The following is a 52,652-nucleotide window of genomic DNA, read 5'->3' as shown; positions in this document are numbered from 1 at the left end:
ATCAAACGACACTTCATGTCGTGTCGCTTATATCTCTGACCTGAAGGACTGAGTTTTACGCTCCATTTGATAAAGCATGCTAAACTGCCAAACATAGGGATTAAACTGCGTTAACCATGTCAAATATCAATAAAAAGTTATTTAAGCGCTTACATTTAAATCATGCTTATGGACAGCTGATTGCACTTATTTTTGTGCCAATTATGGTTTTGGCATGCGTCGGCACGATGCTAGTTTTATCTGAAACCTCGAATGCCGCAAAAGCACAGCAGCGACAAATGGCAATTGCGATTTTGACCCGTTTTGAGTTGCCATCTGAAGCAGCTTTGCATCAACTGGCTAGCTTTCCGTGGAAGTACGAAGAAGCACGTACTTTTATGCAAAACATGATGAACGAAAAGCACTTGATTCGTACTGCACTGATTGATGCTTCTGGTACACGCCGTTTAAGCATGGGCTTTCAAGACCAAGCCGAATGGCCCAAATTCCCTAAAAATGCCGATTTTTTTGGCCCAATTCTGTATAAAAATAATCATGTGTATGGCATGCAAATTCAGCAAGACATCAACCGTCCTGCATGGTTGCTGATTGAACTGGACAATCAGCCATTACAAATTGCCCGTTATCGGGTCATGATTGTATTAATTGCCACAGGCTTGCTGACCCTGTTGTTGTTATTGCTGTGTCTGAATTTCTATTCACGACGCTGGATTGCACCCATGTATGAAATTCGCATGCAGCTACAACGCCTGAATGCCGATACGCTCGATCAACACATGGTCATTAACAGTACTGGCGAATTACGCTTACTGCAGCGGGATATTGCCAATGTGGTAAAACGCCTGCATTTCAGCTTTTTAGAACTCAAAGAACATACCGAACAAACCGAAGATGACTTGCGCCGCACCCTCGATACTTTGGAAGTGCAAAACATCACTTATCGTCAGGCACGTGACCAAGCGATTTCTGCCAACCAGTCTAAATCGGTATTTTTAGCCAACATCAGTCACGAACTCAGAACACCACTGAACAGTATTGATGGCTTTATTCACCTGTTATTGCGTCAGGAAAATCTTAGCAATGAACAGAATTTATATTTACAGACCATTCGTAAATCATCGGCGCATCTTTTAGCACTCATTAATGACGTATTGGATTTTTCTAAAATTGATGCAGGCAAACTGGAACTGGATACCGCACCCTTTGATTTAGAAGAAGCCATTTTTGATGTGATGGATATGCTCTCGCCTTTGGCTGCGCAAAAACACATCAACATGGCCTTTTATTTTGCCGATAACGTGCCGCAATATGTGCTGGGCGATGCTTTACGTTTCAAGCAAATTTTAACCAATTTAATTTCCAATGCGATTAAATTCACCCCCGATGGTGAAATTATTGTACGGGCGCGGGTAGAACATGACGATATTGGACAATGCTTAATTCACTTTAGCGTCCAAGACAGTGGCATTGGCTTAAGCGGTACAGACCGTAAAAAATTGTTTGAGTCTTTCTCTCAAGGTGATACTTCGGTCACGCGTCAATTTGGTGGTACAGGTTTAGGTTTGGCCATTTCCAAACAGTTGGTGCATTTGATGCAAGGTCAAATTGGCTTTGAAGACAATCAGGAACGCGCCCCAACCGAAAAAGGCTCGACCTTCTGGTTTACTGCCATGTTTGCAGTAGATGAAGCGCATGCACAGCAGCATCCAAACTTTAAAGAAATTCAGGTGGTGTCGTATTTGGCGCACCCTGCCACAGCGAATGTCTTGCGTCATTATCTTGAAAACTATGCGGTGCGACATATTGAAGCCGCTTCAATTTTAGATTTATTTAGCCGCTTAAAAGATGTATCCGACCTGCAAGACAACACTTGGTTAATTGTCGATCATAGCGGCGACACCGAAGCTTTATTAAAAGAAATCCGTACCCGTTATCAAGGTAACTTGGCGGTGTATGGCTATCAAATGGCGCTAGACCCAAGTCTGTTAAATGAATATCGTGCGCGGGCTTTGTATCAACCACTCAGTCGTTCCGCCTTAATTGACTTACTTAACAATGAAAACAGTTTTGATGAACAGGATTCTGCATCATTTGATGGTAAAGGCCTGCACATTTTAGCGGTGGATGACCATCTACCAAACCTGATTGTACTCGAAGCCTTGTTAGGCGAACTGAATGTGACCACCACCAAAGCGCAAAGCGGTCAGGAAGCGTTGGGAATTTTGCAGCAACGTATCGAACAGGGACAACAACCATTTGACCTGATCTTTATGGATATTCAAATGCCTGTGATGTCGGGGGTAGATACCACTCGTGCGATTCGTTCTTTAGAATCAACTTTGGAAAATCACAAACGCTTGCCTATTATTGCTCTCACCGCGCATGCACTTGCCGATGAAAAGCAAAAATTACTCAAAGTCGGTATGGATGACTATGTCACCAAACCGATTCAGATTGAACAAATCATCCAAATTTTAACCCATTGGACCACGCAAAGTTTTAATAAGCCACCTGCAGTCGATAAAGCCATTGTGATTGAAGCGCTAGATCCACAGGTGTTGGATTGGCAACAAAGCCTAATGCTGGCAGCCAACAAAGAAGACCTTGCAGTGGATTTACTGAAAATGCTAGTGGATAGCTTTGCCACAGAATTACATGAAATTGAACAGCTGATTGAACTGGAAGATTTCCCACAACTCGAGCATGTGTTGCATCGTCTGTATGGTGCGACCCGCTATGTTGGCACACCGAACCTGCAAGAAGTAACAGGCTCATTTGAACAGTTTGTTTCGACCTTACGTAAAGAACGTCGTAAAGCCGATGATCTGTTTGTGCAAGAGGTCTTAAACCGTTATCAGGAATTACAAACCTGTATACAGCAAGTTGAACATGCGGCAGAACACATTTTTACCAAACACAATGCGGTGAGTTAGCCAACATCAAAGTGACATTCACCGCGAACGCCTCAACGAGAAGATACAGTTTGTAAGCACGACTCACCCAGCACTATTCACAAAAAAAAGTCACGTAATCAAAGGCAAGGTCGCAAGGCTTTGCCGTGACTCTGCTGTCATTTATCGCACTGCTGCCCATGTTATGCTTTGCCCAGTAAAAACAAGAGCTCACATCATGACCTTACTTCGTATCGAAAAAAATAATGGCATCGCCACAGTTTCCCTGAACCGCCCAGACAAACGCAATGCCATGAGTTTTGCCCTACTTAAAGAATTGGTGCGGACTGCCGAAAAACTTAAAAAAGACCGCAGCTTACGTTGTGTAATTTTAACAGGCGAAGCAAAGGTATTTAGTGCAGGCATTGACTTGGCCGACCTCAACAATCCACAAAACCGTGCATTTGCGGCTTGGGAATTAATTAAGCCAGGGCAAAGCCTGTTTCAAAAAGCATTTCTCGTTTGGCAACAATTGCCTGTACCTGTAATTGCTGCAATTGAAGGGTATTGTTTTGGCGCAGGGATGCAATTGGCTTTGGCTGCAGATATTCGTATCGCGCATCCTGACACACAAATGTCGATTATGGAAAGCCGTTGGGGCTTAGTGCCTGATATGGGGTTGAGCCGTTCTTTAAAAGGTTTAATCGGTCTAGATCTTGCCAAAGAACTGACCTTAACTGCACGTATTTTTGATGCCAACTATGCCAAAGAAATTGGTTTAGTCACGCATTTAGATGCAACACCTTTACAAAAGGCACAAGCCCTTGCTGAAGAAATTGTACAACGCTCCCCAGATGCATTGGCTGCAGCTAAACAAGTGCTGGATGCTATGGAGCATGCACCAAATAAATCTTTACGTTTAGAAAAAATTTGGCAATTAAAATTATTGCTAGGTAAAAATAGCCAACTGGCACGTAAAAAGGACAAGAACCCTGAAGTGACCTTTGCACCGCGTCAGTTTTAATGCAGTTCAGACATAACAGACTTTGACCAAAGGCTAAATTGACATTTCAAGCCAGACTTGTACTGTAGGCAAAAATGGAGAATCAACGCTATGCATTTTGATCGTGACACAAAAATCGCTTTTTTAGGTATGGGACTTATGGGGACGCGCATGGCAACCCGCTTAGTTCAGGCAGGTTTTGAGGTCGCGGTGTGGAATCGTAGCCCTGAGGCTTGCGAATCTGTGCTCAGTCTGGGGGCAAAACCGCTGCAATTGAGCGAGATCGGACAATATCCAGTGATCTTGAGTTGCCTTGCCGATGATAATGCCGTCCAAGCTGTATTAGATCAAATTGAGCCTTTTTTGACTGCTCAACAAGTCATTGTCGATTTTTCCAGTTTGTCTGTAGATCAAACCCAAAAGCTAGCGCAGCAAGCCAACCTCAAACAGGTCACATGGATTGACTCACCTGTATCGGGAGGCACTGCGGGAGCCGAACAAGGTAGTTTGGTGATTTTTGCAGGGGGTGATGCAAACACCATCGAAAAATTAAGCCCGATTTATGATGTGCTGTCACAACGTGTGACCCGTATGGGCGAAACAGGCACAGGACAAGCCACTAAAATCTGCAACCAACTGATTGTTGCTGCCAACAGCACCCTAATTGCCGAAGCTGTTGCCTTAGCAGGACAGGCAGGCGTAGACACCCGTTTACTTGCACCTGCTTTGGCGGGTGGTTTTGCCGACTCGAAACCGTTTCAGATTTTAACTCCACGTATGGCAACTCACAGTTTTGAGCCTGTGCAATGGAAAGTCCAAACCCTGTCTAAAGATTTAAACAATGCCTTACAACTGGCAGCGCAATTTCAGTTACAGATTCCTGTGGCAGAAAAAGCCCTTTCACAACTGCAAGCCCATCAAGCCAAGGGTTTTGCAGAAGCAGATTTAGCCACCATTATTCATCAGGTCGAAGCTTAATCGGCTTGATTCCTGATCCAACCTTTGCCTGCAAGGAGCACCTGCATGTCTAAACTGGCGGTTAATCTGTCGATGATTTTTACCGAAGTGCCTTTAATTGAACGCTTTGCCCTTGCACGCGAACATGGTTTTCAGCATGTTGAAATTCAATTTCCCTATGAGCTGAGTATTGAGCAGATTCAAACCCAACTCACACTCCACCAACTCAGCCTGTGTTTAATCAATGTCCCTGCGGGTGACCTCATGCAAGGCGGCAATGGTTTGGCGGGCGTACCCGGAAAAGAGATTGAATTTCATCATGCCTTAGAGTTAGCCATCCGCTATGCCACGGCATTAAATGTCCCTAGCGTCAATATTTTGGCAGGCAAACAACCTGTCGATGCCGATTTACTGCCTTGCTTAAACACACTGGCAGAAAACCTAAAACTGGCCTGCTCGATGCTCACTCAACATCATATTCAGCCTGTCTTTGAAATGATTAATGGCACCGACATGCCACGCTTTTTAGTACAAAATATTGCGCAAGCTCAAGAGATGCTAGAAGCAGTCAAACATCCTGCTCTTAAAATGCAATACGACTGTTATCACATGGCGATGATGGGTGAAGATGTGCTGAGCGCATTGCAAGAAAACATTCAGGATATTGGTCATATCCAGTTTGCCGACAATCCAGGACGCCATGAACCCGATTCAGGCGAGCTAGACTATACTACTATTTTCAAATGGTTACAGCACAGTGCTTATTCAGGCTATATCGCTGCAGAATACCGCCCAAGTCTGGCGTCAAATCAATCATTTGCATGGAAAGACAAATACTTTCCCTCAAATCAAAGTGGTTAAAATTAAACCGATTTGAAATTTCAGGCTAAAACAGCTATATTAGACGATGAATAATTTTAGGAAATTATACACCCCATGAATTTAGAACCATCGCCCGGCGCTTCTAATTCTCACGATCTTGCAATGAATACCCAAAAGCATGACGTACAAACTTGTCTTAAAGTTGTACATGAAGCTCTCCTTGATGTAAAAGCCAAAGAAATTGTTGAACTTGATGTCAGCAGCATCAGCAATGTTTCAGATGCCATTGTGATTGCTAGCGGTACATCAACTCGCCACGTAAAATCTCTTGCCGACAATGTTGCCGAAGAAGCGCGCAAAGCAGGCTTCCGCCCAATTGGTATTGAAGGTGAACGTGATGCAGAATGGATCTTGGTCGATCTTGGTATGGTAGTGGTTCACATAATGCTACCAACAGCACGTAAATTCTACGACCTAGAAAGCTTATGGCGCACTACGCCTGAGTCTGTTGCTTAATACAACAGCTCACTTGAGCAGCCTTAAAGATACACAATAAGCGACTTTCAAATAAGTCGCTTTTTTAATGCAGATCTTTTGAAGCTCATATCCCTAATCATTTTTATATCGCATTAATCTACCCACCAAATATTGGTTTATATCATCCCCTACCCAATACATTGCTTCAAACCAATCCTATAAAACTCGCCCAAACTCAATCTGCCTGATCTCAATTAACCACTTTACATCAGCCATAAAAAAAACCGCCCGAAGGCGGTTTCATATCTGGAAACAGTGTCTTAGTGACCTGTACCGTTGATTGATTTAGTCATATCTTCCACAACTTTCTTGGCATCACCAAAGATCATCATGGTCTTGTCGTTATAGAACAAGTCGTTGTCTAGACCCGCATAACCTGTTGCCATTGAGCGCTTGATGACCATAATGGTACGTGCTTTATGCGCTTCAAGAATTGGCATGCCGTAAATTGGCGAGTTTGGATCGTCTTTTGCCGCAGGGTTAACTACGTCATTTGCACCAATCACCAACACCACATCTGTTGCAGGGAAATCTGAGTTGATTTCGTCCATTTCTAAGATGTCTTCATACGGTACGTCTGCTTCTGCAAGTAATACGTTCATGTGACCCGGCATACGACCTGCCACTGGGTGAATCGCAAAACGAACAGTTACACCTTGCTCTTTTAACAAGTTGGCCAATTCTTTGACCGCATTCTGTGCACGACCTTGCGCCATACCATAGCCCGGTACAATTACTACGCTGTCTGCATTTGACATCAAGAAGCCAGCATCATCAGCAGAACCTGAACGGTAGTTACGTTGCACTTGCGCACCCGCTGCTGCCGTTGGTGCTGCTGCACCGCCCATCGCACCACCAAACAATACGTTGATGATTGAACGGTTCATGGCTTTACACATGATGTAAGACAGAATCGCACCTGAAGAACCGACCAATGAGCCTGCAACAATCAGCATGTTGTTTTCAAGTGTGAAACCAATACCTGCTGCCGCCCAACCTGAGAACGAGTTCAACAATGACACCACAACTGGCATGTCACCACCACCCACTGGTGCAATCCATACCCAACCGAATGCCAATGCTAAACCTGTCATTGCCCAGAATGAAGTCATGTTGCCGCTCAGGAAGAAGTGAATCCCAAAACCGAGCATAGCAAGGAAAATTAACGCCTGAACAGGTTTTACCCATGCACCCGAAATAGTTTTTGCCCATTTCTTCGCCGCCAATTTACCGTATGCAAAAACAGATGCAGTAAAGGTAATCGCCCCCACGAAACAGCCCACAAACAATTCAAATAAATGAACTTTGCTCATTTCATGGAAAGTAATGCCATTTGCAGCCAACAAGTCTGGACCAAGTTCGATTAACTTGTTGTTATGAATAATCGCAGCAATCGCAATTAAAACTGCAGCCAAACCGACTAAAGAGTGCATTAACGCTACAGTTTCAGGCATTTGAGTCATTGGCACCGTACGTGCGCGGGCAATACCCACCACCGCACCTGCTGCCATAGCTGCCAGAATCATCCACACAACTGGATTGTCTGCCACAAAGAATGTAGTCAAGACTGCAATCGCCATTGCGATCATGCCGTAACGGTTGCCCGCAATCGCAGTTTTAGGCCCAGACAAACCACGTAAAGTTAAGATAAAGAGCACAGCCCCGATTAAATAGAACCAGTCTGCATATTCACGAATAAATTCCATGCATTAGCCCTCTTTTTTCTTTGCTTTTGGTTTGAACATTTCCAGCATACGTGCAGTCACTGCAAAACCACCGAAAATATTGATGCTTGCCAAGAACACAGCAATCGCACCCAGTACACTCACCACATTAATGGTTTGGAAATCGACACTGCCTTCTACACCCATGATTGGTAGACCAACAGTTTGAATCATCGCACCGACAATAATGATTGAAGAAAGTGCATTGGTTACTGCCATTAATGGCGTATGTAACGCAGGTGTTACCCCCCACACCACGTAGTAACCTACGAAGATGGCAAGGACAAAAATCGTAATTGTTTCAACCATGAGAATTCTCCTTAACCACGCTTTAACAGCACTTGACCGTTATGAGTGACCAGCAACGCTTTCTGAATTTCTTCTTCAGGATTCAATGCGAAGTTCTTGTCGTTATCAAATAATGTTTCAACAAAATTCAACACATTACGCGCATATAGTGCAGATGCTTCTGTCGATACAGTCGATGGAATGTTTGGAATACCCAAAATTTTCACACCATTGGCAGTCACTACAGTTTCACCGCATTGTGAACCTTCGACGTTACCGCCCGTTTCGACTGCCATATCTAAAATCACAGAACCCGGCTTCATTTTTGCCACAGTTTCCGCTTTGATTAAACGCGGTGCATCACGACCCGGCAATAACGCAGTGGTAATCACGATATCCGCATTAGAAACGGCTTTATCGACAATCACTGCTTGGTCTTTAATGTATTGTTCACCAGGCATCCAGCCATAACCATTTTTGGCAGCATCGGCAGCTTTTTGTTGTTCTTCTTCAGACATTGGTACGTCTAACCACTTACCACCCAAAGATTCCACCTGATCTTTTGCCGTTGGACGCAAGTCAGTTGCTTCGACTACAGCACCTAAACGCTTCGCTGTTGCAATGGCTTGCAAACCAGCAACACCCACACCCATGATCACAACACGCGCAGGTTTTACAGTACCCGCTGCCGTCATTAACATTGGGAACATGCGTTGATATTCTGCTGCAGCCAACAACACAGATTTATAACCTGCCAAGTTGGCTTGTGATGACAACACGTCCATATTTTGCGCACGCGACAAGGTACGTGGCAAAAGCTCTAAAGCAAATGCAGACACCTGAGCCGCAGCAAATTGGTCTAATTCAGTATTGCGGTAAGGATCAAACATCGCCACCACAGTGCTGTTCGGTGCAAGTTTTTGAATTTCTTCACCCTTTGGGGCACGAACTTTCAAAATCATTTGGCTACCGCGATAAGCATCATCTGTCATGGTCGCGCCTACTTGTTCATAAGCGCTGTCGATATAAGCGGCTTTTACGCCTGCACCACGTTCAATGACTACGCTATGACCCGCGCTAATCAACTTCTTTACTGTTTCTGGCGTCGCAGCGACACGATTTTCACCGACAACAGTTTCGGTTGGAATTCCGATCTGCATGAGCGTTCCTCAAGCTAGTTTTTCTTAAGTCAACATCGTGGATAACGATGCTTTCCCCTCAGGATAAGTTTTGTTGAATTTTTGGATTCTAATGCAACATTTTTAAATTACCACCCAATATTTATTTAATAAATACCCATATTTTGAACTGATGATTCATAAAAATATTGTTGCGAGATATAATTGATAAGTTTTGCTTATTGAATATAAGTCTAATTATTCAGCAAAACTTCGATTTGAAGTGTCTAAAAGAAAAAAAGCGATGCTTTGAGCTTGCAGTTGACCACATTTAAATGAATTAAGCATTGATCATTCTGACACGCATTTCACTTAATTGGGAAAATCCGACTTAGCGCTAAAAGATTGCATATCTATACATTTAAGCGCTAAAAGCAAAAACTTAAACACCAAATTGACTTTTTTGACAATTTTTACACCGCACAACATGGTTCAATTTAGAAGTGTTTTGCGCATCTGAAAACCTTAGAAAAACCTACCTTTGCCTTATGAGTAAAACCGAATATTTGAAACAGTAAAACTTTTAAAAGAAGCTTGAATTTATTCAACTCAGGTCTAAGTTAAGTGCTGCTATTTTTTTCATTTTTTTTGTGCGTCATTTTGTCTGATGATGGATTTTCTCTGTTTTGCAATATTTTCAACTAATTTGCACCATTATCGTGCAAATCCCATTTACTCTACTTTTCACAAAATTTATGCCATCTCAAGCAGACCATCTGCATAAAATCGGCTATGCTTGCTCAAATACAGCACACACAGCTTGATCCATGCAGTCGCATCTGCCTTTATCTATCATGCAACTTGCATTTGTGTGCGCGGCATGTGTCACTTCTCTTGCATCCACCTTGCTCGACAGCATTTTTCATGATCAGACTTAACGCCACACAATGGGGCTCCATCTTTGCCTTATTTGCAGCCTTTTTGTTTAGTACCAAAGCCATTTTTATTAAACAGGCTTATGCACTTTCACCGTTGGTCGATGCAACCGTACTCATGGCTTTGCGCATGGCAAGTGCCCTGCCTTTCTTCTTGCTGATTTGTTGGCTCAATCGCCATCACAGTCGCAACATCTCTACACGCAATTGGCTGCTAATAATATTTGCAGGTCTGATGGGCTATTATTTTTCTAGCTGGCTGGATTTTTTAGGGCTGATGTTCATTAGCGCTTCATTAGAACGCATTATTCTGTTTTTATATCCAACGCTCACCGTTCTGGCTTCGAGCGTAATGTATCGGCAGAAACTGAGCTGGCTGAGTCTGTTTGCAATTGCTCTGAGTTATGGCGGAACAGTGATTGTGATGTTACAGGAACAGAGCAATACCCCACATGACACGTATTTTTGGTTAGGCAGTAGTTTGGTGTTCGCCAGTGCAGTGTGTTTTGCAGGCTATTTATTGCTGACCAAAAGCCTGATTCAGCATTTTGGTTCATGGAATTTTACAGGTCTGGCTTTAAGTACTGCCTGCATCGGTACGCTTACGCATTACAGTTTGGTCACACCGAATCCACTGGGACTGGTGCAACAACTGCCTGTAGAAGTGCTGGGCTATGGCATAGCTTTAGGGATATTTGTCACAGTCTTGCCCACCTTACTCATGGCGCACAGTATCGCCCGTTTAGGTGCGGCACAATCGGCCATGATTGCTTCAATTGGCCCCATCTTGACGATTCTATTGGCCACAGCATTTTTAGGTGAACATCTAAATGGCATACAATGGTTCGGCTGCATGCTCAATATTGTAGGCGTGATGATGATCACCTTGTCCAAAAACAAGTTCTCTCATTAAGTTAAAGGCGACATCCTGCCACTAATGAAGTTGAATATTGGATTCAATCTTTGAGCTACTGCAACCCCGTTTTACCATTGACCTTAGGATAATTATGAACACTGCACCCGACATCAGCCAAGATAAAACCCTGCTCTGGTTGATGGCGATCGCCTGTGGTCTATGCGCGGGGGCGAATTATTATTGCCAACCGCTGATTTACTCGATTCATCAATCTTTCCAAATTCCGCAATCCCAAGTGGCATTGACAGTGACTTTTGCACAAGTGTCTTATGCTCTGGGTTTATTATTCATTGTGCCCATGGGCGATATTGTCAATAAAACCAAATTCATTCCCTTATTGATGTTTTTGGCCTCGATTGGCTTATTTTTATGTGCCTTTTCCAGCAATTTAAGCATGCTATGGATTGGCACGATTATCACAGGGCTGTTTTCAGTTGCAGCACAAGTCTTAATTCCCTTTGCCACCATGACCGTAAAACCTGAAAAAATGGGTGAAGTGGTCGGTTTATTGATGAGTGGTTTATTGGTCGGTATTTTACTTTCGACCAGTTTGGCAGGTTTGCTGTCCAACTTATTCCATTGGAAAGTGATTTACCTGATTAGCGGTGTGCTGATGCTTTGCATTGCCGCGGTACTCAAAGCACGCTTACCCTTTATCTCAACCAGCAAACTCAGCTATTTGGCCGTGTTTCAGTCTATGGGTAAACTCATTTTAGAAGAACGTCGTTTGGTCTATCGTGCCTTGCTCGGTGCGTTTGCTTTTGCAGCGATGAGCGTGTTGTTTTCCACCATTGCAGTATTACTCAAATCCAGTTTTGGCTTAGCTGACTTTATGGTGGGCATTGTGGCAATGGTGGGTGTATTCGGTGCTCTTTCGACCAAACACGTGGGGAAAATTGCAGATCGTGGCTATGTTACAGCGCTGACGTGGGGTGGTTTGGCGCTATTGGCAATCAGTTGGGTCTTTCTATACAACGGACAATTTAGCTTATGGAGCTATATTCTTGGTTTTGGCTTAATTAACCTTGGGCTTGCCACCGTACACAGCAGCAACCAAAATGTAATTTTTCGCTTACGCCCCGATGCCAAATCGCGGATTAACTCAATTTATATGACCAGTTATTTTACTGGCGGTGCTTGTGGTTCTGCCTTGGGAATCTATGCATGGCAACACGGTGGATGGTTATGGAGTTGCCTAGTTGGTTTGTGTTTTGTTACCGCCGCAATGAGCTTTGCCCTACTCGACTGGCAGCATCAACGTCAACACACCGCCATGCCTTAAACGCTGCGATTACAATCAAGCAAGTCGCTTAAGACATTTGCATCACAGGGTAAAATGGCTGACTCAATTCCACATTTTCTAAATTTTCCAATAAGATTTGGATAAAACACGGCATCAACGCACACAGTAAAGTATTGGCATGGCTGAGTTGTTTGCGGTTGATTGCACTGTTATAAGTTGCACCACCTTGTAAAAGTTGCTGCTGTAACGTCAATAAGCGCTTAAACAAACATGCCAAAATTGTAGCTGAATCATGGATGTGCAATGCCTGCATAATCTGCTGTTTCTCTGCTTCATAATCTGCACGCCATTCAGCTTCAGTCATTTTTTGATTACGCTAATCCCAAAAACTTTGATACAAATAAGGGTTGGTCAGCAACACCTCTAAACTTTGTGGATATTTTTCCCAAATAATTCTCGCCATGCGCTGATCGACATCTTTTTGATACATACGCTGCACAAATTGCTGCAAGGTCTGTTGTGTATGCTCTGCCGTTTGACCTTGCGCATACAAGGCACTCAACGCCACCCATGCTGTCATAAATTGCATATCGACATCATCATGAAACTCAATGGCTTTTTTCCACCAACTTAAACTGCGCTGCATGCGTAAATTAAATGCCGTTGAAAATTCATTTTTCTTAGTTCGATAAATTTCTTCTAATACCAACATTTTATTTTCCCTCTTATGCTGCGTTATCCTATCTTTTCAACATACTAAAAAACGGCTACGCATACAAATACTGAGCAGTTCCGCTTTAGCATCTACGGTTGCGCTGCTTTGTTCATAGCGAACAAAGCAAAGTTAATGCCAATGGATGTGGGTTGGGGATACTGTCGATTTTCACTTAAACCCCGTATAATGCGCGGTCTTGTGCTTTTGTTTTTCAATTCAGGTGGGTTATGACACGTGCCATCCAAACTTTACAACCTCGCATTTCGGTTGCCCCTATGATGGATTGGACTACTCGCGATTACCGTTTTTTTGCACGTTTATTTAACCCCAATATCATTCTGTATACTGAAATGGTAACCACTGGCGCAATTTTATTTGGTGATGCCAAGCGCCATTTAGATTACAGCAAAGAAGAACATCCTATTGTCTTGCAGTTGGGCGGTTCAAATCCGAAAGACCTTGCGACCTGCAGTAAAATGGCACAAGACTGGGGTTATGATGAAATCAACCTGAATGTTGGCTGCCCAAGTGATCGAGTACAAAACAATAAAATTGGTGCGTGTTTAATGGCAGAACCAGACTTGGTTGCAGAGTGTATTGCCGCCATGCGTCAATCGGTTGATATTCCTGTGACCGTAAAACATCGCATCGGGATTGATGACATGCACTCTTATGCAGAGATGCTGCATTTTGTGGATACTGTGGCTCAAACAGGTTGCAATAACTTTATCGTGCATGCCCGAATTGCCTTATTACAAGGTTTATCGCCTAAAGAAAACCGCGAAGTTCCGCCTCTGCGTTATGAGGATGTGTATCGCCTAAAACAAGACCGCCCCGAATTGTTAATTGAAATTAATGGTGGAATTAAAACGTTTGCCGAAACCCAACAACACCTCAAGCATGTCGATGGGGTGATGATTGGTCGTGAAGCCTATCACAACCCTTATTTACTGGCAGAGCTTGGGCAATTATGGGGGCTAGAATTACCTGACCGTTTTGAAATTATGCAGCGCATGTTGCCGTATATTGAACAACGTCTACAACAAGGTGCACCACTTTCTGTCATTACCCGCCATATTTTAGGTTTATTCCAAAACCTGCCAGGTGCACGTAAATGGCGTCAGGCACTAAGTGGCGGCAATGCCAAAACATTTGCAGATGTAGAGCAAGCATTGGTCAATATTCAAGCAGCAATGCAGCGTACGGAAGACTATTCAAAAGAGCAGCAGCTACAACGACCTACTGAATAAAGTCATTGGCGATGTGCAAAATCAAAGAACTTTTTTATAAGCCATGCCTCGCATGGCTTTGATTTATGTATTTTTAGCCTGTAAGGCATCTAACTTTTTCAACACTTCTGCCACAGCTACCATCGCAAAACTGGACGTGACCACCACCGCCGAACCATAGCCGCCACAGCGCAAGCCTGCGCTTGGGCATACATCGGCACTAGAAAATGGATTGTCGATGGAATACACACAGGTAATCCCAAACTTTTCTTTTGGCTTTTTACAAATACCTTTGCTGCGTAATTGGGCGCGCAATTTGGCCAACATTGGGTCTTGTTCGGTTTTAGATAAATCTGCCACTCGAATTTTCAACGGATCAAGTTTGCCACCTGCACCACCCGAAACAATCAGTGGAATCTTGTTAAAACGACAATGCAGCATCAACGCTAGTTTAGCTTTTACGTCATCAATGCAATCTAAAATCAAATCAGGTGCAGTCGCCAATAACGCTTTGACGTTATCTGGACTGAGGTAATCATCGACCAAATTAATTTTGATACGTGGATTAATAGAACGGCAACGCTCTGCCATGACATTAATTTTTTCATGCCCCAAGGTTGAGCTCATGGCAGGCAATTGACGGTTAATGTTAGATGCTGCGACCACATCCATATCCACCAATGTCAGCTCGCCGATACCCGTACGTGCCAACGCCTCAACCGCCCAAGAGCCGACACCGCCAATTCCTATCACCATGACATGACTTTGGGCATAATGCTGAAAAGCACTGTCGCCATAAATTTTGGCCACACCTGCAAAACGGCGTTCATATTCATCATCTTGAAGAAGATCTGTCATGCTGCAATCAAATTTAATTTCAAAGTGTGGGCATTTTACTGCGTTTCGCAGACTTCGTGTTGTTTCATCTAAAGTTTAGGCAGGTCTAATACTTGAACACTATTCTGCCAAAGCTGTGCGGCTAAAGTTTGCGGTGCAATATCTAAACAATCCGCTAAACCTTCAAGCACATAAATCAGGTTCGCAGGGGTATTTCGGGTTCGTGATTGAGTATCTGTCTGACAACATAAAGGCGTCATATCGGGGCAGTCGGTTTCCAAAACCAAATGTTCAGCACCAATTTCCTGCACAACACGGCGCAGTTTTTTTGCATTGGGATTGGTAATCTGCCCTGTCACACCAATTTTAAAGCCCAATTTGATCAGTGCTTTGGCTTCTTCTACCCCACCGCTAAAAGCATGTGCAATGCCACCAAACTGAAATTGTTGCTGTTTGAGTATTTTTAAGGTTTCGGCATGAGCCTTACGAATATGTAGCAGTACAGGTTTTTGTCGATGGCGTGCGATTTCCAATTGCGCGGCAAAAAAATCTTGCTGCTTTTGAAACGCTTCAGGCTGTTTATGTTCAACCAAAAAAGTGTCTAAGCCAATTTCACCCACCGCGACACAATGCTGTTGTTGCAAAAACTGTTCTAAATCTTGTAAATGTTGGTCTTGATGTTGTTCGATATAAAAAGGATGCAAGCCTGGTGCAAGATGACTTTGTGGCACATGCTCAAGTTGGTTTAAAAACTGTTGTGTAGAGATTAAATCTTGAAAACGTGATTGTACAAAGCCAATCAGTACCAAATGTTCTACGCCTGCTGCCTTGGCCGCATACGCCAATTGCTCCCGATCTGAGTCAAAATCAGGTACATCAAAATGGGTATGCGTATCAAACAGCGCAATGCTCATATTAAGATTTCGCTTTGGTTGTGTTTACTGCACTGGCTTCGGCAGATTTTGCGGTTGCTTCAGAGGCTGCTTCTGTTACAGGCAAATACGCAGCTTTTAAAATCCCCTGCAGTTCTGCATACGGAATGGTTAAACGCGGTAAACCAACGACATAAGGGCCTATTTCATATTCTGCGTATTGCAGAATTAAACCCTGTTGACCTAAATAGTAATTTTCCGACAGCTTAAATTTCCACGCTTGTTCATATTCTTGCACATTGGTGGAAAGTTCAGATGCGATGACCCATTGTTTAAACGCTTCGTAGGCTTTGCGCTCCAATTGTGGACGCTGCTTCTCTAACAGAATGTCATTTAACAATACTAATTTTTTCTGTTCTAAATCAAAATTATAGTATTGCTGTGCCGATGCACCATGCGCTCCGCCCAAATAACTACTGCTATTCAGTACCACGGTTGCCAAAGGCTGATCTGCATTCAAAATTTTAGGCTTAATCATCAAACTGATTTTATGATTTGAGCTTAAAGCTTTCAGTTCCTGATCAAGTACCAAAAAGCTTTGCACATAAGGCACAGTTTGTTTTTCTAATTTTTGCGCCAAAGTTTCCACTTGTGCAATGGCTGCTGCAGTGGGGTTGCTGGCAGGTGCATCTGCAGCACTGGCTGCTGTATTTTCACTGGCTGCATTCTCAACTGCTATAGCCTCAGAAGCCGCCTGCTGTGGTGCAATTTCTAAAATTTGTGCCAATTCTTGAATAATTTTCTGATCAATAAAATGGTCGATAAAGGCCTGATTACTATTCAAACGCTCAATTGAAATTTCAGGGCAGTTATTCCCTTCACATTTAGGCAACGACAAATTCAGTTTTTCAGTATCCCCGACCAGTTTTAAGCTTTGTTGTTCCGCCTGCGTCTGCTCTGGCTCGACTGTTTCTGGTTCGGTTTTCTTTGGCTGACATGCAGTAATCCCTAGTGTTGTAATTAAAATACTGATCGCCAAAATACTTTTATTCTTCAACATGGATCCAACCTTGATTTCATCTATTTTTGCTTGTCACCGTACTCACCTACTAAAACATAGATGGATAGATGTCTGCTTTTAAAACTTGTTGTGTTTGTGCTTTGCTTAGGTAAATATCTAACTGCGTGCCATCTTTGACAATTTCATGGGTGCGATAATGCAATCCTAAGCCCTGATCATCAAAAAACCAATCTGCCTGCCCCCAGTATAATTTGGCAGGTGCTGCTTTTTGCACGTCACTGCTTTGTGTTTTGAGCCAATCCTGATAGGCCTGCTGTACAAAAGTATTCATACGGGTTTGTTGTTTGGCATCAATCACATCTAAAACAGACAAGGCTTTTTGCTGCTTCCGATCTGCCACAAAGAAATAATAGCGTTCCTTGACTTGCGTGCCTTCCTGTTTGCTATCTACCCCGACTTGCAACAAAACATATTGATTGCGTTGATATGCCATACGGGTGTACATCGCCAATTCATAAGCTTTATTTTGATCTAATTGTGCCTGCCAAGCATCGGATTTTTTCACATAGGCATCTACGGCTTGCTGCAAACTCATGTTTTGTTTTAAGCCAATTTGGTCTTGAATCACCATGGCCTGATTTTTTGCAATCCAACTGTTGAGCCATGTATCTTGGGTATTTAAAGTTTGTACTTCTAATTCAATGCAGTTTTTATTTTCACAAAAAGGTAAGGCAATTTCTGCCGCCTGTTGTTTGATATTCAAATACGGTAAAACATCCGCTTGATCTTTCTGAAAAATAGACGTTTGCTCATCTGAGTTTTGATCTTGTTTAGATGAGTCACAGGCGCTAAGCAAAACCATCCCACTCAAAATTGCACCCAGATAAACCGATTTTTGCTGCATGATTTCCCCAATTCATTTATCAAAAATAATCTTTAATCTTTTACCGCCCCCATAATAAAACAGCTTCCTAAAGAAGCTGTTTTAATTTTGAAACTTTTAGGCATGCCGAACATTCATCTGCGCTACGCTGATTGCATCTGCCAGATTAAGCATCATCAACCTGAGGCTTAGTGCTCGCGTGTATTTCTAAACTCAATGTCAGGGTAACGCTCTTGCATTAACTGTAAATTCACACGACTTGGCGCGAGATAAGTTAAGTGACCACCACCATCGACAGACAACTGATCGTGGGCTTTTTTCTTAAATTCGTTAAACTTTTTCTCATCGGCACAAGACACCCAGCGTACCGTGTTGATGCTGACAGGCTCGTAAATACAATCGACTTTGTATTCTTCTTTCAGGCGATAGGCGACGACTTCAAACTGTAGCACACCAACAGCACCTACGATTAAATCATTGCTGTTTTGTGGCATAAAGACTTGCGTTGCACCTTCTTCTGAAAGCTCTTTAAGGCCTTTTTGCAGCTGTTTGGACTTCAATGGGTCTTTCAAGCGTACACGACGGAACATTTCAGGTGCGAAGTGCGGAATCCCTGTAAATTGCAACTTTTCACCCGAAGTGAAGGTATCGCCAATTTGAATCGTCCCGTGGTTATGTAGACCAATAATGTCGCCCGGCCAAGCTTCTTCGAGGTGCTGACGGTCACCTGCCAAGAAGGTCAAGGCATCGCTGATACGTACATCTTTATCAATACGCACATGCTTCATTTTTAAGCCTTTTTCATACTTGCCTGAACAGATTCGCATGAAAGCAATACGGTCACGGTGCTTCGGATCCATATTGGCCTGAATTTTAAAAACAAAACCACTAAAGCCTTCTTCATTGGCTTCTACAATACGGTCTTGCGTTGGATGTGCTTTTGGCGGCGGCGCATATTCACTGAATGCATTCAATACATGATCTACACCGAAGTTACCCAAAGCCGTACCAAACAGCACTGGTGTTTGACGACCCGCTAAAAACTCTTCACGGTCTAAAGGCTCATTCGCCATTTGTACCAATTCAAGTGATTCTTCAAATGCCGCCCATGCCAATTCACCTACTTTTTCACGTAGGTCTGCATGGTTATAGCCATCACGTACTTCAATTTCAGGAATGGTTGAACCAAAACCTGATTTGTACACATAAAACTTTTCTTCGATGAGGTTAAACACCCCTGCGAAATCACGCCCTGTACCCATTGGCCAAGTGATTGGCACACACTTAATTTTGAGGACATTTTCAATTTCATCCAACAACTCTAATGGTTCACGAATTTCGCGGTCCATTTTGTTGACGAATGAAATGATGGGTGTGTCACGCATACGACACACATCCATTAATTTAATGGTACGGTCTTCGACACCTTTCGCACCATCAATCACCATCAGTGCAGAGTCCACCGCAGTTAGAGTGCGGTAAGTGTCTTCAGAGAAATCTTCGTGCCCTGGGGTATCGAGCAGGTTAATCATTTTGTCTTTATACGGGAATTGCATCACCGAAGTTGTAATGGAAATACCACGTTCTTTTTCCATTTCCATCCAGTCAGATGTTGCGCCACGATCTGACTTACGGCTTTTTACCATCCCTGCAACTTGAATGGCTTGTCCCCATAACAGCAGTTTTTCTGTCATGGTGGTTTTACCAGCATCGGGGTGGGAAATAATCGCGAAAGTACGTCGCTGTGCGACCTGCGCCGCTAACTCATCTTTAAAACTCATGCAAGACACCTACTGCAGAACCGCAGTGTATAAGATCAAAATGATCAATATGAAAAATTGGCGTAATTGTAGCAGATTTGAATCAAATTTTATTGATTGTTGATATGTTCTAATTTATCCACAACTGAGAATATAGTTATTTTTTCAATCTATACTTTTGCTTTTGGCTTTTCGGTTTTTCTGGAATCGTACGTTCAATCAAACCTACTTCTATGGCAGGATTCATATCGTTCTTTTGGAATGTTGCGCTATGAGTTAAACCTAACAACTGCATCAACTCAGCCAAACTATATTCATCTTGTTTCATCACTGAAATTAAACGCTGGACTTGGTCGCTCACTTGTACGCTATCTTGAGCGGTAGCATGATCGCTAGCTTAAGCCGAATGTTTAAACAGCTCTTCTAAACGCTCAACATCCATTGGTAAGCCTAATAAGTAGCCCTGTAATTGCTGACAGCCTAAACGGGTTAAAATCTCAGCTTGCAATGGCGTTTCCACCCCTTCAGCGGTCACAGTTAAACCCAGTTTAATGGCTAACTGAATAATACTTTCTAAAATTAATTCTTCTTTGCTGTCCAAACACAAATCTAAAATAAAAGCACGGTCAATTTTCAACTCATCGACTGGCAATTTTTTCAAATACAAGAAACTCGAATGTCCTGTACCAAAATCATCAATCGCCAATTGAATCCCCATTTGACGCAAACGCTCAAAACTACGAATACTCGATTCAATATGATGCATTGCTGTACTTTCAGTCACTTCAATCATCAGGTGATGGGGTTGAATCTCATAGCGTTTAAACAAGTTTTCTAACGTCGAAAATAAGTGTTTATGTTCAAACTGCACTGCCGATAAATTCACAGCCACAGGAAATAACGGTGCACCCGATCTTTCCCAAATTTGAATTTGTTTAAAGGCTTCTTCTAGCGTCCAATAGCCAATTTGAATAATCAACCCCGTCTTTTCAGCCCCTTTAATAAACATATTTGGGGTAAGTAAACCATGTACGGGGTGATACCAACGAATTAAAGCTTCTACGCCACAAATTTTATGGTCAGCGGCTTTAAACTTTGGCTGATAGAACAACGCAAATTGTTGTTGTTCAACCGCTTTATATAAATCATTAATCAACTTACTTTGGCTTTTGGCCTCAAGTAACTCCAGATCATAATTAAATACCGAACTGGTGTTACGCCCCTGATATTTAGAGGTCAGCATCGCCGCATCAGCATTCATTAAAATATCTTGCAAATTGGTGCCATGCTCTGGATACATCGCAATGCCAATACTGCCTGAAATATTAATGACCTTGCCTGCAATTAAGAAACTTTGCTGAATCAGTTCTAATATTTTTTCAGAAATGACAGTGGCTTCTGCAATGTCGGTATGTTCAATCACCAAAAGAAATTCATCGCCACCAATTCTTAATAACTGGGTATTTTCGCCCAAGTGGGATTGCACACGTTTAGACAACTGAATCAGCAATTGATCGCCAACATGATGCCCAAATACGTCATTCACCGCTTTAAAGCGGTCTAAGTCGATATACAAAAATGCAATTTTAGTGTTTTTTTGCCGATGCTCAGAAAAAAGCAATTGTGCATATTCAGCTAAATATAAACGGTTGGGCAATTTGGTCAGGTTATCTTTGACTGCCTGATTGGCCAATTCACGGTTGGCTAAAGACAATTGTCTGCTTTTTTCTTCTAAGCGCAGCTCCAGCAAAGATACGCCCACCGCAGCAGCAAAAATCAGACTGGTCACTAAAATAACCACCAACAGAGCTGGCCCTTGCCCGATCTGGAAGTGCCCTGATTGAGGCAAATCTGCTGTAGAGTAAAAATGCAGTGCTTCCATGCCTATATAGTGCATGGCAACAATGCTCAGACTCATGAGCACCGCAATGAAAATTTTATATTGTGCCTGACGCCCCATTCTGCACTTGGAATGAAACATAAACCAAAAGGTAAGTATTGCTCCGCCAATGGCCACTAATACAGACAGCAAAACAATGGTAGGATCATAATAACTACGGTAGCCTTCTACCTGAATTCCCATCATGCCCGTATAGTGCATGCCTGAAATACCCAACCCCATTAAAATGCCGCTCAGGATCAAACGCGCCACAGGCAAGGTCGATTGCGTGGTCAGCCAAACCGCAAACGTAGAGGCGATAAATGCAATAACAAAAGATAGGGTCGTAAAGCTAAGATCAAATTGATACGGTGCAGGTAACTGGCAGGCCAACATGCCCACAAAATGCATACTCCACACTGCCGCACCCAGCAGCAAACCACTCATGATTAATGCAATTTTTTTTAGTTGTTGTTGTACATTTTGAAAAAGCATTTGCCCAACAGACACTGCAAAATAGCAGGCCAATACTGAGATTGCTACCGAGCCAATTACCAAGCTCAGATCATAATGTACATGCATCATTAGATGTATCCATCTCTGTCATATTTTATTGTTTTTCGGCTACTCAATCTCACACTCTCTTATAAATAATAACTAAAAAGCAACCTGAACGACGGATTGATCTAGCAAAGACTGCATTGACTTAAGAGTCTAATACTATTCCGCTTTGGTCAATAGTCAAATATATAATATGTCATCATGAAATAATGGCAATTCAAAACTGCTAAAAATAGCTGTCTGACTCAAAGCTATATGCATCTTGTCACTTTACTTTTCGCTTTAGGATGAAAAAAACCAGCAACTTTTCGCTGCTGGTTCTATTTGATTAAGATTCTAACATTGTTTTAAGGTTGATTCGGCTCAGAAACACCTTTTTGTAACATGGCATAGTCTTGCAACACCTGCGCTGCTTCAATCACAAAAGCTTCTTCCTCAGGTAAAGCAGGGCGTTGTGCCGCTTTCATTTTGGCACGCGCTTCTGCCAAAGCATCAATAGATGCCTGATAGCTTTCCCAATTAGCAAATGGTTTCAAACCTGTTTCCTGACGGCGTTTGTTTTCCGCAGTCAGCGTTTGTTGCTCCAAAGCTAACAACTCTGCTCTGCGTTGTTCAATATCTAACACAATGCTTTTGCGATCTTCAGTTTGTTTGGCAATTTGCTTACGTTGTTCCAAATATTGAAATTGTGGATCAAGCGTGACACGTTGCTGTGACAATTGACCCAACTTGGTGATGTATGGCTGTACTGAACCTTCACGCTTAAATGGCGCAGTTGGAATGGTATCCCACTTCAAAGCATTTTTCGCTTTGCGTTCACCAAACTCCTCATTGTAAATATCCACCAGTTTAATGTCAGGAATCACACCTTTGTTTTGGGTACTTCCACCTGTAATACGGTAGAACTTACGTTGAGTTAAGGTCGCCTGCCCATAGGCTAAGGTGTCGAGTTGTACCTGCGCTGTACCTTTACCTGTGGTGGTGCTACCAATCACAATCCCGCGCTGATAGTCCTGAATTGCAGCAGAGTAAATTTCACTGGCCGAAGCAGAAGCAAGGTTAATCATCACTGCCAATGGGCCTGCATAAGTCTGTGCACCGCCATCGTCATCTTCAAATACGCTCACGTTGCCATTGCCATCACGAATTTGCACTACAGGGCCTGATTTGATTACTTGCCCAAGCATACGTGCCACTTCTTCTAGTGAACCGCCAGGGTTGTTACGTAAATCGACAATAATCCCTGCGACATTTTTGGCCGCCAAACTTTTCAGGGCATTGTTGGTATCTTCCGACACCGAGCGATATTCATTACCTGCACGACGCGCACGGTAATTCAAATAAAACGATGGAATTTCAATCACACCATAGGTATAAGTTTGACCATCACGTTTGATGTCAATCGTTCGTGAGCGAACTCCCGCATCTTCTTCCTGAATCACATCACGCACAATGGTCACATTACGCGCCTGATTCATCGCCGCACCCGCACCCAACAAACGCACAGTGACTTTGGTGCCACGTTTACCGCGAATCAGCCCCACAATTTCATTGCTCGGCCAACCCACAACATCCACCATTTTTTCGCCATCTTGCGCCACACCAATAATGCGGTCACCCGATTTCACCTGCCCTGTTTTACTGGCAGGGCCACCTTCAACAATGGTTTCAATTTTAGTGTAGTCTTCATTGCCTCGTTCAGGACGAATCGACACCCCAATCCCTTCAAGCTGCAAAGTCGTTTGACGATTCAGCTCCATCGCATCAACAGGTGGGAAATAATTGCTGTGCGGATCATAAGTCAGCATCATCGCATTCAAAGTTTTATCCAGCACATCATCGCTCTTTAAACGATCCATGCGCTCTAACTGACGAGTATAACGCTTAGTTAAAGTCTGCACTGGAGTCAAATCTTCTGGACTTGCCAAATCCTGACCATTGGTCAATTCAGGGTTATCTTTAATGGCTTTTTGTTTTGCCAATTCTTCTTCTTTGCTAATGGTCAGGTTAATGAGCTGTGACACCAACATTTTTTGCCAATGCTTACGCATTTCTGCTTCAGTATTAAAGAACGGTGCTTTTTCCCGATCTGTTTCAATCGTGACATTTGGCTGTTTTAAATTTTGTGGTTTTTTCAGCTCTGCCAACATGAAATGATAAAACTGTTTTAAGCGTTCACGATACTGTGCATGAATTTGATACGGCCCCGCCAAATTGCCTGCTTTTAATGAAGCACCAAATGTTGCTGCATATTGTTTGCGGTATTGCTCAACTTCTTTAGCCAAAAACAAAGTATGGTCTGGGTCTAAACTGTCGATATAAAAATCAAAAATGCGCTGCGACGTCGCAGCATCTAAACGCTGATTTAAATAATGCTGACGATCGACCAAGGTCGCCAATTGACGCGAAACCAAAGCTTGTTCCTGCGTCGGCACAATACTGTTAGCAACGACAGCGGTATTATTGGCTGCAATTGCCTCGTTAATGGCGTGAGAAAAGAAAAAACCGCCAGTTGCTATTGCAACCGCACAAGCGATGGTTTGAAGTTTCATAAAAATATTTACGTCCTTGGTTTTTGACCAATCTCTGCTTTTCACAATGAATTGAGCAGATTCAAAATCTTATACAACTTAATTTGGGTCTATCGTGTAGTTTTATCATAATCTGTGCTGTCAAAATGTAGCAAATCATTGCAGAATTCAGGTATTGTTTTTTTATTGATAAAAATCGAATACGGACACCCAATATGATTGGCGCATTGATGCTCGACATCGCTGGCACAGAACTTACTCAAGAAGATATTGAACTATTAAGCGCTCCGCAAGTCGGTGGAGTCATTTTATTTGCCCGAAATATCCAATCTCCTGCGCAAGTACGCGCCTTGACCGACCACATGCGTCAGGTACGCCCTGATATTTTAATTGCAGTCGATCAGGAAGGCGGACGCGTACAACGCTTAAAACAAGGTTTTACCCTATTGCCTGCTATGGGTAGATTTGGCGAGTTATACCAAAACGAACCTGAACGTGCCTTAGATTTAGCCGAAGAATGTGGCTGGTTGATGGCCACCGAAGTATTAGCCGTAGGCATTGATTTTAGTTTTGCACCCGTTTTAGATTTAAATGACATCAGTGATGTCATTGGAGATCGTGCTTTTGCTGCGCGTCCTGTCGATATTATTGCTTTGGCAGATGCTTTTTTACGTGGAATGCATCGTGCAGGAATGGCAACCACAGGCAAACACTTTCCTGGACATGGATCGGTTAAAGCAGACTCTCACGTTGCTGCCGCGATAGATTCACGTTCTTTTGCCGAAATTCAACAACAGGATATGCAAACCTTTATCCAACTGCAAAATCAACTGGATGCGCTCATGCCTGCGCATGTCATTTATGATCAGGTCGATCCGAACCCTGCAGGTTTTTCTGAGTTTTGGTTACAGCAAGTGCTTCGCAAAGACTTGGACTATGATGGTGTACTCTTTTCGGATGATTTAAGCATGCAGGCGGCTTGTGTAGCAGGCGATGCCGATGCACGTATTCATGCCGCTTTGCTTGCAGGCTGTGACATGGGATTGGTCTGCAACAACCGTGCTGCACAACGATTGGCTTTAAATGCGATTGCCGATTTACCCTTGCCGAATCAGGCACGTTTAGAACGCATGCGCGGTAAAATCCCTGAGCTTAGTGCAGAGTTTAGCATTGCTGAAGTTTTAGACTTGGGTGATGAATGGCGAAGCGTCCGTGATCGTATCTTGGTATTTAAAGAACAAAGTGCCACGCTACTGGCAGCACAAACTAGTCACGACCCGACCAATTATTCAAGTACCACTAAAAACGCTGCGACTTGAGATCACCACAAACTAACTAGGGTCTGTTGACAATTCGTCTATGTTTGCGACGACACATATTTTTTAGCTGATATAAGGCATGGGACAGGAAATTTAGTCATTCTAAATGACTGGCACATAACGCAATAGCAGCAAAAAATATGCTCGTCCTGAAAGGCTGTGGCTAAAACTTTCTCAGATTGCGTTATGGAACTTGAAAATAGGTCCACTATTCCCTGCGTTTTATGCCTGATCTGCTCAGTTTTAGCCTACAGCGCAAGCCATTTATGAAATGTCAACAGACCCTATACGCCTTCACTTTTTCACAGCATTTATACGACAAAGGAACACGACAGCTTGTTCCTTTTTGATTATGATAAACTTATTCTATTTTGAGTATATGCCTGACACCGCAGCTTGAGTGTCAAAGCATGCCTAAAAAGACAACGACCACCATACAAACAATTAAGGTCTATACGAAAATGACAAAAACATTGCTGAACAGCAAAATCACGACAGAAAAAAGGACTGAAATGCACAACTCGGATGCCAAGCCAACTCGCTCAGACACGACTGCATTGTCCAAACATCAGCATATTTCTTTTACCGCACATTATACGGGATATATCTGGTATCAAAGGGGGATTTCACATCCTGTATTTGCGACCCGAAAAGGCAAGTTTTTAGCCAAATTGGTACATCCTTTAGAAAACTGGGCAGAACGTCATGTGGGCGGCAGTATGCGCAGCACCCTCAAACAACGTCACCAAATGATTGATGCACACTTAACCGCACTGATTCAGCAACATCCGCAATTACAAGTGCTCGAAATTGCATCTGGGCTGTCACCACGCAGCTGGAACTTTCGACAAAAATATCCTGAACTGAATTACCGTGAACTGGATTTGCCTGATATGGCGCAAATTAAAACTCAAGCGTTACGACAAATTGACCACGACGCACCTGAAGTTCTCACCGCCGATATTTTTAGTGAATCCTTTCAACAGGCCTTTGAATATTTTGATCACTCGCAGCCCTTAGTAATTATTAGTGAAGGTTTAATTAACTACTTCAGCAAAGACATGCTACAACAGCTGTTAAATGGCATGTGTAACTACACCCAAGACTTTCCAGAACTGCATTATTTAACCGATATTTACCCTGAACCCGTCAAAAACAAGCTCGCCAATTTTATTTGGAACTGCAGCCGATTATTGAAATTTATGTCACGCAGTGCTTTCACCTTTCACTTTCAATCTCCGCAGGAATTAACTCAGTTTTTTCAAAATGCAGGTTTTGAGCAAGTGCAGCTACAACAACCACAACTGTATTTTTCCAACAGCTCTTTAGAAAAAACAACCGCAGAACATTTAGGCGATTTAGTCTGGATGGTTCATGCCTACAAAAAAAATAGCGTGGTTTAACACGCTATTTTGATTCTATTTTCTTTGGATAATTTTAAACCAAGCACTGATTTTATCTACTAACGGGCATATTCCAAATTTTGTGCAGCCGCTTTTTGACGTTCCACATAACGCAACAAACGCTCTGCCACCTCAAAACTACCATGCTTAAATAATGCGCGTAGTTGCTGCCCTTGGCTTTCAAAAATTAAACATTCAATGCTAAAACTGCCTTCCTCATCCTGTAATTCTAAGGCCATATCTCGTTCAAACTGTGCTGCTTGTGCCGCCAACGCAGCATTTTCAAAATCAAGCAATACACCAAAGAAGTTTAAATCGACAATGTGCGTAGCAATTTTCAAATCAGAATGACGATACTGCAAATGACTTTGCGGATTTTGCACCCGAATACGCGCTTCTCCACGGCGTTCCATCGTCAATAGTTGCGCACGTGTCATTGGAATAATGCCATCTAAGTCCTGAATAGATTCATCGCTTAAAAAGGTCGCAAATAAATTCATGGTTTCTTTACGGCGCTGTAATTGCGGCACATGATCTGCATTGGCAATCATGGCAAATTCCATGTTCGGGCACTGTAAGGCAAAATTGGCATTTTCATGCGGCAAGGTAAAACTGTCATATTGCCCACACGCCACCAAAACCTTACATTGCGGAATAGGCACATTGGTTAACCGCAATAAACGGTTGCAGTTCACATCGTAGCGATCTTGCTCTGTAGCGGTAAAGTCGGCCATTTGTCGGTAAAACAAACGCTTTGCAGTCGGTGACATGCGAGTTTGTTCCATTTTGGCATGATTGACCAAGTATAAAATCACCGCCTGACCAAATTCATCCATGCGCTGCTCTTTCATTAAATGCAGTGATTCTTCAAGCAACATGCGCCAACTTTTACGGGTCTTTTGCATAACCCCCATTAAAATCATGCGATCAATCAATTCAGGACGCTGATCTGCTAGACACGATGCCACCACCGAACCCAATGACATGCCCATGACGGATACTTTATCTAAGCCGACAATATCCAGCCAATCACCCAACATCTGACCTAAATCATGCAGTTCTAGCGTTCCTGCCGACTCACCTGTTTCCACATTGGTCATTTGCTGATTGGCGCCCATAGATGGCATATCAATTAAAATGATTGGCCCTGCACGAAAAAGCTGCTCGACACAATATTTATATGAATTAAAGTTTTGGAATGCACCACCAATAATCACAATTGGAGTTAAATGTGCGGTTTCTGGCTGAGCAATTGCCATGTATTCCACTTTCCAGCCGTTGATCCAAGTGGTACGAGCGGGTTGTTTAAAGCTGTGTTTATCGTAAATATCAAAAAAACAGACATGCGAACTTGCGTCCTGTACATCCGTGTCCATCTGGATCATGGAATTCATATTCCTTACCTCCATGCGCATTTTATTTTTATTGTGCAAGTGTTCGTCATTGAACGATTACCCACTTATCTGAATTAAAGTGGCATCCTGCTTATTGTTGTGAATGACATCAATGTCGTTATCGCATCATTCTATACAGGTGCTGATTTTATACGCAACATTTTCTATGACCGCTCATCTACTTTTAAATCATAAAGCATTTCAAAATATTAATTTTTGTGATGAAAGCATTGAAAAATATGAAAAGATTGAACAATTTAGTCGATTTTCCGCTGAGACGCTTCATTGTGCAGGCACAGACTGTTAATATCGAGTTGAAATTTCTAAGTGATCAAACCGCTATGCAAGAGTCTATTGAACAATATATGCAAACGGTAGGACAACAAGCACGCCAAGCCTCTCGTGTCTTAGCAAGCGCTTCTACCCAATCTAAAAACAATGCGTTATCGGCTATTTATACAGCATTGGAAAATAGCGAGTCCGCTATTTTAGCTGCCAACCAAATTGATATGACCAAAGGTCGTAACAACAACTTGGATAGCGCACTGCTTGATCGCTTAGAACTTAACCCCGCACGCTTTAAAGGCATGTTACAAGGTCTGAAAGATGTGATTGGTCTCATGGATCCAATTGGTGAAATTACCGATATGGCTTACCGTCCATCTGGTATTCAATTGGGCAAAATGCGTGTACCGCTAGGTGTGGTGGGCATGATTTACGAATCACGTCCAAACGTAACCCTTGAAGCTGCGTCTTTGGCATTAAAATCAGGCAATGCGATTATTTTACGTGGTGGTTCTGAAGCACTGGAATCTAACCAAGCGATTGCTGCCGCGATTCAACACGGCTTAAAAGCATCAGGCTTGCCAGAAACATCGGTGCAAGTGATTAACACCTCAGACCGTGCTGCCGTTGGGCAATTAATTACCATGTCTGAATATGTAGATGTAATTGTGCCACGTGGCGGTAAAAGTCTGATTGAACGCATCAGCAATGAAGCGCGTATTCCAGTGATTAAACATTTGGATGGTAACTGTCACGTATTTGTAGAAGCACAGGCCGATTTACAAAAAGCCCTGCCTATTGCCCTGAATGCAAAAACTCACCGTTATGGCGTCTGTAATGCCATGGAAACATTGTTGGTCGATGAGGCTGTTGCCGCACAATTCTTGCCACGTATTGCCGAGCTATATGCAGAAAAACAAGTCGAATTACGCGGCTGTCCTGCAACCCAAAAGATTTTGGGTACAAGTGTTAAAACAGCAACCGAAGAAGATTGGTACACCGAATATTTAGGCCCAATTTTGGCAGTTAAAGTGGTTTCAGGAATTGATGAGGCAATTGAACATATCAATAAATATGGTTCACATCATACTGATGCCATTATTACTGAAAACTTTAGTTTGGCGCGTCAATTCTTGGCTGCGGTAGATTCTAGTTCAGTCATGATTAACGCTTCTACACGCTTTGCTGATGGTTTTGAATATGGTTTAGGTGCTGAAATTGGAATCTCTACCGATAAAATTCATACCCGTGGCCCTGTCGGTTTGGAAGGTTTAACCTCACAAAAATGGATCGTGTTTGGCGATGGTCAAATCCGCCAATAAAATCCATCTGTAATTTTGCAATATCCAAATATAATGTTCAGTTTCACAGGAAGCTGAACATTATTCCCTTCTATTTTTTAGACATTGTTTTAAGACACAGTTCCACTACACATTTCTGCCTCACGCTCACTTAAAATAAAAACACCATCAAGATTAGAAAAATCATCAAAAAGAGTGGCGATGCTTATGTTTTATTATTTGATTATTAGTACCTTTGCTTTAGCACTGTTGGTGTCGTTCATTGTCATGCGTCTGTTTTCCAGCTCCATCAATGCAATTTTGGCGCGTATCATCCACGACCCAATTCATGAAGCATGGGCAAAGTACACCAAATTTGCAGGCATGGTGGTCGGCACATCTTCAGGCATTCGTATTTACGATATGGAAAAATACATTACCCCACTCACCTATGCCGAAAATGACAAAAGAATTGTGATTGAACTGACGCAAGAACGCTGGGTATTGGAAATTTACCGCACCATTATTGAAACCTTACAAGGCTTGGCGTGGATGATGTTGGTGTTTTTTATGGTGGCACTGATTGCTTATGTGATTGTCCGTTGGTCGGAAATTAAATACGCTGCCAAATCAAAATAAACCGACAAAGATTGAGGAAATAATTTAAAACAGTTTGCCACTCGCCTGCAGAATGAAGTGTGCTATGTTAAGAGAATACAACAGGAATTAAGCAGAAATTTTAGACCATCATTTCATGAAAAAATGAAAGTTTCGGGCTGATAAATTTTAATTATTTCTGATTTCATGGTCGATAATGCTTAAGTCTAATCTCCTAAAGTCTATCTAGGAGCAATAAAAAACCCATGATAAAACATACGTAATGATCAAGATTGCAACACAATAGATTGCCGTTTGCCATATCTTGCAATGCAGCTTGATTGACTAGGGATAACTTCAATTAGAATTCGGGTACATAAAAGTGACTACATCAGTATTAGTGATTAACTGCGGATCTTCTTCTATCAAATATGCGCTTGTATCTGAAAGCGTTGGAGATCGTATCTTTGGTTTGGCAGAAAATCTAGGTTCTGCTGATGCGCGCATTAAAGGCATTACCGCAGGTGGTGAGCCGCTCGAACTTTCTATTCCACATGCTGACCATGAAAAAGCATTGGAAACTATTCTTGGTCGCTTATCTCAATATAAGCCACAAGCCATTGGTCACCGCGTTGTACACGGCGGTACTTTAACCAAAGCAGAATTATTAACTGAAGAAATCGTGCAACGTATTCGTGAAGCAACTCCGCTTGCACCTTTACACAACCCTGCACACTTGGTGGGTATTGAAGCAACAATGCGTTTGTTCCCAGAACTTCCGCAAGTGGCTGTATTTGATACTGCATTCCACCAAACGATGCCTGCTCACGCTTACCGTTATGCAGTGCCTAAATTCTTATATACCGACCACAACGTACGTCGTTATGGCTTCCACGGTACAAGTCACGCATACGTTTCAGAGCGCGGTTCAGAGTTGGCTGGTAGCTTCAAACAAGGTGGCTGGTTAACTGCTCACTTGGGTAACGGTAGCTCGACTTGTGCAATCTGGAATGGTCAAAGTGTAGACACATCGATGGGCCTAACCCCACTTGAAGGTTTGGTGATGGGTACTCGTAGTGGTGATGTAGACCCAAGCTTACACAGCTTCCTTGCAAGCAACTTAGGTTGGGATATCTACAAAATTGACAAAATGCTAAACAGCCAAAGTGGTTTACTTGGTTTGTCAGGCTTATCGAACGACATGCGTACCCTGATTGAAGCATCTGAACAAGGCAACGAAGATGCAACGCTTGCAATTGAAGTATTCTGCTACCGTTTAGCTAAATCTTTAGCTGCACTTAGCTGTGGTTTACCACGCTTAGATGGCTTATTCTTCACAGGTGGTATTGGCGAAAACTCTGCGTACATCCGTGAAAAAACTGTATCTTACTTGCCACACTTTGGCTTTAACTTCAGCAAAGAACGCAATGACAGCTTAAAACGCGGTACTGAAGGTCGTATTGATGCAGGTACAGGCGGTCCACAAATTTGGGTTGTACCAACTGACGAAGAAGGCCGTATTGCGAAAGAAACTGCGCAAGTTGCAGAGGAGCTAAAGTCAGCTGCAAAAAAGTCTGAATGTGACGCTGCGATTGCTTAAGCAATCGTAGTGCTCAGCCACTTTCAATCAGTCCCTTTACGATTTAGAAAAAATTATGAAAACAATACTTTTGGTTCCTACAGAAATTGGTGTTGGTTTAACATCAGCATGTTTAGGTTTAATTTACGCTTTGGAATGCCAAGGCGTAAAAGCAGGTTTCTTAAAGCCTTTTTCACAAGAATTACAACCTGAAGCAGACCGCACAACTGCGTTGTATCGTCACCTGTTCAAGCATGAAACAGTTGAGCCGATTTCTTATACTGCGCTGACTGAGCGTTTAAAAAATGATGAAAATGACGAATTGCTTGAAGATGCAGTTCGTTTACATCGTGAAATTTCTAAACATCACGATATCATTATTGTAGAAGGCGTGTTGCCAAACGGACGTGATCCATTTGCAACTGAATTGAATGCAAATTTGGCTAAAGCACTTGATGCAAAAGTCATTATTGTCAGCAATGCCGACATCAACAATGCTGTTAAAACAGCGTCAAAAGTAGACAATCAATTACGTTTCTTTGGTGGTGCAACTTGTGAGCGTACTGCGGGCGTATTGTTTATGCGTACCAAAGGTTTACCAGAAGATTCTGCACAAATTCCTGTTACGCTTGATCCAAACTTACGTTTAATTAGCGACACCAACCAGTTTGTCAGCAAAATTCAAACTACACATCCAATGATTGGTAAAGATTGCATGCCAGTGATTGGCTTGGTGCCATTCAGCAATACTTTAAGTGTGCCACGCATGTCGGACTTGGCTGCACACATTTCTGCAGAATGGATTAACCAAGGTGAAGCAGCGCAGCGCCGTGTATTACACAGCAGCTTAATTGCATCGAATATTGAACACGAAATGCATAAATTCGTTGCAGGCGAGCTGATTATCAGTGGTTCTGACCGTGTCGATGTATTGCTTGCCAGTAGCTTAGCCAGCAGCAATGGTATTCCACTTGCAGGTTTGGTGTTAACTGAACATCAAGCACCAAGCGCACAAGCTTTAGAGTTCTGCCAAGCAGCAATGAAAAATGGCTTGCCAATTTTACATACTAAATTGAGCACCTTTGAAACTGCACAACAGTTATTAAACCTGAGCAACGAAATTCCTGTAGATGATACTGAGCGTGCAGAACAAGTTACCCGCTTTGTGGCCAGTCACATCAATGCAGAATGGTTAACCCAATTAATCAGCGATACGCATAAACCACGTTTATCGCCTTCTGCGTTCCGCCATGAATTGGTGCAAAAATCTATTGCAGCGAAAAAACGTATCGTGCTTCCAGAGGGTGATGAGCCACGTACCGTTCAAGCTGCAGCGATTTGTCAATCACGTGGTATTGCCCACTGCGTATTATTGGCAAAACCAGAAGCGGTAGTCGATGTTGCCAAAGCACGCGGTATTGAGCTTCCACACGACTTAGAAATCATTGATCCTGACTTGATTCGTGAAAACTATGTCGAAAAAATGGTTGCGATGCGTAAAGGCAAACTTACTGACGATCAAGCACGTGAACAGCTGCAAGACACTGTCGTATTAGGTACGATGATGTTAGCACTTGATCAGGTTGATGGTTTGGTGTCTGGTGCTGTGCATACTACAGCCAATACAGTTCGTCCCGCATTCCAGCTCATTAAAACTGCACCTGATTATTCATTGGTATCTTCAGTATTCTTTATGCTGTTACCAGATGAAGTATATGTGTACGGTGACTGTGCGATTAACCCAGACCCAGATGCTGAACAATTGGCTGAAATTGCGATTCAATCTGCTGACTCTGCAAAAGCGTTTGGTATTGACCCACGTATTGCCATGATTTCTTACTCAACTGGTACTTCGGGTGCAGGTGCTGACGTAGAAAAAGTAGCGAAAGCGACTGAAATTGCGAAACAACGTCGTCCTGACTTACTGATTGATGGCCCATTACAGTACGATGCAGCATCGGTTGAAAGTGTTGGTCGCTCTAAAGCACCAAACTCTCAAGTTGCAGGTCGCGCCAATGTGTTCATTTTCCCTGACTTGAACACAGGTAACACGACGTATAAAGCAGTACAGCGTTCTGCTAACGTGGTGAGTGTTGGCCCAATGCTACAAGGCTTGAACAAGCCAGTGAATGACTTGTCACGTGGTGCATTGGTAGATGACATTGTGTTCACGATTGCATTGACTGCGATTCAGGCAGAGCAACAAGCAGCTCAATAATTCGTAAAGTTAAGTTTTACAAACCACCTGATTGAAAAATTGGGTGGTTTTTTTATTCCACACTGTAGATTCACAGATCACTACAAAAATTGATTAGCTCCATCCAATCTATTTTTAAAACCTCTGCACCAACCACACCGTATGCCCTGCACAGTCCTGATCTTCCGCGAGCATTTTCACAACTTTAAAGCCATAATCTTTTAACAATTGCCGATATTCATCCTGCGACAAACTGGCGTGATAAAGTGCTTCACCAAACATTTCCCCAATCGCCTCACCCGCAGCAGGTCCACTGCTAAACATTAAAACTGTATTGGCGGTAGACCATTGCGCAAATTTCTCGAACATGCAGCGCTGATCGTTTGGCGTTAAATGAAAAAAGCTATCCCACGCCAAAATACCATCAAAGCACCGATTCAAGTTCACTGAGCGCATATCGGCTTCAATCCAGCACTGTTCAGGAAAATGTTCACGTGCCATCTCCAGCATGCTGTCTGCGCTATCTACTCCTGTAAGTTGATGCCCATGCTGTAATAGATATGCAGCAATAGGACGCCCCGAACCACAGCCCAAATCTAATATTTTGGCCTGCGCAGGCAAATAAGCAAGAAAACGATCCAGCCAAGTTTTTTCATATAACAACTGACCGCGCAAGTCTGTCCACGCTTTTGCATGCCGTTGATAAATGGGGATAATCTGAGCAGCTAAATGCGTGTGATCATTCATATTTACCCCAAACATCATTCCAAAGAAGTCTTTGAACATAGCTGAATTTGCACCAACAAAACAGCAAAATCATGGCCCGTTTTGACGACATAATTTTATGGATATTTCACAAATTCTCTCAAGCTAACGACTGATATTAAACTTTCGCCCAAAGCTTGATCAAAGTGCCCACAATCGCTGCATTTTATCTTATAATTTAGCCCGCTAGCTATCCGCCCGCTCAAGAGATTTTTGATATGACAACTATTATCAAGCAAGATGACTTGATCACTTCGATCAAAGACGCGCTTCAGTTCATTTCCTACTATCATCCACAAGACTTCATCCAAGCGATGAGCCGTGCTTATGATCGTGAAGAAAACAAAGCTGCGAAAGATGCGATTGCACAGATCTTAATTAACTCACGTATGTGTGCAGAAGGTCATCGTCCAATCTGTCAAGATACTGGTATCGTAAACGTATTCCTTGAAGTGGGTTTAGACGTTAAATTTGATTTAACGATGAGCTTGGACGATGCAATCAACGAAGGTGTACGTCAAGGTTACCTAGAAAACTCAAACGTACTTCGTGCATCGGTATTGGCTGATCCTGCATTTGGTCGTAAAAACACCAAAGACAACACCCCTGCAGTAATTCACTACAAACTCGTTCCGGGTAACAAAGTAGATATTACAGTTGCTGCCAAAGGTGGCGGTTCAGAAAACAAATCTAAATTGGCGATGTTGAACCCATCTGACTCAATTGTAGATTGGGTACTTAAAACTGTTCCAACTATGGGTGCAGGCTGGTGTCCACCGGGTATGCTCGGTATTGGTATTGGTGGTACTGCTGAAAAAGCCATGATGCTTGCAAAAGAAGCACTTATGGAAGAAATCAACATGGACGAATTATTACGTCGCGGTCCACAAAACAAAATGGAAGAACTCCGTATCGAGATCTTCGAGAAAGTGAATGCTCTTGGTATTGGCGCACAAGGTTTGGGCGGCTTAACCACAGTTCTTGATATTAAAATTAAAGACTACCCTTGCCACGCTGCAGGCAAACCAGTGGGTATGATTCCAAACTGTGCTGCAACTCGTCACGCACACTTCCAGTTAGATGGTTCAGGTGTAGCCCATATTCAAGCACCTAAACTTGAAGACTACCCAGAAGTAACTTGGGATTCTTCTAAATCTAAACGTGTAGATTTAGACAACATTACTCAAGAAGAAATGAACTCTTGGCAGCCGGGCGATACGTTGTTATTAAACGGTACGATTTACACAGGTCGTGATGCTGCACATAAGCGCATGGTCGACATGATCAACAATGGTGAAGAATTACCAGTCGACTTAAAAGGCAAATTCATTTACTACGTTGGCCCTGTCGATCCTGTTGGTGATGAGGTCGTTGGCCCTGCAGGTCCAACAACGGCAACCCGTATGGACAAATTCACCCGCCAAGTCTTAGAACACACTGGTTTGTTCGGTATGATTGGTAAGGCAGATCGTGGTCCTGCAGCCATTGAAGCGATCAAAGACCACAAAGCGACTTACCTCATGGCAGTAGGTGGTGCAGCTTACCTCGTATCTAAAGCAGTACGTGAAGCAGAAGTGGTTGCTTTTGAAGACTTAGGTATGGAAGCGATCTACAAATTCAAAGTGGAAGATATGCCTGTGTCTGTTGCAGTTGATGTCAACGGTACATCGATCCACGCGATTGCACCAAAAATCTGGCAAGCTAAAATTGGCAAAATTCCTGTTGTAGATGCAGCAGCAGAATAATATTCCAATTTAGCAATAAGCCAAACCAAAAAGCACCCAAATTTAGGGTGCTTTTTTATGCGTGTTAGAAATGAATGAAAGCGATGCGCGAGATAAAGATACAAGCCTTTACCACGTTCTCGGATCCCACAATTTAAAGGGTTGGGTTAAATGTACATCTTCTGCAGGGTCATATTTTTCATGCTTGATTTTTTGTGGCTTTTTACGCAACTTGCCTGTGGTTTGATCTTCCGCGACAAAGTTATAGCTTTCTGTTTTTAGTTGAGTAAATGCAATTTCCTGTTGTGCCGTACTTGCAGGCATGAGCATTAAAGGCCCAGAAACTTCTTTGCGAGTACTTAGGTTTTCTTCATCATACTTAATAAAATACGACTGCCCTGCCTGCACCTGAAAATCCAAATACTTCGGTTTTTGGAAATGTAATGCCCCCAAAGGACGGCTCACACTCAGACGATACGCACCTGGTGCCAGTTCAACCCAGTAATAATGATTGTGTAGTAAACTTGGAATCCGATGTTTGTTGATAAACATACTGGTCGCGACAATTTCCTGTCTGTTCCATTTGGAATCTGGACGATATAAATACACGATGGCAGCATCGGCATGTTGTGCCTGAACAGGTTTAAAATTTTGCCCTAGTTTTTGATTGACCCAACCACCAATGGTCATCATGCCCAAACGGTGTTGTTCTACAAAACCAGGTTTTTGTTCTAAATCTAAAACTTTTAAGGTACTAGGTGGTTGCGTTTGTTGCACCACGTTTTTTTTGCCATGACATCCCAGCAACATTAAACTGGTCACGACCAAGATTGCGACACCACGCATGTCTATCCCTCACTGCGTTTCTTATTTTTGTAAATCACGTTTTTGAAATCACGCTGCAAATTCATTTTGCAATTGTTGTTTTGAATAATGGGCATCCACGCCTAGGTCTAAGATTAACACTGCCTTGATTTTTTTGACAATAAAAAACGTGCCGAAACCTAGCGTTTCGGCACGTTTCAGACGAATAGCGTATTAAGCAGTTTTGCTGCCCAATACTTTTAAGTCAACTTTTTCTTCCACTGGCTCTTCAGCTTTGGCTTGACGCTCGACCCGAAATTCAGGCTTCGCACCGTCTTCAATCACTGCTTCAGTCACCACCACTGTGCCAACATCGGTACGACTTGGTAAGTCGTACATGGTTTCAAGTAAGGCATTTTCCAGAATTGAACGCAAACCACGCGCACCTGTATTACGCTCAAGGGCTTTTTTCGCCACTGCACGTAACGCTGCATCTTCAAAGACTAAATCGACATTTTCCATCTCGAATAAGTATTGATACTGACGGGTTAAAGCATTTTTCGGCTCGGTCAGAATTTGCATCAATGCATCTTCATCTAGCTCGTCTAGCGTTGCAATCACAGGCAAACGACCAATGAACTCTGGAATTAAACCAAATTTCACCAAGTCGGTTGCTTCTACCTGACGGAACAAATCAGACAATTGCTTGCCTTCATCTTTTTTCTTGACGTCTGCGGTAAAACCAATGCCGCCTTTTTCTTGGCGTTGCTGCACAATTTTCTCTAAACCAGAGAATGCACCACCACAAATAAACAAGATATTTGAAGTGTCAATTTGAATGAATTCTTGCTGCGGATGCTTTCGTCCACCTTGAGGGGGAATAGAAGCTACCGTGCCCTCAATCATTTTGAGTAAAGCTTGCTGAACACCTTCACCAGACACATCACGAGTAATCGATGGGTTTTCAGACTTACGCGTAATCTTGTCGATCTCATCAATGTAGATAATGCCTTTTTGTGCTTTTTCTACATCGTAATCGGCTTTTTGCAACAGCTTTTGTACGATATTTTCGACATCTTCACCCACATAACCCGCTTCGGTTAAAGTCGTGGCATCTGCCATTGCAAAAGGCACATCCAATAGACGCGCTAAGGTCTGTGCAAGTAAGGTTTTACCCGAACCCGTTGGACCGATCAACATAATGTTACTTTTTGAAATTTCGACAGGATCGCCTGCTTTATGCGCCTGATTGCTCACTTTTAGGCGTTTGTAATGGTTATATACTGCAACCGATAAAGTTTTTTTCGCAGTATCTTGACCAATCACATACTGATCAAGCGCAGCACGAATTTCATGTGGTTTTGGCAATGGACGTGTTGCCCAATCACCCGACTCAACTTGTTGACTGGTCTGAACCAAGTCTAAGCATACGTCCACACATTCATTACAGATGTATGCGTCCTCGCCTGCAATCAGCTTCCCGACTTCAGACTGCGTTTTACCGCAAAATGAACAATGTTTTTGTCCCTGAGGATGTTCGGACATAGTCACTCCAATATTTCAATCTTTAAAACTTATGGACGTTTTGTTAAAACTTCATCCACAAGACCGTATTCTTTTGCTGCCTGTGCAGTCATGAAATTGTCACGGTCGGTGTCTCTTGCGACAGTTTCATAGTCCTGACCACTATGTTCTGCCATTAAACGATTCAAACGCTCTTTAATGAATAAAATTTCTCGCGCATGAATTTCAATATCAGATGCCTGACCACGGAAACCACCCAGCGGCTGATGAATCATGACACGGGCATTTTCAAGACAGTACCGCTTACCTTTTGCACCTGCATTGAGCAGGAATGCACCCATAGATGCTGCTTGTCCCATACAGTAAGTCACGACGTCTGGTTTAATAAATTGCATGGTATCGTAAATTGCCATACCTGCAGTCACTGAACCACCTGGTGAGTTAATGTAAAGGTGAATATCTTTATCTGGGTTCTCAGCTTCTAAAAACAACATCTGCGCCACAATTAAGTTGGCCATATTATCTTCAACTTCACCCGTCAAGAAAATGACACGTTCACGTAAAAGACGTGAATAAATATCAAAAGAACGCTCACCACGAGAGGATTGTTCGACCACCATGGGAATTAAAGCATTTTCAATTGTTGGAACATACATAATGGTTATTTATTCCTAAATTTGTGTGACACGACTCATGTTCACAATATGAGGGATAATTGTCTAAATTGCAAAATATTCACGGCTTAAATCATAGATATTTTGAGTAACAAGCGATCAATCTCTGAAAAAAATGTAATCCGCGATGCAATAAAAAAGGCGCACGAAGCGCCTTTTTGTATCAAAACAAATTAGCCTTGTTGACGAGCTTGCTGCTCTTTCAATAAGTCTTCATAGCTTACAGTTGTATCTGTAACTTTTGCAGAAGCTAAGATGTGATCTACAACCTGGTCTTCTAAAACAACAGCTTCAATTTGTGAACGTTGTTGTTTGTCGTTTTTGAAATATTCGATCACTTCGCTTGGATCTTCATAAGAAGAAGCCATGTCTTCGATGTACGCATCTACACGCGCTTGATCTACTTCAAGTTTAGCATTTTCTAATACTTTGCTAACCAATACGCCAAGTTTTACAGATTTTTCAGCTTGTTCTTTGAACAATTCATCTGGAAGCATGCTTGAGTCAAATGCTTTTGCACCTTGCGCACCAAACTGTTGTGTGAATTGCTGAATCATTTGTTGACGTTGACGGTCAATTTCTTGAGCAACCATTGCAGACGGAATTTCAACCTCGTTTGCCGCAACGAGTGCATCAAAAGTTGCGCCTTTTACTTGGTTACGTAAACCGTTTTTCACTTCACGTTCCATGTTTTTACGAACGTCAGCTTTTAACTTTTCTACGCCTTCTTCTTCAGAAATACCGAAGATTTGTAGGAATTCAGCATCAATTTCTGGAAGTTTTTGCTTTTCAACCAGCTTCAATGTGATTTTGAATTGTGCTGCTTTACCTGCAAGGTTCGCTGCTTGATAGTCTTCAGGGAAAGTTACATCAATCACTTTCTCTTCGCCTTTTTTCATGCCCACGATACCATCTTCAAAACCAGGAATCATGCGACCAGAACCAAGTACCAGTTTAAAGTCTTCAGCTTCACCGCCTTCAAACTTCTCGCCATCTACGGTGCCTTCAAAGTCAAAAGTCACTTGCATGTCTTTTTTCGCCATGCCTTTGGTTTCAACCCAAGAAGCACGTTGCTTTTGAAGGTTTTCAAGCATTTGTTCAACATCGCTATCATTTACTTCAGAAGACTTGCGTTCAACTTCCAAACCGTCAAATTTCACTTCAACTTCTGGATAAACTTCAACAGTCGCTTCATATACTAAAGCGTCGTCTTTCATTTCAGTTTTTTCGATGTTTGGCATACCCACAGCATTGATTTTTTCTTGTTGGATTGCTTCAAACACGGTGTCACGAATAATGTCGTTAACCACTTCTTGATAAATACCCGCACCGTATTCACGACGAACAACGTTTAGAGGCACTTTACCTGGACGGAAACCGTTGATCTTCACAGTTTTGGCAGTGCGTTTCAAGCGAGCTTCAAACTGCTCGTTAATACGGCTCGTCGGTACAGATACATTTAAACGACGGGCAACGCCCGAAACCGCTTCAGAAGTTACTTGCATGGCTTCCTCGATATAGTTAGTAATAACAGTTTATAAAAAAGTGCCATATTATATGACAACATTTAAGGATATACAAAATACGATCTGATCTCGACTGAATTTTAATTCGTTCGCGGAACATTTTTTGTAAAATTTCAACTTTTGTATATTTTTTGTTGTAAATAAGAATCCTTATCATTATTATTAGCCAAATTCTTCATGAATGATTCTAATTACCATCTAGGTCCAATTGGCGTCATCAATTCATTATTAGAGATTTTATTTTATGGCTAAGTTTAACCCACACCCGCTGTATCTTGCTTTACTTGGGGCAGCATCAACTTCAGTTTTTGCAAATAGCTCTACCGATGCGACTTCAACCCATCAACTTTCCACGATTGTGGTTTCAGCGGCAGGGTTTGAACAAGAACTAAAAAATGCCCCTGCTTCTATTAGTGTGGTCACCAAAGAAGATATTGAAAAGAAAAATGCCACTAGCATTGCTGACTTACTGGCTGATGTCCCTGGAGTCGATATTCGTAACGGCGTAGGTAAAACCTCAAACTTAAATATCGGTTTGCGTGGTATGGGGCAAGAGTACACGCTGATTCTGATTGATGGACGTCGTCAAACCACATCTTCAGATGTCACTCCGAATGGTTTTGGTGAAACTGCGAGTGGCTATTTACCCCCTCTTGCCTCAATTGAACGCATTGAAGTGATTCGCGGCCCTATGGCAACACGCTATGGTTCAGAGGCAATGGGCGGTGTGATCAATATCATTACCAAAAAAGTCTCTGATGAATGGAATGGAAATGTCACTGTCAGCGGTAATGTGATGGAAAGTAATGCCGAAGCAGATTCATGGAAAACCAGTTTTGTCGTCAATGGACCACTGATCAATGACCGTTTAGGCTTACAACTACGTGGTAGCTATTTAGACCGTCAGCGTTCAGAACGCATTCAGGGCTCAACAGGTCGTGACCCACGCCCAAGTACAGCAGACAATTACGATGTTGGTGCTAAACTCGACTTTAAACTGGATGATCAAAATTCATTTTGGATAGATGGTTTTCATTCTAGCCAGCAATATAAAAATGAAGATAACCGTTTAGGGACTTTAGATACCGCAACCAAAGCATCAGGTTATAAAGATGAATTAGAATTCAACCGTACTCAAATTTCTTTGGGACATGAAGGTAATTACGATTTTGGGATTTGGAAAAGCTATGTTAGCCATTCAGACACTGAAACTAAAGGTCGTACTCTACCAACCGATGCTTTTGACAAAACTGCGCAGCAGAACAATCCACTCATTGGCAGTGACCGTACTTTAGAAAATACCGATCTGGTTGCAGATAGCCATCTAATTTCCACCTTTGGTGCGCACAAAGTTACAGTCGGTGCAGAATATAAAAAGCTCACCATTCGTGACAATATTGCTCAACATAAAAGCGGCAAAGATGAATTTGAGAAAGACTCTTGGGCAATCTATGCCGAAGATGAGTGGAGCTTACTCGACAATTTGACCTTCACGTTTGGTACACGCTATGAAGACCACTCTGGTTTTGGTGGCGAGTTTAGTCCACGTGCTTATTTAGTCTGGAATACCAATGATATTTTAACCATTAAGGGTGGTGTCAGCACAGGTTATAAAGCACCTTCGCCTAAGGCACTCTACGATGGTTTAATCAATATGAGTGGTCAGGGTTCGACCTATGTATTTGGTAACTCTGCTTTAAAACCAGAAACATCGACCAATTACGAACTTGGTTTTAATTTACAGCCTAATGATCAGCTGAATTTTACCGCCACAGGCTTTTACAGCCAAATTGAAGATGCTATTGTTTCCCAAGACATCTCTAATTTAGCGATTTGCCCTGTAGATGATTGCTCTAGAAGTGTAAATGCCAACGAAGCCAAAATCTATGGTGCTGAAGCTTCTTTGCAGTACAGCATTATTCCTGAATGGAATGTTAAAGCGGCCTATACCTACACCAAAAGTGAAATTACAGATGGTAAAGATGAAGGATTAAATTATAACAATAATCCACGCAATGCCTTTAACCTAACTTCGACTTGGCACATTAATCCGAACGTTGATATATGGTTACAGCATGAATATAAATCAGATCGTACTCGTTTTAGTTCTAAACCTACAGGTGGTAATAACCTAATTATTTATAATATGTATGGAGATAAATTAGCTGGCTATAACTTGTTTAATTTAGGTGCAAGTTACTCACCGACAGACAAGATACGCTTCAATATGGCTGTGAACAATCTTCTAGATAAAGACTTCACTGAACATAAAACAAATGGCAATGTTACTGGCTACAAGTACCTTAGCTTAGGTTCAAGCATACAAGGTACTTACATTTCAGGTCGCAATTACTGGCTCTCTGTTTCTTATGACTTCTAAGCCTTAAATTTCTTTTTAAACCCTGCTTCGGCAGGGTTTTCTACCTTTTCTCTCTCCTTTTCTTACTGTTCTATCGTTTTTTTAAATAAAAATATTGATAATGATTATTATTTTCAAGTAAAAACCACACAAACCTACCGCTCACACATTGAGATTGATAATGATTCTCAATACAATTAGCAACACTTGTTATAGACGTCATAACAATAACTTCACACTTTATTCACATTTTGAGCTTGAACCAACGAATAAAGCATGACCTCGTGTTGGTTCACACTTAGGGAAATCGCATAAATGGCACAGATCAAAAGTCGCAAACACAACCGCTCTGCGCAACTGATGGCTTTAGCCGCCTCTCTTCCACTACTTGCTCATGCAGCAAACCCTGAAGATGACGTCACCCAGCTTCCCACTATTACGGTTAAATCTGAAGCTGAAAGCAAATACAAGGCAGATAACTTAAGTTCCGCAAAATACACTCAGCCGTTGTTAGATACCCCACAAACAATTTCTGTGATTAAAAAAGAAATGCTACAAGAACAAGGCGCAACGTCCTTAGTTGAAGCCTTACGCAATACACCAGGCATTACCCTACAATTGGGAGAAAATGGCAATACTAGTGCTGGCGATGCCTTTCAAATGCGTGGTTTTTCCACCCAAACCTCGACCTATGTTGATGGTGTCCGAGATTTAGGCGCAATCAGCCGTGATGTATTTAACATTGATCAAATTGAAGTTGTCAAAGGCCCATCGGGTTCAGAAGCGGGTCGTGGTGCAGCATCTGGTTATATCAATTTGGTCAGCAAATTACCGCAAAGTGAAAGCAGTCAGGAAATTTCTGCAACTTATAACACAGCACAACATACAAGACTCTCTGCAGATATTAACCAGGCCATCAATCCAAATACCGCCTTTCGCCTGAATGTGATGGGGCAAGAAGGCGGCATAGAAGGACGCGACTATATTGAAAACAATAGTTATGCCATCGCCCCTTCTATTGCCTTTGGATTAAACACTGCCACACGCCTTTATTTATATTCTCAACACATCAGACAACGCAATATTCCAGATGGTGGCATTCCAACTGTGGGCATGCAAGGCTTTTACAATACCGATTCACTGTTAGCCACTGCGCCTAAAGTCAATCGGGAGAATTTTTATGGCCATGTCAATGACTATGAAGATGTCGATGCTGATATGTTCACCGCAAAAATTGAAAGTGATTTAACCGATCAACTCAAACTGACCAATATCACCCGTGTAGCGAAAACCCACATGAATCGGGTTTTAACAGGCATCAATACAGGTGCAAATGGTCTTCGAACCAATGGTTCATCAAACCCTGCCGAATGGGAAGTGAACCGCTCCCGCCAAGGCGTCGATCAAGAAAATAAAATTCTGGCCAATCAAAGCACTTTAAACTGGAGTGTCAAAACGGGCGCAGTACAGCATGATGTTGTTGCAGGCATGGAGTTTTTAAAAGAACAGCAATCTAGCAAACTCATGGCAACCCAGATGCCTGGCGAAGCCACTGCCGATACACCGTGGGCCAATCTTTATCACCCAGACCGCAATCAAGCCATGCCACCACTAATTTACAATGGTGGTTATACCGATGGTGAAACCCAAACCGCAGCCGCCTATTTATTTGATACTTTAAAATTTGGAGAGCGTTTTCAACTGAACGGCGGCGTGCGTGTAGATTATTATGAAACCGATTATCAGGGACTTACTCTGCCACGTGGAGGAAATGCTTTGGTGGCTGCCGATCTCAGCACCCACGATACGCTGTTCAGCTGGAAACTTGGCGCTGTATATAAGCCTACATTAAATAGCAGTATTTACGCTGCGTATGCAAAATCACTAACGCCACCCGGCAGCACCAACTTTACCCTGTCTGAATCAGGCAATGACGCGATCAATGCGCAGCCTCAAGAAACTCATCATTATGAAGTAGGCAGTAAATGGGAGTTACTCCAAGGGAAACTGGCTTTAGCTGCTGCAGCATATCGTACAGAAAATGAAAATCAATCGACTATAGATCCAATTTCTCAGCTTGCTGTACAAGAGGGTAAAAAACGGGTCGATGGCATTGAGTTGAGTGCCGTCGGTCAAATGACCGAAAACTGGAATTTGTCTGCAGGCGTTGCGCACATGAAAGTGAAACAACTGAATCAACGTTCATCGAGTGCCACAACCTTATCGGAACGTTGGTCGCCAGAGTGGACTGCAAGTTTATGGTCGACCTATGACTTGGCGGGCTTTAAATTAGGTTTGGGCGCGCGTTATGTCGATGAACAAAAACGTGTTGTGACTGATAGCAATGCACCAGCCAACATGCCAAATATTCCAGGCTATGTCGTGTTTGATGCATTGGCAGGCTACAACTTCAACAATAATGTCTCGTTAAATTTAAACCTTTATAACCTTGCCGATAAAGAATACATCAGCACGCTAAACAATGGTGGTGGTCGCGTCGTGCTTGGGCAGCCACGCTCGGCAGCAATCAGCTTAAACTACAAGTTCTAAGTTATAGCAAATCTGTAGTAGCCCGCTTAAAACAGGCTACGGATTTAGATTCGAGCGATAGATTATTTTTCATACCATCTATTGCTCGAACTTTGCATGCCGAACAACGCTGTAGAATGTTCAGCAGTTTGAATTCAAACTTTTTCAGGAAGAATCGGTATGATGCTTCACATTCCAGAAGTCCTCAGCAAAATGCAAGTCCAACGAATTTGTGCTGAATTGGACACCGCAGATGCATGGCAAAATGGTCAACTCAGTGCAGGGGCTCAAGCACAGAAAATTAAACAGAATTTGCAGTTTGACCTGCAACATCCGAGCTATGCAACACTGTCACAAGACATCCTCAGCGCACTGAAACAGCAGACTTTATTACAGTCGTTCGCGCTCCCTTTGCATATCCTCCAGCCGATGTTCAATTGTTATCAAAACACAGCAACCTATGGCAATCATGTTGATAATGCCGTGCAATATTGCGCACAGGTACAACGTCCGATTCGCACGGATGTGTCCATGACCCTTTTTTTAAGTGAGCCTGAAGAATATCAGGGCGGTGAACTGATTATTGAAGACAATTACGGTAGTCATGAAGTCAAACTCAGTGCAGGTGATGCCATCGTGTACCCTGCTACTAGTTTACATCGGGTCGAACCTGTTACAGCAGGTCAAAGAATTGCAGCGTTTACATGGTGTCAAAGTATGGTAAAAGATGACTGGCAACGCAGTATGCTGTTCAATTTAGATATGACTATTTTGCAATTGCGTCAACAACTTGGAGATACAGCAGAAGTATTGGCACTGACTGCACATTATCACAATCTGATTCGTCAATGGAGTCAGTTATGAATAGCCTCCCCTTGGCAGCTTTGAATCACATTCCGCCACACTTACACACCATTGCCGACTATCAAAAACAGGCACAATTACACTTAGATGCAGCCACTTGGGCCAATTTAGAAGGCGCTGCGGGTGATGAGTATAGTCTAAAAAACAATCTACGTGCGTTTGCCGATATTCAATTGCTGCCCCGCCATTTAAATTCTTTTTCAGGGGCAAATACGCAAATTCAGCTCTTAGGTGAACACTATCCCCACCCAATTTTTTTAGCTCCCGTAGCTTATCAACAACTGTTTCATCCGCAGGGGGAAGTTGCCACAGCGCAAGCAGCATCTGCCCTACAAGCGCCTATGATTCTCAGCCATTTAAGCACCACCTCAATGAGCGCACTGAATCAGGTTTCAGCCGCAGCAAAATGGTTTCAACTGTATTGGCAAGGCAGTCGTAAAGCCGCTTTGGATTTGATTTTTCAAGCTCAATATCATGCTTTTCAAGCGATTGTACTCACGGTTGATGCACCCCACATGGGCATTCGGGATCGTGAACGTCGCGCTTATTTTCAATTACCTGCACATATTCGGGCAGTATATCAAACACCTGTGAACACCTCTCATCTCAAGGAAAATCAGCATCCTCTTTTTGATGGATTGATGCAGCAAGCCGCCACATGGGAAGATATTGCTTGGCTAGTCCAACACAGCCCACTTCCTATTTTACTCAAAGGAATTTTACACCCTGCCGATGCACAACAGGCGTATCAATGCGGCGTACAAGGGATTATTGTGTCTAATCACGGTGGTCGAGTTTTAGATACCGCAGTCAGTCCAATTCAAGTTTTAAGCACGATGCGAAAAATTTTACCGCACGATTTCCCTATTCTATTGGACAGTGGTATCCGTCGTGGCACAGATATTTTTAAGGCATTGGCCTTAGGGGCAAATGCAGTATTAATTGGACGGCCATATATTTATGGCTTGGCAGTTGCAGGTGCACTAGGGGCAGCACATAGCATCAAGCTCTTAAAAGAAGAATTTGAAGTCACAATGGCACTTATGGGAACAAACTGCATCGAACTAATCAACAGCAGTTATATTTATCACCAAAACAGCCAATAACCGAAAAATATTTCACAGCACATGCCGTATATGTAAAAAACAGGGAATTATTACCCTTGCAGATCAATTAAGATACAGATATTGGTTTACAAGTGCCATGATTCTACTTTTAGCGATAGCCTCCTGAAAACAGCTTGTAAATTGATAGAATAGACACAATCTATATTTATAGTAAGTTGCCGTTATCCACGCGATGCAACCGCTACTATTCAAGGAGTTTTCACATGATGTTGGCAGATCCAAGCAAAAAATACCGTCGTATGTACCAGCGTGTCGATTTACCAGACCGCCAATGGCCAAATAACGAAATTACCAAAGCGCCAATTTGGATGAGTACCGACCTACGTGACGGTAACCAAGCGATCTTTGAGCCAATGAACATCGAACAAAAATTCAAAATGTTCCAAATGCTTGTGAAAATTGGTTTTAAACACATCGAAATTGGTTTCCCATCGGCATCTCAAGTTGACTTCGATTTCACGCGTAAATTGATTGAAGAAGGTCATATTCCAGATGACGTGTATATTGAAGTCTTGGTACAAGCGCGTGACCATTTAATCGCACGTACTTTTGAATCTTTACAAGGTGCTAAACGTGCGATTGTGCATATTTATAATGCCAACTCGCCAACCTTCCGCAACAAAGTCTTGAATGTTGATGTCGCGGGTGCCAAACAATTGGCGATCAATGCAGCTAGCAAAGTAAAAGAATACGCAGCAAAGCAACCTGAAACAGAATGGGTATTCCAGTACAGCCCAGAATGTTTTACTGCAACTGAGTTGGAAGTGGCTAAAGATGTTTGTGATGCCGTGACTGAAATTTGGGAAGCATCGCCAACCAATAAAGTAATTTTAAACTTGCCTGCAACGGTAGAAGTGTCTACGCCAAACGTGTATGCCGACCAAGTAGAATGGATGCACCGCAACATTGCGCGTCGTGATGGCGTGATCATTTCAGTACACTGTCACAATGACCGTGGTTGTGGTATTGCTGCATCAGAATTGGCAATTATGGCAGGTGCAGACCGTGTAGAAGGCTGTGTATTTGGTAATGGTGAACGTACGGGTAACGTAGACGTTGCTGCAATTGCCTTGAACATGTACACCCAAGGTGTTGCACCAGAGTTGGATTTCTCCAACATCAACGAAATTATTGCTACAGTTGAAGAATGTACAGGATTGCCAGTGCATCCACGTCATCCGTATGCAGGTGATTTGGTGTTTACAGCATTCTCTGGTTCACACCAAGACGCGATTAAGAAAGGTTTTGAATTCCAGAAAAACGAAGAAATTTGGGATATGCCTTACTTGCCAATCGACCCGAAAGACTTAGGTCGTGACTATGATGCGGTGATTCGTGTCAACTCACAATCGGGTAAAGGCGGGATTGCTTACTTGTTAGAATCGAACTACAACGTGACTTTACCACGTCGTTTACAAATCGAATTCTCACAAATTGTGCAACAACGTACCGATGAGCAAGGCACTGAAATTAGCGCAAGCGAAATCTGGAACTTGTTTAAAGACACTTACGTTGCAGTAAAAGATGCGCACTATGCGACGAAAAACTACAAGTTGTCTGATGAAAATGGCAATCAGGTCATTGAGTTAGATGTGGTCGTGAACGGTGAAACGCAACGCTTACGCGGTGAAGGCAATGGCCCAATTTCAGCAATTTTGAATGCACTTCAATTACCAATTGATGTTTTGAATTATGAAGAACGCAGCATTAGCTCTGGCGCACATGCAAAAGCGTTGGCATTGATTGAGTTGCAAGTCAAAGGTACAGGTAAATCTGCCTTTGGCGCAGGGGTACATGACAACATCGTGACCTCATCTATTGATGCAATTATTGCCTGCACCAACCGCTTGATTGAACAAGGTGTGTTAAGCACAGATCAAGTGGTTGCAGCAGCAGTATAATCTTGCGCTAACATGTAAAAGCATTTTGAAAAGGATACCCCAAGTGGTATCCTTTTATTTATTCATCCTCAGGATTTAAGGCGAATTATTCCCGTGTCTTTCCCAGTTGACTCAGTAGGCATTGTTGTTCCAAAAAAATTCCAATTTGAAGAACCTTTAGAACTCGAATGCGGTCGTGTTCTGCCCCGCTTTGAACTCATGGTCGAAACTTATGGCACGCTAAATGCCGATAAATCCAATGCGATTCTGATCTGTCATGCGTTGTCAGGGCATCATCATGCTGCGGGTTATCATCATGCCGATGATAAAAAAGCAGGTTGGTGGGATGCCTGTATTGGCCCTGGAAAAGCCATTGATACCAGTCGTTTCTTTGTGGTGGCGCTAAACAATATTGGCGGCTGTAACGGTTCTACTGGCCCCACATCGCCTAACCCTGAAAATGACAACCGTCCTTATGGCCCAGACTTCCCGTTAGTTACGGTGCGAGATTGGGTAAAAACCCAAGCCATGCTGTCTGATCGTTTAGGCATTGAGGTCTGGTATTCGATTATTGGCGGCTCTTTGGGTGGTATGCAGGCCTTGCAGTGGTCGGTAGATTATCCTGACCGTCTGAAAAAATGCGTGATTATTGCCAGTGCACCAAAACTGTCTGCACAAAATATTGCCTTTAACGAAGTCGCACGTCAGTCCATTTTATCTGACCCAGATTTTCATCATGGGCGTTATTTGGAACATGACAGCTATCCAAAACGTGGATTGATTTTGGCACGCATGGTCGGACACATCACCTATTTGTCTGAAGAAGCCATGAAACAGAAATTTGGTCGTGACTTAAAATCTGGCAAGTTTATGTATGGTTTTGATGTCGAATTTCAGGTCGAAAGCTATTTGCGCTATCAGGGCGAACAATTTAGCCGTAATTTTGATGCCAATACCTATTTAATTATGACCAAGGCACTGGATTATTTTGATCCTGCACGTGAATACGAGCAATCCTTACAAAAAGCCATGGCGAATACAAAATGCAAATTTTTAGTGGTGTCATTTACCACCGACTGGCGTTTTAGCCCTGAGCGTTCGCAGGAAATTGTGGATGCGCTAATTAGCAATCATAAACCTGTCAGCTATTTAGATATTGATGCCGAACAAGGACACGACTCGTTCTTGTTCCCAATTCCACTGTACGTGAAAGCCATGCGTGCTTTCTTAGGTGGAACAGAACATCTTCAAGCAACCCCACAGGAGGCCGTGTAATGCGTCTTGATCAGCAACTTGCCGAAAAGTGGATTAAACCCAATTCTAAAGTACTCGATTTGGGTTGTGGCGATGGTGAACTGTTGGCACACATGAGCAAACAGCATAATATTCGTGCATACGGATTAGAAATTGATCAAGAAAAGATTGCAATTGCGATCAGTCGCGGGTTAAATATCATCCAACAAGACTTGAATTTGGGGCTTAGCCGTTTTGCCGACCAGTCTTTTGACTATGTGGTCATGGCACAAGCCTTGCAAGCAGTAGATGCACCTGACGTATTATTAAGAGATATGGTACGTGTGGGTAAACAGGCAATTATTACCTTTCCGAACTTTGCGCATTGGAAGACTCGCTCTTTTCTTGCCTTAAAAGGGAAAATGCCTGTTTCAGATGCATTACCTTATATGTGGTACAACACCCCAAATATTCATTTGTGTACGTTTCGTGATTTTGAGGCACTTTGTGCCGAAAATAATATTCGCATCATTAACCGACTTGCCGTGAATGGGAATCAACAAGATAGTTTACTCAGTAAGCATCTGCCTAATTTGTTTGGTGAAGTCGCAATTTATCGAGTGAGCGCTCTATGAAAAAACTATTATTAAGCACCACGCTATTGGTTGGACTGTTGAGCATTCAAGCCCATGCAGATTATGTTTCACCGTCATCTTCTGTAGCGAGCCAAGCGGCTCGATATTCAACCATGGATATTAACGGCTTGATTAAAGCAGCCAAAGCAGGTCAGGCAGGCGCACAATTTTACTTAGCGACAAAATATCAACAAGGTAAAGACGTTCAACAAGACAGCCGTCAAGCGTTTGC

At 42.6% G+C, this 52,652-nt stretch carries 42 protein-coding genes (1 of these 42 cut by a window edge); 23 read left to right on the top strand and 19 right to left on the bottom strand.

Annotated features, from left to right (window positions below):
- Window positions 1-116: 116 nt before the first annotated feature.
- The 5 genes from CF596_RS04900 to rsfS all read left to right on the top strand — a co-directional run bounded on the left by CF596_RS04900 (window position 117) and on the right by rsfS (window position 6,189).
- Window positions 117-2,933 (top strand): ATP-binding protein, encoded by a 2,817-nt coding sequence (locus CF596_RS04900; RefSeq protein ID WP_004974930.1) that lies wholly within the window; start codon window positions 117-119, stop codon window positions 2,931-2,933.
- Between the two features lie 196 nt (window positions 2,934-3,129).
- Window positions 3,130-3,915: a crotonase/enoyl-CoA hydratase family protein gene (locus CF596_RS04895; RefSeq protein ID WP_096901404.1), complete on the top strand. Its 786-nt coding sequence runs from the start codon at window positions 3,130-3,132 to the stop codon at window positions 3,913-3,915.
- Between the two features lie 90 nt (window positions 3,916-4,005).
- The gene (locus tag CF596_RS04890) at window positions 4,006-4,872 is read left to right on the top strand and encodes an NAD(P)-dependent oxidoreductase (RefSeq protein ID WP_096901403.1); all 867 of its coding nucleotides are present in this window, start codon (window positions 4,006-4,008) and stop codon (window positions 4,870-4,872) included.
- 45 nt (window positions 4,873-4,917) lie between these two features.
- Window positions 4,918-5,712: a TIM barrel protein gene (locus CF596_RS04885; RefSeq protein WP_096901402.1), complete on the top strand. Its 795-nt coding sequence runs from the start codon at window positions 4,918-4,920 to the stop codon at window positions 5,710-5,712.
- 75 nt (window positions 5,713-5,787) lie between these two features.
- Window positions 5,788-6,189, top strand: a complete 402-nt coding sequence (gene rsfS, locus CF596_RS04880; protein WP_004974926.1) for a ribosome silencing factor — start codon at window positions 5,788-5,790, stop codon at window positions 6,187-6,189.
- A gap of 281 nt (window positions 6,190-6,470) precedes the next feature.
- Here rsfS and CF596_RS04875 read toward each other — a convergent pair whose 3' ends face one another.
- The 3 genes from CF596_RS04875 to CF596_RS04865 are packed head-to-tail and all read right to left on the bottom strand — an operon-like array spanning window position 6,471 to window position 9,382.
- Window positions 6,471-7,916 (bottom strand): NAD(P)(+) transhydrogenase (Re/Si-specific) subunit beta, encoded by a 1,446-nt coding sequence (locus CF596_RS04875; protein WP_004974925.1) that lies wholly within the window; start codon window positions 7,914-7,916, stop codon window positions 6,471-6,473.
- Window positions 7,917-7,919: 3 nt separating this feature from the next.
- A complete protein-coding gene (locus CF596_RS04870; protein ID WP_004974924.1) occupies window positions 7,920-8,243 on the bottom strand; it encodes a proton-translocating transhydrogenase family protein in 324 nt (107 codons plus the stop codon).
- 11 nt (window positions 8,244-8,254) lie between these two features.
- Window positions 8,255-9,382, bottom strand: coding sequence for a Re/Si-specific NAD(P)(+) transhydrogenase subunit alpha (locus tag CF596_RS04865; protein ID WP_004974923.1), 1,128 nt, complete (start codon window positions 9,380-9,382; stop codon window positions 8,255-8,257).
- Window positions 9,383-10,264: 882 nt separating this feature from the next.
- Between CF596_RS04865 and CF596_RS04855 the strand changes: the two genes are divergently transcribed.
- Window positions 10,265-11,188 (top strand): DMT family transporter, encoded by a 924-nt coding sequence (locus CF596_RS04855; RefSeq protein WP_096901401.1) that lies wholly within the window; start codon window positions 10,265-10,267, stop codon window positions 11,186-11,188.
- A gap of 94 nt (window positions 11,189-11,282) precedes the next feature.
- Complete coding sequence (locus CF596_RS04850) at window positions 11,283-12,473, top strand: MFS transporter (RefSeq protein ID WP_096901400.1); 1,191 nt, start codon at window positions 11,283-11,285, stop codon at window positions 12,471-12,473.
- A 28-nt stretch (window positions 12,474-12,501) separates the two neighbouring features.
- Here CF596_RS04850 and CF596_RS14875 read toward each other — a convergent pair whose 3' ends face one another.
- The gene (locus CF596_RS14875) at window positions 12,502-12,798 is read right to left on the bottom strand and encodes a hypothetical protein (protein ID WP_242439128.1); all 297 of its coding nucleotides are present in this window, start codon (window positions 12,796-12,798) and stop codon (window positions 12,502-12,504) included.
- Window positions 12,799-12,810: 12 nt separating this feature from the next.
- On the bottom strand, window positions 12,811-13,146 hold the full coding sequence (locus CF596_RS14870; protein ID WP_242439127.1) for a hypothetical protein: 336 nt from the start codon (window positions 13,144-13,146) through the stop codon (window positions 12,811-12,813).
- Window positions 13,147-13,376: 230 nt separating this feature from the next.
- On the opposite strand from CF596_RS14870, the gene dusA reads away from it, so the two are divergent.
- The gene (dusA, locus tag CF596_RS04840; protein ID WP_096901399.1) at window positions 13,377-14,399 is read left to right on the top strand and encodes a tRNA dihydrouridine(20/20a) synthase DusA; all 1,023 of its coding nucleotides are present in this window, start codon (window positions 13,377-13,379) and stop codon (window positions 14,397-14,399) included.
- Window positions 14,400-14,462: 63 nt separating this feature from the next.
- On the opposite strand, the gene CF596_RS04835 is transcribed toward dusA, so the two are convergent.
- The 8 genes from CF596_RS04835 to CF596_RS04800 all read right to left on the bottom strand — a co-directional run bounded on the left by CF596_RS04835 (window position 14,463) and on the right by CF596_RS04800 (window position 24,743).
- On the bottom strand, window positions 14,463-15,236 hold the full coding sequence (locus CF596_RS04835; RefSeq protein WP_096901398.1) for a tRNA threonylcarbamoyladenosine dehydratase: 774 nt from the start codon (window positions 15,234-15,236) through the stop codon (window positions 14,463-14,465).
- A gap of 68 nt (window positions 15,237-15,304) precedes the next feature.
- A complete protein-coding gene (locus CF596_RS04830; RefSeq protein ID WP_096901397.1) occupies window positions 15,305-16,129 on the bottom strand; it encodes a TatD family hydrolase in 825 nt (274 codons plus the stop codon).
- A 1-nt stretch (window position 16,130) separates the two neighbouring features.
- Window positions 16,131-17,147, bottom strand: a complete 1,017-nt coding sequence (locus tag CF596_RS04825) for an RsiV family protein (RefSeq protein WP_096901396.1) — start codon at window positions 17,145-17,147, stop codon at window positions 16,131-16,133.
- A 49-nt stretch (window positions 17,148-17,196) separates the two neighbouring features.
- On the bottom strand, window positions 17,197-18,012 hold the full coding sequence (locus tag CF596_RS04820; protein ID WP_096901395.1) for a hypothetical protein: 816 nt from the start codon (window positions 18,010-18,012) through the stop codon (window positions 17,197-17,199).
- 167 nt (window positions 18,013-18,179) lie between these two features.
- Window positions 18,180-19,772: a peptide chain release factor 3 gene (locus tag CF596_RS04815; protein WP_004974887.1), complete on the bottom strand. Its 1,593-nt coding sequence runs from the start codon at window positions 19,770-19,772 to the stop codon at window positions 18,180-18,182.
- 136 nt (window positions 19,773-19,908) lie between these two features.
- Complete coding sequence (locus tag CF596_RS04810; protein ID WP_225530201.1) at window positions 19,909-20,112, bottom strand: Fic family protein; 204 nt, start codon at window positions 20,110-20,112, stop codon at window positions 19,909-19,911.
- A gap of 36 nt (window positions 20,113-20,148) precedes the next feature.
- Window positions 20,149-22,215, bottom strand: coding sequence for an EAL domain-containing protein (locus tag CF596_RS04805; protein WP_096901394.1), 2,067 nt, complete (start codon window positions 22,213-22,215; stop codon window positions 20,149-20,151).
- Window positions 22,216-22,538: 323 nt separating this feature from the next.
- Complete coding sequence (locus CF596_RS04800) at window positions 22,539-24,743, bottom strand: carboxy terminal-processing peptidase (RefSeq protein ID WP_096901393.1); 2,205 nt, start codon at window positions 24,741-24,743, stop codon at window positions 22,539-22,541.
- Window positions 24,744-24,937: 194 nt separating this feature from the next.
- Here CF596_RS04800 and nagZ point away from each other — a divergent pair, with 194 nt between their 5' ends.
- Window positions 24,938-26,041, top strand: a complete 1,104-nt coding sequence (nagZ, locus tag CF596_RS04795) for a beta-N-acetylhexosaminidase (protein ID WP_096901392.1) — start codon at window positions 24,938-24,940, stop codon at window positions 26,039-26,041.
- 512 nt (window positions 26,042-26,553) lie between these two features.
- Complete coding sequence (locus CF596_RS04790; protein ID WP_096901407.1) at window positions 26,554-27,444, top strand: class I SAM-dependent methyltransferase; 891 nt, start codon at window positions 26,554-26,556, stop codon at window positions 27,442-27,444.
- Window positions 27,445-27,503: 59 nt separating this feature from the next.
- Here CF596_RS04790 and CF596_RS04785 read toward each other — a convergent pair whose 3' ends face one another.
- Window positions 27,504-28,838, bottom strand: coding sequence for an alpha/beta hydrolase (locus CF596_RS04785; protein ID WP_004974874.1), 1,335 nt, complete (start codon window positions 28,836-28,838; stop codon window positions 27,504-27,506).
- Between the two features lie 341 nt (window positions 28,839-29,179).
- Between CF596_RS04785 and CF596_RS04780 the strand changes: the two genes are divergently transcribed.
- From CF596_RS04780 to pta, 4 genes are all read left to right on the top strand, one after another.
- Window positions 29,180-30,445, top strand: coding sequence for a glutamate-5-semialdehyde dehydrogenase (locus tag CF596_RS04780; protein ID WP_096901406.1), 1,266 nt, complete (start codon window positions 29,180-29,182; stop codon window positions 30,443-30,445).
- A 186-nt stretch (window positions 30,446-30,631) separates the two neighbouring features.
- Window positions 30,632-31,042 carry a hypothetical protein gene (locus tag CF596_RS04775; protein ID WP_026438428.1) on the top strand — a complete coding sequence of 137 codons (411 nt, stop codon included), beginning with the start codon at window positions 30,632-30,634 and terminating at the stop codon, window positions 31,040-31,042.
- A 340-nt stretch (window positions 31,043-31,382) separates the two neighbouring features.
- Window positions 31,383-32,600 (top strand): acetate kinase, encoded by a 1,218-nt coding sequence (locus CF596_RS04770; protein ID WP_096901391.1) that lies wholly within the window; start codon window positions 31,383-31,385, stop codon window positions 32,598-32,600.
- A gap of 55 nt (window positions 32,601-32,655) precedes the next feature.
- Window positions 32,656-34,797: a phosphate acetyltransferase gene (pta, locus tag CF596_RS04765; RefSeq protein ID WP_004974865.1), complete on the top strand. Its 2,142-nt coding sequence runs from the start codon at window positions 32,656-32,658 to the stop codon at window positions 34,795-34,797.
- A 114-nt stretch (window positions 34,798-34,911) separates the two neighbouring features.
- On the opposite strand, the gene CF596_RS04760 is transcribed toward pta, so the two are convergent.
- The gene (locus CF596_RS04760) at window positions 34,912-35,523 is read right to left on the bottom strand and encodes a class I SAM-dependent methyltransferase (protein WP_026438429.1); all 612 of its coding nucleotides are present in this window, start codon (window positions 35,521-35,523) and stop codon (window positions 34,912-34,914) included.
- Window positions 35,524-35,759: 236 nt separating this feature from the next.
- Between CF596_RS04760 and CF596_RS04755 the strand changes: the two genes are divergently transcribed.
- The gene (locus tag CF596_RS04755) at window positions 35,760-37,286 is read left to right on the top strand and encodes a fumarate hydratase (protein ID WP_004974861.1); all 1,527 of its coding nucleotides are present in this window, start codon (window positions 35,760-35,762) and stop codon (window positions 37,284-37,286) included.
- A 108-nt stretch (window positions 37,287-37,394) separates the two neighbouring features.
- Here the strand turns inward: CF596_RS04755 and CF596_RS04750 are convergent, their stop codons facing one another.
- From CF596_RS04750 to tig, 4 genes are all read right to left on the bottom strand, one after another.
- Window positions 37,395-38,111: a DUF2846 domain-containing protein gene (locus CF596_RS04750; RefSeq protein WP_096901390.1), complete on the bottom strand. Its 717-nt coding sequence runs from the start codon at window positions 38,109-38,111 to the stop codon at window positions 37,395-37,397.
- 192 nt (window positions 38,112-38,303) lie between these two features.
- Window positions 38,304-39,614 (bottom strand): ATP-dependent protease ATP-binding subunit ClpX, encoded by a 1,311-nt coding sequence (gene clpX, locus CF596_RS04745; RefSeq protein ID WP_096901389.1) that lies wholly within the window; start codon window positions 39,612-39,614, stop codon window positions 38,304-38,306.
- A gap of 29 nt (window positions 39,615-39,643) precedes the next feature.
- Window positions 39,644-40,249 carry an ATP-dependent Clp endopeptidase proteolytic subunit ClpP gene (gene clpP, locus CF596_RS04740; protein ID WP_019836825.1) on the bottom strand — a complete coding sequence of 202 codons (606 nt, stop codon included), beginning with the start codon at window positions 40,247-40,249 and terminating at the stop codon, window positions 39,644-39,646.
- A 191-nt stretch (window positions 40,250-40,440) separates the two neighbouring features.
- On the bottom strand, window positions 40,441-41,772 hold the full coding sequence (gene tig, locus CF596_RS04735) for a trigger factor (protein WP_004974853.1): 1,332 nt from the start codon (window positions 41,770-41,772) through the stop codon (window positions 40,441-40,443).
- A 265-nt stretch (window positions 41,773-42,037) separates the two neighbouring features.
- Here tig and CF596_RS04730 point away from each other — a divergent pair, with 265 nt between their 5' ends.
- From CF596_RS04730 to CF596_RS04695, 8 genes are all read left to right on the top strand, one after another.
- Entirely contained in the window at window positions 42,038-44,173 is a 2,136-nt protein-coding gene (locus CF596_RS04730) for a TonB-dependent receptor (RefSeq protein ID WP_096901388.1), read from the top strand.
- Window positions 44,174-44,467: 294 nt separating this feature from the next.
- Window positions 44,468-46,702, top strand: coding sequence for a catecholate siderophore receptor Fiu (locus CF596_RS04725; RefSeq protein ID WP_096901387.1), 2,235 nt, complete (start codon window positions 44,468-44,470; stop codon window positions 46,700-46,702).
- A gap of 159 nt (window positions 46,703-46,861) precedes the next feature.
- The gene (locus tag CF596_RS04720; RefSeq protein ID WP_096901386.1) at window positions 46,862-47,545 is read left to right on the top strand and encodes a Fe2+-dependent dioxygenase; all 684 of its coding nucleotides are present in this window, start codon (window positions 46,862-46,864) and stop codon (window positions 47,543-47,545) included.
- Window positions 47,542-48,651 carry an alpha-hydroxy acid oxidase gene (locus tag CF596_RS04715; RefSeq protein ID WP_096901385.1) on the top strand — a complete coding sequence of 370 codons (1,110 nt, stop codon included), beginning with the start codon at window positions 47,542-47,544 and terminating at the stop codon, window positions 48,649-48,651. Before CF596_RS04720 ends, CF596_RS04715 begins: the two co-directional genes overlap by 4 nt.
- Window positions 48,652-48,875: 224 nt before the next feature.
- A complete protein-coding gene (gene leuA / locus CF596_RS04710) occupies window positions 48,876-50,573 on the top strand; it encodes a 2-isopropylmalate synthase (protein WP_019836831.1) in 1,698 nt (565 codons plus the stop codon).
- Window positions 50,574-50,666: 93 nt separating this feature from the next.
- Window positions 50,667-51,827: a homoserine O-acetyltransferase gene (locus CF596_RS04705; RefSeq protein WP_096901384.1), complete on the top strand. Its 1,161-nt coding sequence runs from the start codon at window positions 50,667-50,669 to the stop codon at window positions 51,825-51,827.
- The gene (metW, locus tag CF596_RS04700; RefSeq protein ID WP_004974832.1) at window positions 51,827-52,420 is read left to right on the top strand and encodes a methionine biosynthesis protein MetW; all 594 of its coding nucleotides are present in this window, start codon (window positions 51,827-51,829) and stop codon (window positions 52,418-52,420) included. The genes CF596_RS04705 and metW overlap by 1 nt, the downstream gene beginning before the upstream one ends.
- On the top strand, window positions 52,417-52,652 hold the 5' portion of the coding sequence (locus tag CF596_RS04695; protein ID WP_096901383.1) for a tetratricopeptide repeat protein. It continues 355 nt past the right edge of the window; the window shows 236 of its 591 coding nt (coding positions 1-236); its start codon is at window positions 52,417-52,419; its stop codon lies beyond the right edge, outside the window. The genes metW and CF596_RS04695 overlap by 4 nt, the downstream gene beginning before the upstream one ends.

The sequence above is a fragment of the Acinetobacter sp. YT-02 genome (assembly GCF_002412355.1).
Lineage (GTDB): Bacteria > Pseudomonadota > Gammaproteobacteria > Pseudomonadales > Moraxellaceae > Acinetobacter > Acinetobacter towneri.
Note: the sequence above shows the minus strand (reverse complement) of the source record. Positions and strands in the feature narration are given on the sequence as shown.

What these genes read in the sequence shown, in the direction of transcription:
- CF596_RS04900 (WP_004974930.1), top strand. Translation starts at nt 117, where the DNA reads ATGTCAAATATCAATAAAAAGTTATTTAAGCGCTTACATTTAAATCAT.
- CF596_RS04895 (WP_096901404.1), top strand. Translation starts at nt 3,130, where the DNA reads ATGACCTTACTTCGTATCGAAAAAAATAATGGCATCGCCACAGTTTCC.
- CF596_RS04890 (WP_096901403.1), top strand. Translation starts at nt 4,006, where the DNA reads ATGCATTTTGATCGTGACACAAAAATCGCTTTTTTAGGTATGGGACTT.
- CF596_RS04885 (WP_096901402.1), top strand. Translation starts at nt 4,918, where the DNA reads ATGTCTAAACTGGCGGTTAATCTGTCGATGATTTTTACCGAAGTGCCT.
- rsfS (WP_004974926.1), top strand. Translation starts at nt 5,788, where the DNA reads ATGAATTTAGAACCATCGCCCGGCGCTTCTAATTCTCACGATCTTGCA.
- CF596_RS04875 (WP_004974925.1), bottom strand. Translation starts at nt 7,916, where the DNA reads ATGGAATTTATTCGTGAATATGCAGACTGGTTCTATTTAATCGGGGCT.
- CF596_RS04870 (WP_004974924.1), bottom strand. Translation starts at nt 8,243, where the DNA reads ATGGTTGAAACAATTACGATTTTTGTCCTTGCCATCTTCGTAGGTTAC.
- CF596_RS04865 (WP_004974923.1), bottom strand. Translation starts at nt 9,382, where the DNA reads ATGCAGATCGGAATTCCAACCGAAACTGTTGTCGGTGAAAATCGTGTC.
- CF596_RS04855 (WP_096901401.1), top strand. Translation starts at nt 10,265, where the DNA reads ATGATCAGACTTAACGCCACACAATGGGGCTCCATCTTTGCCTTATTT.
- CF596_RS04850 (WP_096901400.1), top strand. Translation starts at nt 11,283, where the DNA reads ATGAACACTGCACCCGACATCAGCCAAGATAAAACCCTGCTCTGGTTG.
- CF596_RS14875 (WP_242439128.1), bottom strand. Translation starts at nt 12,798, where the DNA reads ATGACTGAAGCTGAATGGCGTGCAGATTATGAAGCAGAGAAACAGCAG.
- CF596_RS14870 (WP_242439127.1), bottom strand. Translation starts at nt 13,146, where the DNA reads ATGTTGGTATTAGAAGAAATTTATCGAACTAAGAAAAATGAATTTTCA.
- dusA (WP_096901399.1), top strand. Translation starts at nt 13,377, where the DNA reads ATGACACGTGCCATCCAAACTTTACAACCTCGCATTTCGGTTGCCCCT.
- CF596_RS04835 (WP_096901398.1), bottom strand. Translation starts at nt 15,236, where the DNA reads ATGACAGATCTTCTTCAAGATGATGAATATGAACGCCGTTTTGCAGGT.
- CF596_RS04830 (WP_096901397.1), bottom strand. Translation starts at nt 16,129, where the DNA reads ATGAGCATTGCGCTGTTTGATACGCATACCCATTTTGATGTACCTGAT.
- CF596_RS04825 (WP_096901396.1), bottom strand. Translation starts at nt 17,147, where the DNA reads ATGTTGAAGAATAAAAGTATTTTGGCGATCAGTATTTTAATTACAACA.
- CF596_RS04820 (WP_096901395.1), bottom strand. Translation starts at nt 18,012, where the DNA reads ATGCAGCAAAAATCGGTTTATCTGGGTGCAATTTTGAGTGGGATGGTT.
- CF596_RS04815 (WP_004974887.1), bottom strand. Translation starts at nt 19,772, where the DNA reads ATGAGTTTTAAAGATGAGTTAGCGGCGCAGGTCGCACAGCGACGTACT.
- CF596_RS04805 (WP_096901394.1), bottom strand. Translation starts at nt 22,215, where the DNA reads ATGATGCATGTACATTATGATCTGAGCTTGGTAATTGGCTCGGTAGCA.
- CF596_RS04800 (WP_096901393.1), bottom strand. Translation starts at nt 24,743, where the DNA reads ATGAAACTTCAAACCATCGCTTGTGCGGTTGCAATAGCAACTGGCGGT.
- nagZ (WP_096901392.1), top strand. Translation starts at nt 24,938, where the DNA reads ATGATTGGCGCATTGATGCTCGACATCGCTGGCACAGAACTTACTCAA.
- CF596_RS04790 (WP_096901407.1), top strand. Translation starts at nt 26,554, where the DNA reads ATGCACAACTCGGATGCCAAGCCAACTCGCTCAGACACGACTGCATTG.
- CF596_RS04785 (WP_004974874.1), bottom strand. Translation starts at nt 28,838, where the DNA reads ATGAATTCCATGATCCAGATGGACACGGATGTACAGGACGCAAGTTCG.
- CF596_RS04780 (WP_096901406.1), top strand. Translation starts at nt 29,180, where the DNA reads ATGCAAGAGTCTATTGAACAATATATGCAAACGGTAGGACAACAAGCA.
- CF596_RS04775 (WP_026438428.1), top strand. Translation starts at nt 30,632, where the DNA reads ATGTTTTATTATTTGATTATTAGTACCTTTGCTTTAGCACTGTTGGTG.
- pta (WP_004974865.1), top strand. Translation starts at nt 32,656, where the DNA reads ATGAAAACAATACTTTTGGTTCCTACAGAAATTGGTGTTGGTTTAACA.
- CF596_RS04760 (WP_026438429.1), bottom strand. Translation starts at nt 35,523, where the DNA reads ATGAATGATCACACGCATTTAGCTGCTCAGATTATCCCCATTTATCAA.
- CF596_RS04755 (WP_004974861.1), top strand. Translation starts at nt 35,760, where the DNA reads ATGACAACTATTATCAAGCAAGATGACTTGATCACTTCGATCAAAGAC.
- CF596_RS04750 (WP_096901390.1), bottom strand. Translation starts at nt 38,111, where the DNA reads ATGCGTGGTGTCGCAATCTTGGTCGTGACCAGTTTAATGTTGCTGGGA.
- clpX (WP_096901389.1), bottom strand. Translation starts at nt 39,614, where the DNA reads ATGTCCGAACATCCTCAGGGACAAAAACATTGTTCATTTTGCGGTAAA.
- clpP (WP_019836825.1), bottom strand. Translation starts at nt 40,249, where the DNA reads ATGTATGTTCCAACAATTGAAAATGCTTTAATTCCCATGGTGGTCGAA.
- tig (WP_004974853.1), bottom strand. Translation starts at nt 41,772, where the DNA reads ATGCAAGTAACTTCTGAAGCGGTTTCGGGCGTTGCCCGTCGTTTAAAT.
- CF596_RS04730 (WP_096901388.1), top strand. Translation starts at nt 42,038, where the DNA reads ATGGCTAAGTTTAACCCACACCCGCTGTATCTTGCTTTACTTGGGGCA.
- CF596_RS04725 (WP_096901387.1), top strand. Translation starts at nt 44,468, where the DNA reads ATGGCACAGATCAAAAGTCGCAAACACAACCGCTCTGCGCAACTGATG.
- CF596_RS04720 (WP_096901386.1), top strand. Translation starts at nt 46,862, where the DNA reads ATGATGCTTCACATTCCAGAAGTCCTCAGCAAAATGCAAGTCCAACGA.
- CF596_RS04715 (WP_096901385.1), top strand. Translation starts at nt 47,542, where the DNA reads ATGAATAGCCTCCCCTTGGCAGCTTTGAATCACATTCCGCCACACTTA.
- leuA (WP_019836831.1), top strand. Translation starts at nt 48,876, where the DNA reads ATGATGTTGGCAGATCCAAGCAAAAAATACCGTCGTATGTACCAGCGT.
- metW (WP_004974832.1), top strand. Translation starts at nt 51,827, where the DNA reads ATGCGTCTTGATCAGCAACTTGCCGAAAAGTGGATTAAACCCAATTCT.